Source organism: Bradyrhizobium sp. SZCCHNR2028, from assembly GCF_032380995.1.
Taxonomy (GTDB): Bacteria; Pseudomonadota; Alphaproteobacteria; order Rhizobiales; family Xanthobacteraceae; genus Bradyrhizobium.
Window position 1 is genome coordinate 224,305 of the sequence record NZ_JAUHJF010000005.1, and the last position, 57,671, is coordinate 281,975.

Annotated in this window: 50 protein-coding genes (2 of these 50 only partly in view); 32 read left to right on the forward strand and 18 right to left on the reverse strand. The window is 66.3% G+C overall.

Annotated elements, in window-relative coordinates; translation table 11 throughout:
- From QX121_RS11300 to QX121_RS11310, 3 genes are all read right to left on the reverse strand, one after another.
- Positions 1-9, reverse strand: the start of a protein-coding gene (locus QX121_RS11300) for a sorbosone dehydrogenase family protein (RefSeq protein ID WP_315770520.1). The gene continues 1,293 nt to the left of window position 1, outside the view; 9 of the gene's 1,302 nt are visible here — the first part of the coding sequence; its start codon is at positions 7-9; its stop codon lies off the left edge, out of view.
- 143 nt (positions 10-152) lie between these two features.
- Entirely contained in the window at positions 153-581 is a 429-nt protein-coding gene (locus QX121_RS11305; protein WP_315811942.1) for a type II toxin-antitoxin system VapC family toxin, read from the reverse strand.
- On the reverse strand, positions 581-829 hold the full coding sequence (locus QX121_RS11310; RefSeq protein ID WP_315811943.1) for a type II toxin-antitoxin system Phd/YefM family antitoxin: 249 nt from the start codon (positions 827-829) through the stop codon (positions 581-583). Before QX121_RS11310 ends, QX121_RS11305 begins: the two co-directional genes overlap by 1 nt.
- A gap of 311 nt (positions 830-1,140) precedes the next feature.
- Here QX121_RS11310 and QX121_RS11315 point away from each other — a divergent pair, with 311 nt between their 5' ends.
- The 10 genes from QX121_RS11315 (at position 1,141) to QX121_RS11360 (ending at position 13,485) form a co-directional block, all read left to right on the forward strand.
- On the forward strand, positions 1,141-2,223 hold the full coding sequence (locus tag QX121_RS11315) for an integrase core domain-containing protein (protein ID WP_315811377.1): 1,083 nt from the start codon (positions 1,141-1,143) through the stop codon (positions 2,221-2,223).
- A gap of 349 nt (positions 2,224-2,572) precedes the next feature.
- Positions 2,573-3,898, forward strand: a complete 1,326-nt coding sequence (locus QX121_RS11320; RefSeq protein ID WP_315811944.1) for a DUF3422 domain-containing protein — start codon at positions 2,573-2,575, stop codon at positions 3,896-3,898.
- A gap of 69 nt (positions 3,899-3,967) precedes the next feature.
- The gene (locus QX121_RS11325) at positions 3,968-4,660 is read left to right on the forward strand and encodes a DUF2848 domain-containing protein (protein WP_315811945.1); all 693 of its coding nucleotides are present in this window, start codon (positions 3,968-3,970) and stop codon (positions 4,658-4,660) included.
- Positions 4,661-4,986: 326 nt separating this feature from the next.
- Entirely contained in the window at positions 4,987-6,141 is a 1,155-nt protein-coding gene (locus tag QX121_RS11330) for a glycosyltransferase (RefSeq protein ID WP_315811946.1), read from the forward strand.
- Positions 6,142-6,168: 27 nt separating this feature from the next.
- Entirely contained in the window at positions 6,169-8,439 is a 2,271-nt protein-coding gene (locus QX121_RS11335; RefSeq protein ID WP_315811947.1) for an exopolysaccharide transport family protein, read from the forward strand.
- Positions 8,436-9,593 carry a glycosyltransferase family 4 protein gene (locus QX121_RS11340; RefSeq protein WP_315811948.1) on the forward strand — a complete coding sequence of 386 codons (1,158 nt, stop codon included), beginning with the start codon at positions 8,436-8,438 and terminating at the stop codon, positions 9,591-9,593. Before QX121_RS11335 ends, QX121_RS11340 begins: the two co-directional genes overlap by 4 nt.
- The gene (locus tag QX121_RS11345) at positions 9,590-9,778 is read left to right on the forward strand and encodes a hypothetical protein (RefSeq protein ID WP_315777245.1); all 189 of its coding nucleotides are present in this window, start codon (positions 9,590-9,592) and stop codon (positions 9,776-9,778) included. The genes QX121_RS11340 and QX121_RS11345 overlap by 4 nt, the downstream gene beginning before the upstream one ends.
- On the forward strand, positions 9,775-11,295 hold the full coding sequence (locus tag QX121_RS11350) for a lipid II flippase MurJ (protein WP_315811949.1): 1,521 nt from the start codon (positions 9,775-9,777) through the stop codon (positions 11,293-11,295). The genes QX121_RS11345 and QX121_RS11350 overlap by 4 nt, the downstream gene beginning before the upstream one ends.
- The gene (locus QX121_RS11355) at positions 11,292-12,314 is read left to right on the forward strand and encodes a polysaccharide deacetylase family protein (RefSeq protein ID WP_315811950.1); all 1,023 of its coding nucleotides are present in this window, start codon (positions 11,292-11,294) and stop codon (positions 12,312-12,314) included. Before QX121_RS11350 ends, QX121_RS11355 begins: the two co-directional genes overlap by 4 nt.
- Positions 12,307-13,485 carry a glycosyltransferase gene (locus tag QX121_RS11360; RefSeq protein WP_315811951.1) on the forward strand — a complete coding sequence of 393 codons (1,179 nt, stop codon included), beginning with the start codon at positions 12,307-12,309 and terminating at the stop codon, positions 13,483-13,485. Before QX121_RS11355 ends, QX121_RS11360 begins: the two co-directional genes overlap by 8 nt.
- Here QX121_RS11360 and QX121_RS11365 read toward each other — a convergent pair whose 3' ends face one another.
- On the reverse strand, positions 13,486-14,670 hold the full coding sequence (locus QX121_RS11365; protein WP_315811952.1) for a glycosyltransferase family 4 protein: 1,185 nt from the start codon (positions 14,668-14,670) through the stop codon (positions 13,486-13,488).
- Positions 14,671-14,817: 147 nt separating this feature from the next.
- Here QX121_RS11365 and QX121_RS11370 point away from each other — a divergent pair, with 147 nt between their 5' ends.
- From QX121_RS11370 to ipdC, 4 genes are all read left to right on the forward strand, one after another.
- Positions 14,818-16,038 (forward strand): hypothetical protein, encoded by a 1,221-nt coding sequence (locus tag QX121_RS11370; protein ID WP_315812024.1) that lies wholly within the window; start codon positions 14,818-14,820, stop codon positions 16,036-16,038.
- A gap of 194 nt (positions 16,039-16,232) precedes the next feature.
- Positions 16,233-17,144 (forward strand): acyl-CoA acyltransferase, encoded by a 912-nt coding sequence (locus tag QX121_RS11375; RefSeq protein ID WP_315811953.1) that lies wholly within the window; start codon positions 16,233-16,235, stop codon positions 17,142-17,144.
- Between the two features lie 141 nt (positions 17,145-17,285).
- On the forward strand, positions 17,286-17,477 hold the full coding sequence (locus tag QX121_RS11380; RefSeq protein ID WP_315811954.1) for a hypothetical protein: 192 nt from the start codon (positions 17,286-17,288) through the stop codon (positions 17,475-17,477).
- Between the two features lie 153 nt (positions 17,478-17,630).
- Positions 17,631-19,268 (forward strand): indolepyruvate/phenylpyruvate decarboxylase, encoded by a 1,638-nt coding sequence (ipdC, locus tag QX121_RS11385; protein WP_315811955.1) that lies wholly within the window; start codon positions 17,631-17,633, stop codon positions 19,266-19,268.
- A 33-nt stretch (positions 19,269-19,301) separates the two neighbouring features.
- Here the strand turns inward: ipdC and QX121_RS11390 are convergent, their stop codons facing one another.
- Positions 19,302-20,453 carry a hypothetical protein gene (locus QX121_RS11390; RefSeq protein WP_315770513.1) on the reverse strand — a complete coding sequence of 384 codons (1,152 nt, stop codon included), beginning with the start codon at positions 20,451-20,453 and terminating at the stop codon, positions 19,302-19,304.
- A 314-nt stretch (positions 20,454-20,767) separates the two neighbouring features.
- Between QX121_RS11390 and QX121_RS11395 the strand changes: the two genes are divergently transcribed.
- Positions 20,768-21,373 (forward strand): LuxR C-terminal-related transcriptional regulator, encoded by a 606-nt coding sequence (locus tag QX121_RS11395; RefSeq protein WP_315777238.1) that lies wholly within the window; start codon positions 20,768-20,770, stop codon positions 21,371-21,373.
- 127 nt (positions 21,374-21,500) lie between these two features.
- Here the strand turns inward: QX121_RS11395 and QX121_RS11400 are convergent, their stop codons facing one another.
- The 5 genes from QX121_RS11400 to QX121_RS11420 all read right to left on the reverse strand — a co-directional run bounded on the left by QX121_RS11400 (position 21,501) and on the right by QX121_RS11420 (position 26,438).
- Positions 21,501-21,746, reverse strand: a complete 246-nt coding sequence (locus QX121_RS11400; protein ID WP_315811956.1) for a hypothetical protein — start codon at positions 21,744-21,746, stop codon at positions 21,501-21,503.
- A gap of 241 nt (positions 21,747-21,987) precedes the next feature.
- Positions 21,988-24,537, reverse strand: coding sequence for a hybrid sensor histidine kinase/response regulator (locus QX121_RS11405; RefSeq protein ID WP_315811957.1), 2,550 nt, complete (start codon positions 24,535-24,537; stop codon positions 21,988-21,990).
- 6 nt (positions 24,538-24,543) lie between these two features.
- Positions 24,544-24,858: a response regulator gene (locus tag QX121_RS11410; protein WP_315812025.1), complete on the reverse strand. Its 315-nt coding sequence runs from the start codon at positions 24,856-24,858 to the stop codon at positions 24,544-24,546.
- Between the two features lie 223 nt (positions 24,859-25,081).
- On the reverse strand, positions 25,082-25,471 hold the full coding sequence (locus QX121_RS11415) for a response regulator (protein ID WP_008968243.1): 390 nt from the start codon (positions 25,469-25,471) through the stop codon (positions 25,082-25,084).
- Positions 25,472-25,715: 244 nt separating this feature from the next.
- Positions 25,716-26,438: a Crp/Fnr family transcriptional regulator gene (locus QX121_RS11420; RefSeq protein WP_315740838.1), complete on the reverse strand. Its 723-nt coding sequence runs from the start codon at positions 26,436-26,438 to the stop codon at positions 25,716-25,718.
- Between the two features lie 652 nt (positions 26,439-27,090).
- On the opposite strand from QX121_RS11420, the gene QX121_RS11425 reads away from it, so the two are divergent.
- From QX121_RS11425 to QX121_RS11470, 10 genes are all read left to right on the forward strand, one after another.
- Positions 27,091-27,840, forward strand: coding sequence for a histidine kinase dimerization/phospho-acceptor domain-containing protein (locus QX121_RS11425; RefSeq protein WP_315777236.1), 750 nt, complete (start codon positions 27,091-27,093; stop codon positions 27,838-27,840).
- A gap of 296 nt (positions 27,841-28,136) precedes the next feature.
- The gene (locus QX121_RS11430; RefSeq protein ID WP_315811958.1) at positions 28,137-29,687 is read left to right on the forward strand and encodes a flagellin; all 1,551 of its coding nucleotides are present in this window, start codon (positions 28,137-28,139) and stop codon (positions 29,685-29,687) included.
- 226 nt (positions 29,688-29,913) lie between these two features.
- Positions 29,914-30,309 carry a flagellar biosynthesis repressor FlbT gene (gene flbT / locus QX121_RS11435; protein WP_315740791.1) on the forward strand — a complete coding sequence of 132 codons (396 nt, stop codon included), beginning with the start codon at positions 29,914-29,916 and terminating at the stop codon, positions 30,307-30,309.
- 258 nt (positions 30,310-30,567) lie between these two features.
- On the forward strand, positions 30,568-33,363 hold the full coding sequence (locus QX121_RS11440) for a hybrid sensor histidine kinase/response regulator (RefSeq protein WP_315775350.1): 2,796 nt from the start codon (positions 30,568-30,570) through the stop codon (positions 33,361-33,363).
- Positions 33,364-33,389: 26 nt separating this feature from the next.
- On the forward strand, positions 33,390-33,863 hold the full coding sequence (locus QX121_RS11445; RefSeq protein ID WP_315740790.1) for a chemotaxis protein CheW: 474 nt from the start codon (positions 33,390-33,392) through the stop codon (positions 33,861-33,863).
- A gap of 30 nt (positions 33,864-33,893) precedes the next feature.
- Entirely contained in the window at positions 33,894-34,283 is a 390-nt protein-coding gene (locus tag QX121_RS11450; protein ID WP_315716971.1) for a response regulator, read from the forward strand.
- Between the two features lie 29 nt (positions 34,284-34,312).
- Positions 34,313-35,182, forward strand: a complete 870-nt coding sequence (locus tag QX121_RS11455; RefSeq protein WP_315811959.1) for a protein-glutamate O-methyltransferase CheR — start codon at positions 34,313-34,315, stop codon at positions 35,180-35,182.
- 34 nt (positions 35,183-35,216) lie between these two features.
- Entirely contained in the window at positions 35,217-35,540 is a 324-nt protein-coding gene (locus QX121_RS11460) for a PilZ domain-containing protein (protein ID WP_315740788.1), read from the forward strand.
- Between the two features lie 197 nt (positions 35,541-35,737).
- Positions 35,738-36,247, forward strand: a complete 510-nt coding sequence (locus tag QX121_RS11465) for a response regulator (RefSeq protein ID WP_315777233.1) — start codon at positions 35,738-35,740, stop codon at positions 36,245-36,247.
- 458 nt (positions 36,248-36,705) lie between these two features.
- Entirely contained in the window at positions 36,706-37,341 is a 636-nt protein-coding gene (locus tag QX121_RS11470; RefSeq protein ID WP_315717165.1) for a response regulator transcription factor, read from the forward strand.
- Between the two features lie 99 nt (positions 37,342-37,440).
- Here the strand turns inward: QX121_RS11470 and QX121_RS11475 are convergent, their stop codons facing one another.
- The 3 genes from QX121_RS11475 to QX121_RS11485 form a co-directional block, all read right to left on the reverse strand.
- On the reverse strand, positions 37,441-41,052 hold the full coding sequence (locus tag QX121_RS11475) for a PAS domain S-box protein (protein ID WP_315740786.1): 3,612 nt from the start codon (positions 41,050-41,052) through the stop codon (positions 37,441-37,443).
- The gene (locus QX121_RS11480; protein ID WP_315811960.1) at positions 41,033-41,467 is read right to left on the reverse strand and encodes a response regulator; all 435 of its coding nucleotides are present in this window, start codon (positions 41,465-41,467) and stop codon (positions 41,033-41,035) included. The genes QX121_RS11475 and QX121_RS11480 overlap by 20 nt, the downstream gene beginning before the upstream one ends.
- Before the next feature lie 402 nt (positions 41,468-41,869).
- On the reverse strand, positions 41,870-42,580 hold the full coding sequence (locus QX121_RS11485; RefSeq protein ID WP_315773920.1) for a GntR family transcriptional regulator: 711 nt from the start codon (positions 42,578-42,580) through the stop codon (positions 41,870-41,872).
- A gap of 123 nt (positions 42,581-42,703) precedes the next feature.
- Between QX121_RS11485 and QX121_RS11490 the strand changes: the two genes are divergently transcribed.
- The 5 genes from QX121_RS11490 (at position 42,704) to QX121_RS11510 (ending at position 47,991) form a co-directional block, all read left to right on the forward strand.
- Positions 42,704-43,735 carry an ABC transporter substrate-binding protein gene (locus QX121_RS11490; RefSeq protein WP_315740783.1) on the forward strand — a complete coding sequence of 344 codons (1,032 nt, stop codon included), beginning with the start codon at positions 42,704-42,706 and terminating at the stop codon, positions 43,733-43,735.
- Entirely contained in the window at positions 43,735-44,499 is a 765-nt protein-coding gene (locus QX121_RS11495) for an ABC transporter ATP-binding protein (RefSeq protein ID WP_015663656.1), read from the forward strand. Before QX121_RS11490 ends, QX121_RS11495 begins: the two co-directional genes overlap by 1 nt.
- Before the next feature lie 11 nt (positions 44,500-44,510).
- On the forward strand, positions 44,511-45,371 hold the full coding sequence (locus QX121_RS11500) for an ABC transporter permease (protein WP_315777229.1): 861 nt from the start codon (positions 44,511-44,513) through the stop codon (positions 45,369-45,371).
- Entirely contained in the window at positions 45,368-47,104 is a 1,737-nt protein-coding gene (gene araD, locus QX121_RS11505; protein ID WP_315811961.1) for an L-arabinonate dehydratase, read from the forward strand. Before QX121_RS11500 ends, araD begins: the two co-directional genes overlap by 4 nt.
- Before the next feature lie 167 nt (positions 47,105-47,271).
- Positions 47,272-47,991: a ribonuclease activity regulator RraA gene (locus tag QX121_RS11510; protein ID WP_315777227.1), complete on the forward strand. Its 720-nt coding sequence runs from the start codon at positions 47,272-47,274 to the stop codon at positions 47,989-47,991.
- A gap of 195 nt (positions 47,992-48,186) precedes the next feature.
- Here the strand turns inward: QX121_RS11510 and QX121_RS11515 are convergent, their stop codons facing one another.
- From QX121_RS11515 to QX121_RS11530, 4 genes are all read right to left on the reverse strand, one after another.
- Positions 48,187-50,286, reverse strand: a complete 2,100-nt coding sequence (locus QX121_RS11515; RefSeq protein ID WP_315811962.1) for a S9 family peptidase — start codon at positions 50,284-50,286, stop codon at positions 48,187-48,189.
- An 8-nt stretch (positions 50,287-50,294) separates the two neighbouring features.
- Positions 50,295-51,482 carry a pyridoxal-phosphate-dependent aminotransferase family protein gene (locus tag QX121_RS11520; protein ID WP_315811963.1) on the reverse strand — a complete coding sequence of 396 codons (1,188 nt, stop codon included), beginning with the start codon at positions 51,480-51,482 and terminating at the stop codon, positions 50,295-50,297.
- Positions 51,483-51,637: 155 nt separating this feature from the next.
- Positions 51,638-52,360: a thermonuclease family protein gene (locus tag QX121_RS11525; RefSeq protein ID WP_315811964.1), complete on the reverse strand. Its 723-nt coding sequence runs from the start codon at positions 52,358-52,360 to the stop codon at positions 51,638-51,640.
- 386 nt (positions 52,361-52,746) lie between these two features.
- Positions 52,747-54,471, reverse strand: a complete 1,725-nt coding sequence (locus QX121_RS11530) for a hypothetical protein (RefSeq protein ID WP_315811965.1) — start codon at positions 54,469-54,471, stop codon at positions 52,747-52,749.
- Between the two features lie 429 nt (positions 54,472-54,900).
- On the opposite strand from QX121_RS11530, the gene QX121_RS11535 reads away from it, so the two are divergent.
- Positions 54,901-55,761 carry a caspase family protein gene (locus tag QX121_RS11535; protein WP_315740775.1) on the forward strand — a complete coding sequence of 287 codons (861 nt, stop codon included), beginning with the start codon at positions 54,901-54,903 and terminating at the stop codon, positions 55,759-55,761.
- A gap of 247 nt (positions 55,762-56,008) precedes the next feature.
- Here QX121_RS11535 and QX121_RS11540 read toward each other — a convergent pair whose 3' ends face one another.
- Positions 56,009-56,890, reverse strand: a complete 882-nt coding sequence (locus tag QX121_RS11540) for an efflux RND transporter periplasmic adaptor subunit (protein WP_315740774.1) — start codon at positions 56,888-56,890, stop codon at positions 56,009-56,011.
- 201 nt (positions 56,891-57,091) lie between these two features.
- Between QX121_RS11540 and QX121_RS11545 the strand changes: the two genes are divergently transcribed.
- Positions 57,092-57,671, forward strand: partial view of a L,D-transpeptidase family protein gene (locus QX121_RS11545; RefSeq protein ID WP_315811966.1) — the 5' portion only. It continues 416 nt past the right edge of the window; the window shows 580 of its 996 coding nt (coding positions 1-580); its start codon is at positions 57,092-57,094; its stop codon lies off the right edge, out of view.

Here is a 57,671-nt window from a genome sequence, read left to right on the forward strand (position 1 = left end):
GAGGGTCATGAAACGTCCTGTGGGATGAGACAGAGGTAGGGTGTGATGGTCGAGATCCATAATACATCTCGCCGACGCGGCGGATGTGACGATTCTGCGGAGCGGGCGCGGTTGGCCTGCGTGCCCTGCATGCGCGGCGCTCCCCGCGTGGCTCAGGGCGCGCCGTCTGCATCGCTCCACGGGTTGAGGAGCGCGACGCCGGTGGCGACGAAATCGGCAGTGTTGCGGGTGACGACGGTCAGCCCGTGGACCAGCGCCGTCGCGGCGATCAGCGCGTCGCGCTCGGGCCGCGGGTCGGGCACATGCAGGCGCGCGCAGTGCTGCGCCACCGCGGTGTCGATGGCGAGAATACGGCCGTCGAAATGCGTCAGGATATGCTGGTCTATCCAGGCCCGCAGCGCAGCTCCCTGGGTCGGGTCTCTGCGCGCAACGCGCTGCGCGCCCAACTCGATCTCGAGGATCGAGATCGCGGAGAGGAAGACGCTCGCGGCCGGACGCGCCGCCGCCCAGGCGACGACGTTGCGGTCCGCCTTGTCGCGGCGTCGGAGCTCGGAGACGACGTTGGTGTCGAGCAGGAACATCAGTCGAGGTCGGCGGGCCGGCCGATCGGCCCGGCGATGCGCGACGGCTCAAACTCGAAATCGGCCCCCGGCTGCGCCAGCGCGTCGGCGAGGCTCATGCCGCCGCCGGCCAGGCGGAGATAGTCTTCGATGGTCAGCAGCACATGCGCCGGCCGCCCGCGGTCGGTGATGAACACCGGCCCGTTGGCCGCTTCTTTCTTAGCGCGGCCAGTGTCCTGGTTGAACTCGCGGCTGGTCAGCGTGGTCATGGCCGGCCTCCTGGCAGTGGTCGTTATCCCTCTGACGGCAGAGCATATGTAGAGACGTTACTACGTTCAAGCGCGATAGTGACGGCGACGGGCGACGGGCGTGTTGCTCACGCTGTCCACCGCCGGTCGCATCCGGACATCCGCCGTCGGATTCGACCTCTCACCGCGAAGCCGATGCGCTCCCCTCCCCCTTGCGGGGAGGGGTCGGGGGTGGGGGTAGCCCAGGGTATGAACCGGGCTGAGTCCTGACAATTCAGACCGGGTTGATTCCTGACAGGCAAGCTTCGTCCGATTCGAAGGAGGATCGGTCGATGCCTTTCAGGGAGAGCAGTCCTGTGGAGCAGCGTATCGGGTTGTTTCGGGAGTACGACACGGGAGCTTTTTCGGTGACGGAGCTGTGCGCGCGGCACGGCATCAGCCGGGAGACGTTCTACGTTTGGGAGCGCCGCCGCGCGAGCGGGGATCCGCAGTGGTTCGAGGAGAAGAGCCACGCCGTGCAGAACTGCCCGCACGCCACAGCGGACCGGCTGGCACGGCGCATCATCGCAACACGACGACGGTTTCCGCATTTTGGCCCCAAGAAGATCAAGGCCTGGCTCGCGCGCGAGCGGCCGGAGGTCGACTGGCCGGCGGCCTCGACGATCGGCGACCTCCTGAAGCGTGAAGGCCTGGTCGAAGCGCAGCCACGCCGACTCACCGATGCGGCGAGCCGCTATCTCATCGAGGTGCGCATTGTCGATCCGACCTGGGCTGGCGTGAAGGGCGCTCTGGAGCGCGTTTTCAAGGATATCGGCCTTCCCGACGCGATCCGCTCCGACAATGGAGTACCGTTCGGATCGACGGGAGCTGGCGGCCTTTCGGCGCTCTCGGTGTGGTGGCTCAAGCTCGGCATCGAGCCACGCTACATCCCACCAGCGAGCCCGCAGGACAACGGCCGGCACGAGCGCATGCACCGCACGCTGAAGGCCGAGACGTCGAAGCCACCGGCAGACACGGCCGCCGAGCAGCAGCGACGCTTCGACGCCTTTCGCCGCCACTTCAACGAGGAGCGGCCGCACGAGGCGCTCGACCAGGTGGCCCCCGTCAAGCTCTGGCGCAGGCCGGTGCGCTTCATGCCAGACCGTCTCGATGATCCCTGGTACGACGCCGATCACGAGGTCCGCCGCGTGCGTCCCACCGGGGACATCAAATGGCAAGGCGAGCACGTCTTCGTTGGCGAAGCGCTCGCCGGCGAACTCATCGGCCTCGCCAAGCACGATACCGGCGGCCACATCGTCCGCTTCTGGGGCCGAGACCTCGGGCTGATCGACCGCGACCGCCGTTTCCTGCGCTTTGCTCCGCCGCGTGCGCGGCTCCGCGTCGCGCAGGAAACGGCGGAGACAACACAGCAGTGATCGAATAGTGTCAGGGATCAGCCCGGTCCAAAATGTCAGGGATCAACCCGGTCGGTCACCAGCCGTGCGCTGGTCATGATCGATCGAATGAATGCCCGCTCCTCATCGTGCAACATCGCATCGGTGATTGCGGCGGAGGGGCGCGCTGAGAGAGCCGCCAACACGCATGACATCGCCGCAGCCGTGGCGCCGTCATTGAATTGCACTACAGTGGTGTCACATGCTGCCGGCGCGTCGGCGGCCGGACGACAATGGAAGTCAGGGGGATGCACGGCATGATGGGGGTGATCAATTCAGGCGCAGCGCAATCGTCTGCGTCAGGTGTCGCTCTCACGCGTGGGCTCTGCCGATGACGTCGCTCGACAAGTCCGCCTTCACGCCGCACGCGCTGCGCGAGAGCGTGCTGAACGAGGTGCATGCGCGGCCGTTCACGCCGCTGACGCAGCCGGTGCTGGTGATCCGCTTCGCCTTCATGGCCAAAGGCGACAGCGCGGCGACCGACCGCGCCAGCCTTGCCGCGTTCTGCGCGCAGCATGGCGCGCTGCCGCCGGAGCCGGGCGTGAAGCATCACCAGGTCGATCTCGGCCCGGTCAGGCTGCGCTTCGAGCAGCATTCGGAATTCGCCACGCTGACCTGGATCTGGAGCTCGCCCGCGGACTCAGGCCCGCGCCGCTTCGGCGCCATCGCGCCCGAGCTGCAGGTGCTGATCGCGGCGCTGCCGCAGGCCGGCGAGCTGCTGGTGGCGGTCAAGCTCGAGGTCGAGAACGCCGCCGATCCGGTGGCGCGCGCCGAGGAGATCTTCGACAAGAGCAGCCTCGCCATCGTTGCGATCAAGGGCAGCGCCGGCGCGGTCGCCTCCGACTTCCGCCTCGACGACGACGGCTTCACCCGCATCCTGGTCTGCGCCGATGGCCCGACGCCGGAGCGGCTTGGCGCGCTGGTGCAGCGCGTGCTGGAGCTCGAGACCTACCGCACCCTGGCGCTGCTCGGCCTGCCGGCCGCGCTGGCGCTGGCGCCGGACGTCGACCGCATCGAGCGGCGGCTGGTCGAGGTGCTCGCGGAGATGCAGGGCGCGCAATCGTTCAAGCTCAACAACCATTTGCTGCGCGAGCTGACCGAGCTCGAGGCGCTGCTGGAGCGCGGCGCCACCGGCAGCCTGTTCCGGTTCGGCGCCAGCCGCGCCTATTACGACCTGGTGCAGGCCCGCCTGTCGGTGATCGAGGGCGAGCCGGTCGCGCCCTATTCGAGCTGGTCGTCGTTCCTGGCGCGGCGCACCGCGCCGGCGATGCGCACCTGCAACGCGCTGGAGGGGCGGCAGTCGAACCTGTCGCTCAAGCTGGCGCGCGCCGCCGATCTGTTGCGCACCCGCGTCAATGTCGAGCTGGAGCAGCAGAACCGCGATCTCCTGCGCTCGATGAACGAGCGCACCAAGCTGCAGCTGCGCCTGCAGAGCACGGTCGAGGGACTGTCGGTGGCCGCGATCGGCTATTACGTCGTCAGCCTGTTCGGCTATCTCGCCAAGGGCGCGCATGACAGCGGCCTGCCGGTCGATCCGACGCTGGCCACCGCCGCCTTCGTGCCGGTCGCGATCGCGCTGATCTGGTTCACGACCCACCAGATCCGCAAGCGACATCTGAAGGAGGATCACGAGGCGGAGAAGGGCGAGCAGGGGTGACGCGCGGCGCTTGCCAGCGCGCGGCGAGGCGGCTAAGCGGCGGTCTGACGGGACAGAGGCGATGAGACGATGAGCGGCACGACAATCGAATTCCTGGTTCACGCAGGCGGCGGGGCGACGCGGCAGCAGATCACGCTGAGCCGCCTCGTCATCGCCGGCTGGACCGGGCGCGATCCGGTCGCCCGCGACAAGCACATCGCCGAATTGGAAGAGCTCGGCATTCCCCGTCCGGCGACGACGCCGATCTATTACGAGGCTGCGGCCACCCGGCTGACCACATCCGACAGCATCGAGGTCAGCGGCGGCGACTCCTCCGGCGAGGTCGAGTTCGTGCTGGTGAAATCGCGCGGCCGGCTGTTCGTCGGCGTCGGCTCCGATCATACCGACCGCAAGGTCGAGACCTACAACATCACCGTCTCCAAGCAGATGTGCGACAAGCCGGTGGCGCCCGAGCTGTGGCTGGTCGACGACGTCGCCGCGCATTGGGACCGGCTGACGCTGCGCGCGTTCGCGACCATCGGCGGCGAGCGCGTGCTGTATCAGGAGGGCGCGCTGAGCGGCATGCTGGCGCCTCTCGATCTGATCGCGCGCCGCTATGGCGAGGCCGGCCTGCCCGAGGGCACCGCGATGTTCGGCGGCACGTTTGCCGCCAAGGGCGGCATCCGCCCCGCCGACCGCTTCGAGTTCGAGCTCGCCGATCCCGTGCTGAACCGCGTCATCCGCCATGGCTACGCGATCGAGCAGCTCGCCATCGCCGGCTGATCGGGACGCGCGCGATCACGATCGTGTGCGGCGAGGCTGGACCGGGTGAGCGTCGCCGCGGCAAGGGCCTGTTAAGCAGGACGGCCTAGGGTGTCGAAGTGTGCCGAAGCGGGACCGCCGCGCATCAGGCGTTCGCGTCCGGCACGATCCTGTCGCGACATGAGACGCGGAGCGGCTGGCAAATCCTTAACCGATCCCTACCTGATCATGGCTTATTCGACGGGTCGGAGGACAAGGGCGATTAACTAGAAGTTTAGGAATTGGTTGTGCGCGTGGATACCTCCCTTAAGGGTTTTATTAAATACCCCGGGAATTGGGAGAGTGCGATGCGCGTCGCGATCGTCCACGATTGGCTTTACGTTCTGGGCGGCGCCGAGAAGGTCCTGCAGGAGATCTTGCGCTGCTATCCCGGCGCCGACGTCTTCACGCTGTTCGACCTGCTGCGTCCCGAGGACCGCGCCAAGCTGGGATTCGAAAAGTCGCATACGACGTTCGTGCAGAAGATGCCGTTGTTGCGGAAGTATCACCGCTCCTATCTGCCGCTGATGCCGCTCGCGATCGAGCAGCTCGACCTGTCGAGCTACGATCTCGTGATCTCCTCGAGCTGCGCGGTGGCGAAGGGCGTGCTGACCGGGCCGGAGCAGGTCCACGTCGCCTATGTGCATTCGCCGATGCGCTATGCCTGGGACCTGCAGCACCAGTATCTTCAGGAGAGCGGCTACGCCACCGGCGTCAAGGGCCTCATCGCCCGCACGTTGCTGCACAAGATGCGGATCTGGGACGCCCGCACCGCGCACGGCCCCGACGCCATCTTCACCAATTCGCAGTTCGTCGCCCGCCGCATCAAGAAGATCTACGGCCGCGACGCCAAGGTGATCTATCCGCCGGTGACCATCGCGCAGCGCGATGCGATCCTGCCGGTCGGCAACCACTTTCTCGCCGCCAGCCGGCTCGTGCCCTACAAGCGCATCGAGCCGATCGTGCGCGCCTTCAATACCATGCCGGACCTCGAGCTGGTCGTGGCCGGCGACGGCCCGGAGGCGGCGCGTCTGAAGTCGATCGCAGGACCCAACGTTAAATTCGCCGGCTTCGTGCCGGACAAGCAATTGCGCGATCTGATGACCACCGCCCGCGCCTTCGTGTTCGCCGCGGAAGAGGATTTCGGCATCATCCCGGTCGAGGCGCAGTCGGAAGGCGCGCCGGTGCTGGCCTTGGGCCGCGGCGGTGCGCGCGAGTCGATCCTCACCACCGGGCCGCGCCCGACGGGCATGTTCTTTGAGTCGCCCGAGCCAGAGGCGATCGCGTCTTGCGTGCGTGCGTTCGTGGCCAAGGAGAAGTCGATCTCGCGGCTCGATTGCCGCCAGCGCGCCGGCTTCTTCTCGGCGGAGCGCTTCCGCAGCCAGTTCGTCGCGGCGGTCAACGAGGAGATCGAGCATTTCCGTGCGGGACATCAGGGCCGCGCGACACGGCTGATTGCGTAACGTTCATATGTGGTGTGGGTGCAGATCATGAGGCAGGCGGGTCTTACGGAAGCCTTGTCCGGTCTCGACGCGTTGGGGCGGATCTGGCGCCGTCGCGGCGTGTTCGCCATTGTGGCCGGTGCCGTCCTCGCGCTTGCCGTGGCCGCGCTTGTGCTGCTGCCGGTACGCTATCTCGCCACGGCCTCCGTGATCATCGCCGAGCAGGAGCCTGGTGCCAACACCTCGGCGGCGTGGGCGCAGAAGGTCGGCGACCCCGCCGACATGGAAAGCCAGCTGCTGGTGATCCGCTCGCCGCGCCTTCTGCGGCAGATCATTTCGTCGCCGGGTGTTGCCGACGCTGTCGTCAGCGAATGCGAGCGCGGCCGCCTGCTCGGCTCGACGGATGCGTGCCAGCGTCTCAAGACGGATGTCGGCGCGTTCATCGACCACGTCGAGAGCCGTTTCAGCGTCGCCTCCGCCGGCCGCTCGCGCGTCATCAACATCTCCTATCAGTCTGGTCTCCCCGACGTCGCGCAGACGCTCGCCAACGCATTGACGCAGACGTTTCTCGAGGATCAGCGGACCGAAGGCGCCAACAGCCGCGAGGTCGCGAGCTCCTGGCTGTGGCAGGAGCTGAAGCAGCTCGATCAGCAGCTGCGCGAGGCCGATGACAAGATCCAGAAGTTCCGCCGCACCAAGGGGCTGATGCGCGGCGCGAACGCGCCGATCTCCTCGGAGCGGCTGACGAGCATCGGCCAGCAATTGTCGCAGGCGGAGGCCGCGCGGGCCGAGGCTGCGGCGCGGCTGCAGGAGATCAAGTCGGAGCAGGAGCGCGGCCCCACCGATGCGCCTTCGGTGCTGCAGAGCCGGACCATCGCCGACCTCAAGCAGCAGCTCACGACAGTGAGCGCGCAGCTCGCGAGCGCCGCCGGCGTGCTCGGTCCGAAACACCCGTCGATCCTGGCGCTGACCCGCGAGCAGGCGAGCATCCAGCAACGTCTCGTCGAGGAGATGCAGTCGATCGCGGCCAGCGCGCAGAAGGCGTTCGATGCCAACACCGCGCTGGTCAATTCGCTCAAGAAGCAGATGGAGACCGCCAAGGCCGAGGCCGGCTCGGCCACGCTGGATGAGGCCTCCATCGAGAGCATGGTGCGCGACACCGAGATCAAGCGCCAGCAATATGCCGAGCTCTACAAGAAGGCGAGCGAGCTCGAAACCGAGCGGCGCGTCCTGCGCGGCAGCACGCGGCTCGTCAGTCTCGCCGAGCTGCCGAGCAAGCCGTTTTTCCCGAAGAAGATCCCGTTCCTCGCCGCCGGCATGACGCTCGCGTTGATCTTCGGCGTCGGCGCTGCGCTGCTCGCCGATCAGCTCGGCGCGCGCCTGATCAGCCCGCCCGTGCCCGTCACTCCGGAAGCGCCGGCCCAGCAGGTCGAGGCGCCCGCTGTCGACGAAGCTCCGGCCATCGTCCCTGAATTGGCCGAGGGTGTGACCGCACCGGAGACGGCGACGCCACCGGCAGCGCCCGAACGAAGCTCTCATCTCCCGAGCGTCGCTGACGTTTCGATCCTGGCCTGCTTGCCGCGCCTGAAGAGCCTGCGCGAGATGTCGGCGCTCGGCGCGATCCTGCAAGGCCATCAACCGCTGGCGATCCCGCGCGTCTTGCGCCTCGCCTCCGAGGACACTGATTTTCAGCACACGCTGCATGATCTCGTCCACGAACTCGGCTTGAAGCGGTCAGCGCGATCGCAGCGCATCGTCGTGACCTCTCCCGATGCAGGAGATGGCAAGACGACCACGGCCTGTGCGCTGGCAGAGCACCTCGCGGCCGCAGGCTGGCGCGTGCTGGTCGTCGAGTGCGACGTCTCGCATCCCGCCTTTGCCGAGATCATGGCCCTGCCGGCAAGCCCCGGATGGCTCGGCGCGCTGGAGCGCGGGACGCCGCTCCGGGACATGATTCTGCCGACCGCGCATCCCTCGCTCGACGTGCTGCCGATTGGTGCGACGACCGGTCCGGTCGGCGACATTCTCGACGCGATCAGCCTCGACGGTCTCCTCGCTGGTCTCGATGGCTATGATGCCGTGATCGTCGACACGCCGTTGCCGTCGCAACGGAACGACTTCCTTGCCGGTACGGACTGGTCGATCGTCTGTGTCCGCAGTGACCGGTCGTTGATCGAGCCGGCGGTCGTGACGGTGAACAGGAGCAGGGCACTCGGAGCCCGCGATGTCGGCATCGTCGTCACCATGACCGACGTCGAGCACCGCAGCACGCCTGTGGTCCAGACCGCGCCCGTGGCAGCCTACGCCGGAGCCGGGTGATGTCGACCGAGCGTGTCCTGTTCGTCGATCACACCGGGCAGATCGGCGGCGCCGAGTTGATCCTGCTCGATGTCGTCCAGGGCCGCAAGAATTCATCGGTGTTCCTGTTCGAGCCGGGCCCGCTCGGCCAAGTGCTGGCTGAGCGCGGGATGTCGGTCATCACGTCGCGCTGGGGCCGCGGCCTGGGGCAGTTCAGACGCGACAGTTCGTGGCTCGAGGCGCTGCCGCTGTTCGGCAGACTCGCGGCGATCACCGCGGAGCTTGCGCATGTCGCACGCAAGCATGACGTCTTCTATGCCAATTCGCAGAAGGCCTTTGTCCTGTCGGCCATCGCCAACATCGCGGCACGGCGGCCGTTGATCTGGCATCTGCATGACATCATCAGCCCGGCTCATTTCGGCGCGCTGCAGCGTCGCATGCAGATCTTTCTCGCCAACCGCTTCGCGGCGAAGGTCGTCGTCCCCTCCGAAGCCGCCGCAGCCGCCTTCATCGAGGCCGGAGGTCGACGCTCTCTCGTCGAGATCGTGCCCAATGGCCTCGCCGTCGAACCCGTGCCCGCATCGCGGCAGGAGCTGCGGCAGCGACTCGGCCTGCCGTCCGCACCTCTGGTCGGCGTCTTCAGCCGGCTCGCCCAGTGGAAGGGCCAGCACGTCCTGATCGAAGCGCTGGCCAAACTGTCGGGTGTTCACGGCATCATCGTCGGAGATGCCCTGTTCGGCGAGCAGGACTACGCGGCTGACCTGAGACGGCTGGTCGCGGAGCTGGGCCTCGGCGATCGCGTTCACTTCCTTGGGCATCGCAGCGACGTGCCGCTGCTGATGCAGGCGGTGGACGCGATGGTGCATCCGTCGATCGATCCCGAGCCGTTCGGCCGCACCCTGGTCGAAGCGATGCTCGCCGGCGTGCCGGTGATTGCCACTGACGCTGGCGCTGCGCCCGACATCCTCGAACATGGCCGGGCCGGCCTGCTCGTGCCGCCTGGTGATGCGCGTGCGCTGTCCGAGGCTTTGGACGCGGTGCTGGCTCAACCCGAGATCCTCGCGCCACAGCTCGACTACGCGTCGCGCCGCGCGCGCACCCATTACAGTCTTGCACGCATGCTGGACTCGATCGGGCTTCTGATCCGCAATGTCGGTGCGGGAGCGGCGGTGTGAGCACGATCGTCACACCTGCCCCGTCCTCCGAGCGGCGCATGGTTGATCTCGTCGCGGATTGCGATCCGCTCGGCCCGCTGTTCGCCATTCTCGCGCCGATGCTGTCGTGGCCGAAACTGCTCGAGGACGGACAAGTCTCTGCGCGATGGAAAGGGCCGCCGGCCGTGTCGGAGGAAGCCGCATGAGCGCCTCCGGTCCTTCGCTCAAGCGCTTCAGTGCGCTGCTGATCAGCGGTGCGCTGGCGAGCAAGATGCTCGGCTTCGGCCGCGAGGTGCTGATGGCGCATGTGTTGGGTGCCTCGCTCATCGCCGACGGCTTTCGCGCCGCGATGGCGGCCGTGCTCATCCCGCTCGCATTCCTGCAGAACGAGAGCGTGCCGGCGATCATGATCCCGATGCATCGCGAGGCGCTGCAGCGGCCGGATGCCGCGCGCAGCCTCGGTGCGCTGACGATCGTCATTGCCATCGTGTCGAGCGCAGTGACCGCGATCATCCTGCTGCTGGGCGAGCTCTGGGTGAACGCCGTCGTCGGCGGCTTCTCGGCGGAGGGGCGTGAGCTCACTTTGCATTTCGTGCGCATGATGGCGTTCGGCATGCCGGCGTCCGCGGTCCTCAACGTTCTGGCGGCCGGCGAGATCGCGCTCGGGCGCACGCGGCTGACCAATGTCCGCGCCAGCCTGCTCAACGTCGTAGTGATCGGCGGAATCGGCCTGCTGGTGCTGACCGGCGACGCCTACATGCTCGCCTGCGCCTTCACCGTCGCTTTCAATGGCCTCGCCGCCTGGGGCCTGGTCTCGCTGTGGCGCGAGGGCGCGCTGAGCGTCTCCGGCCTGACCGCCGGCATGGTGGTCGACAAGGGTGTCGAATTCTTCCGCCGGCTGCGCGTCCTGCTTGCGCTGCCGCTGGCCGAGCAGGGCAATGTCTGGATCGAGCGCTTCACGGCGTCGCGGCTGACGACGGGCGCCGTCGCCTCGCTGGACTACGCGCGCTCGCTGACCGAGAGCGCGCTGCTGCTGATCAGCCAGCCGCTCGGCATGGCCGTGCTGTCGCAGCACGCCCCGCACGATCCGCGCGCGCAGACCGAGGCGCTGCTGCGGCCGCTGCTCGCACTGACTTTGCCGGCCTCGGCGTTCCTGCTGGTCTTCTCGACCGACATCGTCCGCCTGATCTATTTCCGCGGCGCGTTTGGCGACGAGGCCCTGCTGCTGACCTCGCATGCGCTCAAGGGCATCGCCTGCGGCGTCTGGGCCGCGACCCTCGGCTGGATCCTGATCCGCCTGCTCAATGGCGCCGGGCGCAACGGCGTCGCCGCGCTGATCATCGTCTCTGCCTATCTCGCCAACATGGGTTTCAACCTGCTGATGCCGCTGTTCGATCCGTCGCCGGCGGCCGGCATGCAGTTGCTCGGAGTTGGCGAAGCGATCCGCAGCCTCGTGCTGCTGTCGGGCGTGGTGTTCGTGCTCGGCGATGCGCGAAAGCTCCTGCTCGTGATCGGCTTGGCCCTGCTGCCGACCGCACTGATGGCCGTGCTCGGCCTGATGATTCAGACCTCCGTGCCGGGCCTGCTGCCGCGCCTGTTCGCCGGCGGATTGGCCTATATGCTCTGCCTGGCCTTCGCGATCGGCATCCTGCTGCCGGCCGTGGTGGGCACGGCGCTCCGCCATGTTCGTCGTACGTTCAAGATGAAGGGAGAGCTGAGTTGACCCTGTTGGCCCTCGCTGCCGCCAAGGCCATGATGGCATCCGGTGCCTTCGTCCTTCCGCTCGCCAAGGCCGCCGATCGTGTGCTCGGCCCGCGCGGCTGCTGCCTGACCTTCCACCGCACCGCGCCCGCGGAGCAATGGGAGCGTCTGCCCAATCGCGACTTCTACGTCGATGCCGACTTTCTCGATCGTTTCCTCGGCTATGTCCTCGACCAGGGTTGGGATGTCGTGACGATCAGCGAGGCGCTGCGCCGGACGGCAAGCGCCGAGCCGTCCGGTCGCTACATCAACTTCTCGATCGATGATTGCTACCGCGATACGTGCGAGCTGCTGGTGCCGGTGTTCCGCAGGCACAAGGTGCCGGTGACGCTGTTCGTGACGACCGGCATTCCCGACGGCACTTTGCCGCTGTGGGCCGCTGGCCTGGAGGATGCGCTGCTGCACAGGGACCACGTCACGGTCGACGATGAGCGGACCGCGCTGTCGAGCGCCGAGCAGCGCCGCGCGGTGTTCACGCAGGTCGCCTCGCGCTGGGATGGCCCGCAGGCGGCGGATCGTTACGCCGCGTTCTGTGCCGCCAATGCCATCGACATCGATGCAGTGCATTGGAAACATGCGATCTCCTGGGACATGCTGGAAGCGCTGGCGGGGGATCCGCTCATCGAGATCGGAGCCCACACCGTCTCGCATGCGCGGATCTCGTCGCTGCCTCCGGAAGCCGCCCTGCGCGAGCTGGCTGATGCGCGGCTGCGATTGAACGAGCGGCTCGGCATCGACGTCCGGCACTTCGCGTTTCCTTACGGGCGCGCCGCCGATTGCGGGCCGCGGGACTTTGCGCTGGCGCGGCAGGCCGGATTCGCCAGTGCTGCGACCACGCGCAAGGGCCTTGTCAAAGCCGGGCAGGATGCGTTTTCGATTCCGCGCAACACCATGAACGGCGCGCATCGTACGCTGGCGGCGATGGAGCTGCATCTCACCGGCTTCAGCGGGACTGCAGCGAAGGTGATGGGCCGTGTCTAGCAGGGGCCGCTTGCGGATCGTCTCGATTGCGCATCCTGCCACCAGCAGCGAGGCCGGCCGGCTGCGCTACCGCCATCTCGCCTCCCGGCCCGACGTCGATCTGCATCTTGTGATGCCCGAAGTGTGGAAGGAATTCGGCCGCACCATTACCGCGCCTCACTCCAACGAAGGGTTTCCCGTCCATCGGCTTCCGATCCGGCTGCCGAACGCCGGGCCGATGAAATGGTACCTGCACTTCTATCCAGCACTGCGTCGCCTGCTGCGCGAGCTCGATCCGGACGTGATTCATCTTTGGGAGGAGCCCTGGAGCATCGTCGCGCTGCAGGCGCAGATGCTGCATGGTCGTGCGGCGCTCGTGCTCGAGGTCGACCAGAACATCCTGAAACGGCTGCCGCCGCCGTTTGAGGCGATCCGCAAATTCGTCCTCGGCCACACCGCTCACATCCTGTCGCGCAGTCCCGACGCGACTGAGGTCGTGAGGGCGCGTGGCTACACGGGTCCGGTGACCCCGATCGGCTATGGTGTCGATCTCGCGACCTTCATGCCGGCGGATGATCCGTCGAATGCGACGACCGGCTCGCCGCTGCGGCTCGGCTATGTCGGCCGGCTGGTGGTCGAGAAGGGTCTCGACGATGCGCTCGATGCGCTCGCACGGAGCAAGTCGGCGGCCACGCTGAGCATCATGGGTGAAGGTCCGCACGAGCCGCATCTGCGCCGGCGCGTGGCCGAACTCGGCTTGAGCGGGCGCGTCACGATCCAGGGCTGGGCTTCACCAGCCGCGGTCGCGGCCTTCCTGCGCGGCCTGGACGCATTGCTGCTGCTGACGCGAACCACGGACGCGGTGCGCGAGCAGTTCGGCCGGGTGATCATCGAGGCCCAGGCCTGCGCCATTCCGGTGATCGGATCAACCTGCGGAGCGATTCCGGATGTCGTCGGCGACGGCGGCTGGATCGTGCCGGAGCAGGATCCCGGCAGCCTGTGTCGGCTCATCGATGAGCTCAGCGGCCAGTGGGCGGAGCTCGCCGTTCGCAGTGAGGCGGCCCGCGCAAACGTGCTCCGGCGCTTCACCTATGATGCGGTCGCGGCGGCGATTGAAACGGCATGCCGTGCGGCCCATCAGTCGAGAACCGCATCCCGCCTCGCCCGCCCACAGCGGCTGCAGACGAATTAGCTAGGCCTTCAGCGGCAGTGCAATCACTGCGCGGCCAGGCTGTCGCTTGGCGGCATCGATCTGCTTGAGCAGCTCGATGTATTGCAGCCCGATCTGGTCCCAGCCATAGGTCTGCGCGGTCGCATGGGCGCCGTCCTGCAGCCGGCGCATCAGTGCGGGATCGGCGAAGACCGCCGCGAGCTTGGCGGCGATGTCGTCGGCGTCGGCCGCGATGCGGAAGCCGTTGACGCCGTCGTGCAGATAATCCTCGATTCCGCCGACCGGCGTTGCGAACACCGGCACTGCGCAGGCCATGGCCTCCATGCAGACCAGCGAGAACGTCTCATAGCTCGTAGGTAGCACGAAGGCATCGGCCGCCGAGTACAGCGCCGGCATGTCCGAGCGTGAGCCGGCGAAGATCACGCGTTGCTGGGCGTTGCGCGTCAGTCTGCGGTAGGGCGCGGGATTGTCCGAGCCGACGACCAGCAGCCAGACGTCGTTGCCGAGCCGATCGAGCGCGCCGATCGCATGCGCCAGTCCCTTGCGGTTGAATTCGTGGCCGACGAACAGCAGCAGGCGCGCGTTCTCCGGGATGCCGAACTCGCGCCGGATGGCCTGGCCGCCGACGGCGTCGCGCTTGAAGCGCGCGAGATCGATGCCGTTGGAGATGACATGGATGCGGGCGGCCGGCACGCGGAAGAAGCGCTGCAGCTCCGCGGTGACGCGGGAGGACACCGCCACGAACGCCTGATACCGCAGGCCTCCGATCATGAATCGGTCGCGCAGCGCGACCCACAGATGCATCGGGTTGAGCATCCAGCGCCAGCTGCCGGCGGCGCGCTTCTCGGCCAGGCTCTGCGCATTGACCGCATGCACGATCAGCACGTCGCCCTTGAGACTATCGCCGTGGCTGACGACGACGGCATCGGGGTGCCGCGCCAGCGCCCGTGTCGCGGCGAGCGTGAACAGCGGCACGACCACGGCGCGGCCGATGTGCCGAAACAGTCCGCGAGTCGGAATCCGCGCCAGCCATGGCGCAACGCGCTCGACCCTTATCGTGTGTTCGAGATTGTCCGCGACGGCGCTCGCGAGCACGACGTTCGATAAACCATTCCGGCCGAAAACGCGCGCCAGCTCGATAGCAACGGTTTCCACGCCGCCGGCATTGCTTATCTCTTGAACGATCTGGACAATCTCAAACGTCATAGCGGAAATCTACGGGATCAGACATTGCGACTTCGTTCCAATCTGCTGGTCATTAGCACAGCCCTGTTAACGTTTGTCACGTCGCCATGGTCGAGCGCCGTTCGCGCCAACGATACGAACGCCTCGGCGTTGCGGATCGACGAGCGCATCGGCGGCGGCAATCTGGTCACGCATCTGGCCGGCAAGAGCACGCAGATCTATCAGGCGCTGCACGGCGTCGGTGCCAGGATGGGACGAATGGACTCCTACGGCTGGCGGACGCTGGCGCGGGTGCCCACGCCGCACGACTTCGATGCCGCCATGCTGGAGGCGCACAAGAACGGTATCATGCCGCTGATCCTGCTGGAGTACGAAGGCAGCTATCAGAGGTTGGATCCGCCGCAGCCGATCGGATCCTATCAGGACTGGTTCGCCGCCGGGCAGGCGATGGCGAGACGTTTCCGTCCCGGTGGCGATTGGGGCCGCGAGAACGGCATTCCCGATTGGGGCGCAACCGTCTTCACCGCGATCAACGAGCCCGACGTGCAGGCCACGATCCCGCGCCAGGACTATCACGACGCGCTGGCTGGGCTTGCGGACGGTGTTCACAGCGTCGACCCCAAGCTGCGGGTCGTTCCCGGCGGCTTTGCCACCTGCAACTCGCATGGCGATGCGACGTTGCGCGGCTACGGTCCGGCGATCGCCGATCTGCTCGAGGACGGCCGTCTCGACGGCATCGACCTGCATACCTACTACCATGATAAATGGTATCCGATGACCCGCGGCCGCGAGTTCTCGGTGCAGACCTGCTTCGACCGCATCAAGCAGGCGATGGGCCTGAGCCGCGACATCAACTTCTACGCAACCGAGTTCAACGTCGCGCGCGCCGGCGCGTGGGACAGCGATCCGGACGCGGCGAGACTGTTTCTCAATGCGATCTGGGACCAGCTTGCGGTGGTCGGCAAGGATGGCACCTCGCCGGTGTCCATGCTGGCGTTTCCTTGGAATCTCGGCGACACGCCCGATGTCGACGGTCTGGCCTATGCGATGGCGGCGGGCAAGGATCCCTGGACCCCGGAAGCACGCGGCTTCGTGGTGAAGACGGTGCTGCAGCTCGCCGGTCACATGAGGATCGTGTCCATCGACCGCCGGCTGGCGCTCTACACGCTGCGCGGACCGGATGCCGACTTGATCGTGTGGCAGAACATTGCCGGCTGGACCGACCGGCCGGGCCGCGCGGTCGAGCTCGAGCTGCCCGCATGGACGCGCAGCCTTGAGGTCTGGGGCTGGGATGGGCTGCGGCGCCGGATCGAGGCAAAGCCCGGACGTTTCTTCGTCGACGGCCTCAATGCCGATGAAACCTACATGTTTCGCGTGCCGCGGCCGTGAGTGATGACGCCAGTCGCGAGGGTCACCGGGGGGCGAGTGACAACACCTCGATGTGGTTCGCGAATCCCGTTAACTGAAAAGTAAGGCCAGCGCGACGTGGTTCACTGCCACCTGACCTTTTTACGATAATTGCAGCCACGACAATCCCGCCGCGCGACGGGTGACGCGCTGGACCTCTCTCGGGTGATGCTGGAATGCAGCCGATCAAAAAGGCCGAGATTGCGAACGACAAGCCGGTGCCGGCGCAGGCCGTGACCGGGGTTCGCATCCGAGAGATCCGCACGGCGGATCTGCCGGCGGTCGCTGCGCTGCTGACGCGCGGATTCGCCTTCCGCAGCGAGGCCTATTGGCTGCGCGGACTCGAACGTCACGCGGCGCGCCCGCGGCCGGCCGGCTTTCCGGCATTCGGCTATTGTCTCGACCATGGCGGCGTTCCCGTCGGCGTGATCCTGCTGCTGTTCTCCGAGCTCCACAGCGGCGGTAAGCCGATCGTCAGGGCCAATGTCTCGAGCTGGTATGTCGAGCCGGCGTTCCGTGCCTTCAGCTCGATGCTGGTGCGCGCGGCGACGCGCGACAAGACGGTGACTTATTTCAACATCACGCCGGCCCCGCACACTTGGCCACAGGTCGAGGCTCAGGGCTTTTCGGTCTACTGCAAGGGACAGGTCTACGCCGCGCTGGCCCTGTCGCGATCGCGCTCGGATGTCCGTATCGAAGAATTCTCCGAGGACCATGTGCATGGGCTCTCTCCCGACGCGGCCGATCTGTTGCGGCAGCATGCGCAATGGGGGTGTCTCAGTCTCGTCGCGCGCGAGGCCGATGCGGCGTATCCGTTCGTGTTTCAGAAGCACCGGGTGATGAACGCGCTGCCGGTGTATCGCCTGCTGTATTGCCGGGATGTCGCCGACCTCGTGCGCTTGGCCGGCAACATCGGCCGGTTCCTGCTGCGGCGGGGCGGCCTGCTGGTGCGGCTCGATGCGAACGAGCCCGTTGCCGGGCTGGCCGGCTGGTACTCGGACAAGCGCGGACGCAAATATGCCAAAGGTCCGCATCCGCCGTGTCTCGGCGATCTCGCCTTTACCGAGGCCGCGCTGTTCGACGGCTGAGAGGTGGCAATCGATTGGGTTGCGTGGTCCCACTGCGGCGGCCGGGATACTGGCTCGCGTGGTCTATGGGACCGATGTGACGGCACGCACAGTCTGGGCTTCCGGCCTGCGCCATCCTCCTGGCAACGGAGGTGGTCATGCATGTCTTACGTTTTCGAACTCGCGCTGGCGGCGATGCTGCTGTTCTTCCTGTTCCTGCCGATCACCGATCGCAGGACGGTCATGATGAAGCTCTGCATGATCATGGCAGTCGCCATCCTGTTCACGGTTACGCTTGCCGTCCCACGTGGCGGCGAACCATCAACCCACGCCCTGTTGCTGACGGCGAACTGACGCGGCGCGCGTGCGCTCGGGAGATCGCAGCTCCCGTATGAAGGAAGGTCCGATCCAGACGGCACGGCTCGCAGACCGAACGGCCGGCGGTTGGCAGTCCGCCCCTCATCGTGTAGCACCGGCTGAACGTCACGCCACGCTCAGGGGATCCGGATGCCTGCTCTTGCCCATGCGCTGCTTGCCGCCCTGAAGGACCACGGCGCCCGCGAGATCTTTGGCATTCCCGGCGACTTCGTGCTGCCGCTGTTCAAGGTCATCGAGGAGAGCAACATCCTGCCGAGCGTCACGCTGAGCCATGAGCCGGCGGTCGGCTTCGCCGCGGATGCGGCCGCACGCTATCATGGCGGCCTCGGCGTCGCCGTCGTCACCTATGGCGCCGGCGCCTTCAACGTCGTGAACGCGGTCGCCGGCGCCTATGCCGAACGCTCGCCGGTCGTGGTGATCGCGGGCGCGCCCGGCGCGCGTGAGCGCGTCTCCGGTTTTCTGCTGCACCACCAGGCCCGCACCGTCGACACGCAGCTCGCGGTGTTCAAGGAGATCACCTGCGATCAGGCGGTGCTGAGCGATCCGGCCACGGCGCCGGCCCAGATTGCGCGCGTGCTGCGCAGCGCGAAGGAGATGTCGCTGCCGGTCTATCTCGAATTTCCGCGCGACATGGTCGATGCCGAGGTCGAGCCGGTGGTGCCGCTGCCGCCGCGGCGGGCCAGCCGCGAGGCGCTCGACGAATGCGTCGAGGAGATCCTCGCCCGCATCGCGCAGGCGGAGCGTCCCGTGATCGTCGTCGACGTCGAAATCCGGCGCTACGGCGTCGAGGACAGGATCGCGGCGCTCGCGCGCAAGCTGGGCCTGCCGCTGGTGACGACCTTCATGGGCCGCGGCCTGCTCGACAGGGCCGACGATGTCGTCGCCGGCACCTATCTTGGCGCCGCGGGCAACCCGGCGATCACGGAGCTGGTCGAGAATGCTGATCTCGTGCTGATGCTGGGCGTCATCCTGTCGGACACCAATTTCGCGCTGTCCAACCGGGCGCCGGACCCGCGCCGCATGATCCTGGCCGCCAGCCGTGAGGTCCAGATCGGCCATCACGCCTATCGCGACATGCCGCTTGGCGATCTGATCGATGCGCTGGACGAGCGCGCGACGCCGCGGGCCGCGGCGTCCGGCCTGCCGCGGCAGCGCTCGGTCTATCCGCGCGGCCTCGCGGCCGATGGTGCGCCGATCGCGCCTTCGGACATCGCGACCGCGGTCAACGACGTGTTCGATCGCCATGGCCGGATGCCGATGACCTCCGATATTGGCGATTGCCTGTTCACCGCGATGGAGATCGACAATACGGCGCTGGCCGCGCCGGGCTACTACGCGGGGATGGGCTTCGGCGTGCCGGCCGGCATCGGCGTGGCCGCGACCGGCCTTCGTCCGCTGATCCTGGTCGGCGACGGCGCATTCCAGATGACCGGATGGGAGCTCGGCAACTGTCGCCGCTACGGCCTCGATCCGATCGTCGTGCTGTTCAACAATTGCAGCTGGGAGATGCTGCGCGTGTTCCAGCCGGAGTCGCGGTTCAACGATCTCGATGACTGGCACTATGCCGACATCGCCAATTCCATCGGCGGCACCGGCGAGCGCGTCGCCACCCGGAGCGAGCTCGTCGCTGCGCTGGAGCGCGCGGTGAATCGGCGCGGACGCTTCTCGCTGATCGAAGTGATGCTGCCGCGCGGCAAGACCTCGGACACGCTGGCGCGCTTCGTGGCAGGATTCAAGTCGGCGCGCGAGCGCATGGCCCAGGGATAGGATGGCCGGAAGGGCGCTCTGAACGCGCGGCCGTCAACCGGTTGCCGACCGCAGCACCGTTTTGATCGCGTCACGGCCCTTCCAGGCGAAATAGGTGAGGCGGCCGCCGAGCGAGCGATGGCTGCGCAGCCTGTTGGAGCCGAGCACGTGCCCAACTTCTGCGGGGAAGCGCTTGACCTCGGCCTGCACCATTCTGTCGGTATTGGCCATGATGGCGTTCAGGCGCGTGCCCCACTCGGACTCGTCGATGCGATCGATGCGGACCTGGATCGCATACTCGATGTCATAGATGCTGGTGAGGATTTCCTTGGCGGTCACGACGCGGTTGTTCTTCAACGCGACACGAAGCGCGAGCCGCTTGTCCTCGAGCTGATCGAGCACCATCGGCACGGTCATGGCGTAGGGCGCAGCGATGACGTCCGCGACGTTCTTCGAGCGCGCCGCCTTGGTCGCCAGCCGCAACACCTGCCAGGGCTCCTTCAGACGCTTGGCGACCAGCGTCAACGCAAAGGGCACGGCTTCCGGCTGCCTCTTGCGCAGCGCATCGAGCAGCAGCACCATCTTCTTCACCTGCGGATCGTCGAACTCAACGATCCGGTCCGGCAGCGAATCGGCGAACTTAGCGAGTTCCTCGCGGGCGCGCAGCGCCTTCAACAGCTTGACGACGTCGTCGAACACCGACGGCGAAGCCGTATAGGCCTTCAGCTTGCTGCGGACCTGCTCGATGCCCTCGGCGCGCGCCAACGTGCCTTCCAGCGACTTCGTCACCTTGGTCTGGAACGCGCTCGCGACCTGGCGGATCTCGCGCTGCTTGTCCCCGGCGATCAGGTCCTTCATCTGCGCGTTGTAGTCTCGCGCCATGGTCGGCAGCAAATCGCGCGAGATCCATTCCCAGATCGGCGTGAGGGAGCCGCGGGCAATGCGGCCCTCATTGGCGTGCTCCGGCGAACCGTCGATGAGAAGCTGCTCGACGGGCATGAAGAAGTAGCGCGAAGGATTGATGGTGCGGTGGCCGCCGGCGCCATTGTTGTTGCGGATCTCGGCGCGCAGCCGGGCCTGGAGGTCGGCGGATCCCGGCATGTCGACGCCGCTCAGCTCCAGCCGTTCGAGCTCGCTGAGCAGACAGCTTCGTGTCAGCGGTGACAACCGCTGCAGGAATTCCCAGATCCGGTCGACCGGTCCCATTGGCGTCAGGCTGTCAGCTATATGTCAAGGTCGCTCGTCTCCACGGACGAGCACGGAGCTCATCGAAGCACGAAACAGTTGGTGCGAAATTAATGTCAGTAAACAATCGTAGCATTGCACGACATCGTGGACAGGCGTCGCGGCACGCGCCGGGGACGGGTCTCCCGAAGCACGGCATCACGCCCGGCTTAACCATTTCAGATTGTAACTTTTGGGAAAATTAGCGGCGGTTGCACGAGTTGTCGGGAAAATCCCGTATTGCTACGGACGACATAATTAACCATGTTAAAGTTGCCGCCGCGTCAGAATGAGGCATGGCACAGCTGAACAACAGCCTTTCCGACGCTCACGCCGCACCTGCTCCGGGCGGCCAAGGAGTTAACGACCCGGACCTCCTGGCGACCCGTTCCGGCACATCTGCGCCGCTCGCGATGGGACGTCACGACGACCAGGGCACGCTCGCTTTGGCGCGTCAGCTGAACGGTTCGCTCACCGCCCTGATGCTCTACATGGAGGAAATCAAGCAGCGCAGCGACGAGATCGCCAGGACGCCCGGCGAGCGCCGGCATGTCCAGGTGGTCGTCGACAACGCGTTGCTGCAGACCGAGCGGATCTGCGCCCTGGTCAACCAGATGTCCGGCGCGCACGGGCAGTTAAGACCGCTGTCGCGGACGGTGCCGGCTCACGAGCAGGGCACGGCGCCCGCGCGACCACCCGGCCGGGCCAGCAAGTCGCTGACCCCGCGCGAACACGAGGTCCTCAAGCTGATCAGTGAGGGGCATTCGAACAAGGAGGGCGCCTTGCGCATGGGCATCAGCCCCCGCACCTTCGAGAGCCATCGCGCCGAGGCCATGCGCAAGGTTGGCGCGCGCAACACAGCCGAACTCGTTCGCGCAGCACTTCTCAACCAGATCGGATGACGGCGGACGAGCGCGAATGCCGCGCTCGCGCTTTCGACCCCCGCAGTGCCCCGCGCTGCAGGCAATGAAGATCGGCGTCCGACCGGCTCGGTCGAACGCGCTGAGCGGGACGCGGACGTCCGTGCTGTCAGAAATAATCCTCGGCGAAGGGGCGAACCCGGGAGGTCGGGCGCAGCGGCGCCTGCGCCTTGGGCGGTGCCGGCACGATCGTAATGGTCCAGCGCTGCGGTACGCTCGCTTCGTTCTCCATGACTGAACGGACGTGGCCGGTGATCGTCGATCCGCCGGATTTCACGGTCGCGGTCCGGCCGTTGAACTGCGCAATTCGGAAACGCCTGACTTCCTTCTGGTCGGCGGTTTCAAAAGTAAACATGGGACACATCTCCTATGTGACCCCGAGTCTCGCAGCTCATGATTAGTTGATTGTGAAAATCGTGAGCCGTAGAAGTACGGCGTCAACTTATTGTAAGGGAATATGAAGATCAGGATTCAGCGAATCCGCGTCGTGAAGGTCTCGTTTGCCATCTCGGTCGTCCGAGCCCGTCGCGGCGGTGCGGCGTGCGAGACGCCGCACAGATCGGATTGCGCCATGGAGGCCTGCGGCCTCCCTCGCTTCAATATTGCAGCTCCTGGGCGCGGGCGGCGGCGTAGGCGGCCTCGATGTTGTCGAGCAGCTCGGCATACTCCTTGGCGGACAGGCGTGGCGCGCTCTTCTCCAGCGCGAGCGCGTAGGTCGCAAGCCGACGGTAGCCGAAGGTTCCGGCTGCGCTCTTCAGCGAATGCGCCTCGCGGCCGATCTTGATGCGCTCGCCGTCGAGCGTCAGCTGGCGGAGCTGCTTCAGCCGCGCATCCGTCTCGCTGAAGAACACGTCGCGGATCTCCTGCGCGGCCTCGTCTCCGATCTCGCCGACCAGCTCGGCATAGGCTTCGCGGTCGAGCGCGGCTTCGGGAGCAATTTCGGTGTCGGTGGCAATGTCGGCGGCCCTGGCATCCGGCTGGGCCGGCACCAGCGGGGCGTCTGACGCCACGGTGTCCAGCACCGGCACGGGCAGGGGCAGCACGCGCAGGATGGCTTCCACGAGCGCTTTCTTGCGGGCCGGCTTGACGACGAAGTCGTTCATCCCGGCTTCCCGGCAGGCCCGGATATCCTCCATGAAGGCGTTCGCCGTGAAGGCGATGATCGGCACGTTGGAACGGCGCTCGCCTCGCGCGCGAATGGTCCGGGTTGCCTGGAAGCCGTCCATCTCCGGCATGCGGACGTCCATCAGGATCAGGTCGTAGTTGAAGCGGCTGGCGGCGGTGACGGCCTCGGCGCCGTCGCAGGCCGTGTCGGTCTGGATGTCGAAATCCTTGAGCATCTTGGTCGCGACCAGGCGATTGGTCGGATTGTCGTCGACCACGAGGACGCGCAGCGGCCGGCCGAACGCCGCGATCCGGTTCTGCAGCGAGGTGTAGATGCCGTCGTCGTTCTGCTCTGGCACCGCGATGGTCTCGGCAATCGGCAGCGTCAGGCGGAACGAGAAGGTGGATCCGCTGCCCAGCGTCGAGGTGACCTTGATGTCACCCCCCATCTGCTCGATCAGGCGCTTGCAGATCGCAAGCCCGAGTCCGGAGCCGCCGAACCGGCGGCTGATCGAATTGTCGGCCTGGACGAAGTTCGCGAACAGCGAGCCGATCTTGTCGGCGGCAATGCCGATGCCGGTGTCGGTCACCGTCCATTCCACCGTCGCCTTCTCGTCATCCTTCTCGATGCAGCGCGTCGTGACGACCACTTCGCCGGACGAGGTGAACTTGACCGCGTTGGACACCAGGTTGAGCAGGATCTGGCGAATGCGGCCGGCGTCGCCGACCAGCGCGGGCGGCACCGCCGGGTCGCTGACGCTCCTCAGCTTCAGGTCCTTGGCGGAAGCCCGCGGACCGATGATGCTCAGCGTGTTGTGGACCAGGGCCTCGGCGGAGAACGCGATGTCCTCGAGCGAGAGCTGGCCGGATTCGAGCTTGGAGAAGTCGAGAATGTCGTTGAGGATCTCGAGCAGATTGTCGCCGGCATTGTGGATCGCCACCACCGAGCGGCGCTGCTCGGGATCGAGATTGGTCTCCAGCAGCGTCGTGGCGAGGCCGAGCACCGCGTTCATCGGCGTGCGGATCTCGTGGCTCATCATCGCGACGAAAGTGGACTTCGCCGCGTTCGCGGCCTCGGCGGCCTCGATCAGGTGCTCGTGGCGTTCCCACCAGCGTGAGATCAGGACGGCGGCCGCGAACACGGCCATCGCGCTCACCAGGGACACGATGACCAGAAGCGTCGCCATGTCGCGCCAGGCCTTCAGGACGTCGTGCTCGAACACCGACACCACGATCATCGCGGGATAGTTCGGCAGCATCTTTGCCGCCCGCAGGCGCATCTCGCCGGTTCGTGCGGAGGGTTCGCGCAGCACGCCGCCGGCCGACAGTGCGCGCTGACCGAAGCCGGAGGTCGGCTTGCCGATCTCGCTCGTGGGCGGAAAATGCGCGAGCAGCGTACCGTCCTCGCGGATCAGCGACACCGCGGCATCGAGACCCTGCGCGGTGGAGCCGAAGAAGTTCTCCAGATAGGGCACGGACATGGCGCCGAGCATCATGCCCATGAACTCGCCATTGGAATCGTCGAGCCGGCGGGCAAAATAGATGTTCCAGGTGCCGTCGCCGCGATTCTGAACCGGCGTGCTGAGGAAGGTCCGCAGTGCAGGGTCGGCCTTCAGCGCCTTGAAATAGTCGCGGTCGGCGATGTTGACGTCCGGGATCGGCCAGTAGCGCGAGAAGTTCAGGAGCCCGCCTTGTGCGTCGATCAGCGTCACCGCATCGATCTGCGGCAGTCCCGCGATTTTCTCCTTGAGCAGGAGGTGGGTCTGATGGTCTGACGCGACCTTGCGAAACGCTGCAGCGTCGATGGCGCCGCCGCGCACTAGGTAGTCGCGCACGCTGGTGAGCACGAGGTCGACCGATTTCACCGAGCGGTCGGCGTTCTCTGCAAGCGTGAGGCTATGGCGGCTGAGATCTTCCTCGGCGTGCTGAAGCGCGTTCTCGCGCAGGTTGGTGAGGAAGAACAGGTTGCTGCCGGCAATGACGCAGATGAGGATCAGCGCGATCGCTGCAGGCGCTCCCAGAAAGCGCTTCTTGTTGCTCATCGCCTGCTACCAGCCCGCCGCTCTGACCAGCCGCCGGCAATCGGTCTCCTGCGCGATCTGCTTCAGAGTCTGCCGGAGCCGCATCAGATCGATCGGCTTCGAGAAGGGAGGATCTATGTTCAGCTCGAGAACCTCGGTGCCGGGGCGGCTGTCCAGCGAGAGGTCCGGCATGACGCAGTCCAAGTTCCTCTTCTGCAGGACGATCGAGACGGCGTCGACCGGGCTCACGCCCGTCGTGTTGAAGCCGGCCTGTGCTGCGATCTTTCGCAAGATGGACAGATGCACGGCGGCATCTTCGATCACGAGGAGGTCGTTGCGCATGAATTCCCTGTCCCGTTGCCACCCTGACGCGGTCATCGGCAAGCAGGATTATGTCTATCGGCCGGCTCTGACCCCCTCGTAAATTTTGGTTTCCGTACGACTACGGGGAGGGCACGGCGATGTATGCGTCCTGCCGTCGTCAACCACGCGGAGTTCGCCCGCCAAAGAGAAAGCGGCCGAACACCGGTCCGGCCGCCGCGCAGGACATTCCCAGGGAGCTCGGCTATTCGGCCGGGCCGAACACGGCTTCCATCTTGGTCTTGAGCGTCGCCGCATTGAACGGCTTGACGATGTAGTTGCTCACGCCGGCCTTCTTGGCGGCGATGACGTTTTCGGTCTTCGACTCGGCTGTGATCATGATGAACGGGGTCTTCGACAGCTCCGGGCTGGCCCGCACCTCCCGCAGCAGGTCGTAGCCGGTCATCGGTTCCATGTTCCAGTCGGAGATCACCAGACCGTACTTCTTCGCCTGCATCTTCGAGAGCGCGGCCGATCCGTCGCTGGCGTCGTCGACGTTCTCAAATCCGAGCTGCTTCAGCAGGTTGCGGATGATCCGGATCATAGTGGCGTAGTCATCGACCACCAGGATCGGCATCGACAGATCAAAGGCCATGTCATTACTCCGCGCGTTTGGTCAAAAGCCGAACACGGGCGAGGTATATCAGCACGAAGATTATTCGACGCCTCTTGGAACTCGCGCTCGTCAGCACGTCGACAATTATCAGCGCCCGTTGAACAGCGCGTTAATTCCAGCGGTGCCGACGATGGGGATCATGCCACGGGCCGTAGTTGTACGGAGGCAAGGGCGCTCGGCGAGGCAACGGCGCGCGACGAGCGAGGGCCGGAACGACGCCTGCTCACGGCACGCTGCGTGGCCGGACCAGATTCTCGTAGTGGGCCTTCACCGTACCGTAGCACTCGCACGCCGTCTTCTTCAGCCCGTCCAGATCGATGATCTCGATATGGCCGCGGCTATAGTGGATGAAGTCCGCCTGCTGCAGCGTGCTCGCCACCAGCGAGACGCTGTTGCGCCGGGCGCCGATCATCTGCGCCAGGGCCTCCTGGGTGATGTAGAGCTTGTTGCCGCCTGAAAGGTCATGCGTCTGCAGCAGGCAACGGGCGAGACGCGACTCGACGGTGTGGGCGGCGTTGCAACCGGCGGTCTGCTGGCTCTGCACGTAGATGGCGAGTGCGTGGCGCAACATCAGCGCGCGAAACGAGGGGCTCTGTTCGGCGGCCGCCCGTACCTTGTCGATGTCGACGACCGATGCTGCACCGGGAACGAGGACCGCCGCGCTGTTCAGCACCACCGGATCGCCGCCCGCGAGCAGGGACATGCTTCCGAAGAGACTATCGCGACCGATCATCGCCACCTGAACGCGCTCTCCGCGCGCGAGGTTCACGACCAGCGAGATGACGCCGCGATGAGGAAAGTAGATGCGCGAAAGCTTTTCGCCGACCTCGGCGAGAATGGAGTCTTGCACCAGATCCACGGTCCGCAGATAGGGTCGGATCAGCTCGAAGTCATCGTCGGTCAGTGACGACAGGAAGCCGTTCGGAGAACGCAAGCTGGGGTCCAAAGCCATCTCCTGCATTGCAGTAACGGAGCCTCGCAGATCTCAATGCACTCATGGTTCCATAGAACTGCGTCCCATCCGCTGACAAGAAGAATCACGGGTAATATTCCCAGTAAAGGCCATTCGTTCCTGCTGTGCTCGTTGTCGTGCAGACGGGCGCGGATGCGCGGTTGCGCATTTGGCCATCAACATGTGTGCGATGTGCTGATCTGATAGCGCGCTGTTGTATACAGTCGGCACGCATCGGCCTCGGCTGGTGAAAGCAGCGCAACGCGCTTGCGGCGGGCCTCCTTCTTGCTCCGGCCGCCGCAGCTCCGGCGGGCACGGACACCACGTAGCATGCGGCCGCATTGACAGCGGACATCTTGAAGCCAAAATCGCTAATAGGCGCGCTGATTCGTTGACGGATCTTTTTCTGTCGGATGCAACCCTCGTCGCGAGTGGAGGCATCGGCCGGTGCTTTGCGACTGGCGGTGACGAGGTTGTCGTCATTGCAGGAGCAGGAGTCCGCCTGATGCTGCATCCAGCTGGAGCGCGATCGATGGTCAGCGATGAGACTGAGCGCCAAGACGAAGCTGAACGTTGCAGCGGCGTCCGTTCGTTTGCGTCCCGATAGCCCCGCCGTCCTCCCCCCCCAACAGGTAATGCAGGATTCATGGCCTCTTCCACCTACCAGCGGTCCAACCAGTCGTTGCCAAGCGCGGGCGTAGACATTCCGGCCGCAGCGACGCCGGACATCCACCCAGGAATGGCGATCGTCGGTCAGGTTGCCGGTGGCCTGCTGCACGACTTCAACAACATTCTCACCGTGATCACGGGGACCATCGACATTCTCGCCGAAGCGGTCGAGGACAAGCCCGAACTGGCGGCCGTCGCGCGTCTGATCGACGAGGCTGCGACTCGTGGCGCTCGATTGACCTCGCAGCTTCTGTCGTTCGCAAGAGGCCGGCCGCCGCTGCCATGTGCGGTGGAGTTGAACGAGCTCCTGATCGACGTCGCTCGTCTGCTTCGTCCGACATTGGGCACCGAGGTCGAGGTGACGACATCGGTGGGCGCGGACGTGCCGGCCGTCTTCGCCGATCCGGGGCAACTGATGGCGGCACTGCTGTGTCTTGCGATCGGGGCCCGACATCGATTGGAGCATGGCGGCCGCATCGACATCGAGGCAAGGCGCATGCGTGCGGACGCCTCGGGTGCCGGCGGCATTTCCTCCGACGTGCTGATCGTGTTGACGGCGTCAGTGAGCGCGGCGGATGCCTCTCCGGCCGATCCCGCCTTCTCGGAGATCCGCATGGTCGAGGATTTCGTCAGGCGTTCGAACGGACGTCTGGAGCTCAAGGAGCCGCGCGGCCGGACCGCCGGCGTCGAGATCGTCCTCCCGCGCGCCGACCGCGTCCCCTCGTAGTCGGCCGCTCTTCCGCAAGCTCATAGTTAGCGCTGCCTTAACGGTCGCACCGCGCATCGGCGCACGCCGACCGCGAAGTTGTGTCAGCGCGCCACTTTACCGCGAGTCCCTGCGGTCTGCGCGCATTTGATCGAACTGATTAGCGGCCAATTAGGATTAACGGCGGCGGCGGACGCCGCGCGCGGCCGTTCCGGGATCAATTTAACGAACGGGTAGGATTCCGCGGATCAGTCTGCGCCATCGCCGACAGAACGGTGCGGCGATGTTTACTCATGTTCATCCAGAAGGGAATGACAATGTCAGGTATCGTCCTCTCCGCGTCGGTTCGCCAGAACCTGCTCTCGCTCCAGTCGACGGCTCAGCTCCTCGCCACCACGCAGAACAACCTCTCCACGGGCAAGAAGGTCAACTCGGCGCTCGACAATCCGACCAACTTCTTCACCGCCCAGGGTCTCGACAACCGCGCTTCCGACATCTCCAATCTGCTCGACGGCATCGGCAACGGCGTGCAGGTGCTGCAGGCCGCCAACACCGGCATCACCTCGCTGCAGAAGCTCGTCGACAGCGCCAAGTCGATCGCCAACCAGGTGCTGCAGAGCTCCGTGGGCTATTCCACCAAGTCCAGCGTCACCTCGGCGGCTCTGACCGGCGCGACCGCCACCGACCTGCTCGGCTCCAGCTCGACGGCTGTGACCGGCTCGGTCGTGAACAACGACAACACCTCGAGCGCGGTGGCGATCACCGGCTCGACCAAGCTGTCGGGTACGGCAGGCACCGCGTCGAACAACCTCGCCACCGGCATCACCTCCGGTGAGACGCTGGTCGTCAACGGCACCACCTTCACCTTCGTCACCGGCACGTCCTCGTCCGGCACCAACATCGGCATCGGCGACAGCGTCAGCAACCTGCTGTCGGCGATCCAGACCCAGACCGGCGTGACCGCGTCGATCACCGCGGGTGCGATCACCCTGACGCCTCCGGCGGCGGGATTGACGCTCTCGGGCAGCACCGGCACCTTGGGCAAGCTCGGGCTGACTGCCGTCGGCGATGGCTTGTCAGGTCAGACCTTGACGGTCGGCGCCACAGGAGGTGGCACCGCGACCAGCATCACGTTCGGTCTAGGGACAGGACAGGTCAAGTCGCTGAACGATCTCAACGCCAAGCTCGCAGCCAACAACCTGCAGGCCACGGTCGACTCGTCCACCGGCAAGATCTCGATCACCACGACCAACGACGCGGCTTCGGCCACGATCGGCGCGATCGGTGGTACGTCGGCTGCGGCCAGCCAGGCCTTCAATGGTCTGACGGCGGCGGCTCCGGTGGCGGATGCGACCGCGCAGACGCAGCGCGCAAGCCTGGTCTCGCAGTACAACAACGTGCTGGCGCAGATCAACACGACCGCTGCTGACGCTTCGTTCAACGGCATCAACCTGCTGAACGGCGACACGCTGAAGCTGACCTTCAACGAAACCGGCAAGTCGACGCTGTCGATCACTGGTGTCACGTTCAACTCGGCGGGCCTCGGCCTCTCGACGTTGACCTCGGGCACCGACTTCCTCGACAACAGCTCGGCGAACAAGGTCATCGGCGTGCTCAACTCGGCGAGCTCCACGCTGCGCAACGAGGCCTCCACGCTGGGTTCGAACCTCTCGGTCGTGCAGGTTCGTCAGGACTTCAACAAGAACCTGATCAACGTGCTGCAGACCGGCTCGTCGAACCTGACGCTGGCCGACACCAACGAGGAAGCGGCCAACAGCCAGGCGCTGTCGACCCGCCAGTCGATCGCGGTGTCCGCGCTGTCGCTCGCCAACCAGTCGCAGGCGAGCGTGCTGCAGCTCCTGCGCTAAGGCGCGGGCGGCACCCACGAACATCGGAGGCGGCGGGGCTTGCCCCGCCGTTTTCGGCTCTAGAATATTCGAAGATTGACGTCGCTCGGCTTCGGCGTCTGCGGCGCCGGATCAGCCGGACAGCGAGCACGAGAGCAACGTCGTGTCGACGCGAATGCAGCCTGCCGACGACGCCGCTCCCGAGAGGAGACTCCCGAGAGGAGCCTTCTGAGAGGAGAGTTGGGCCATGCCCCTGCGGGTCGAGCTGAAGCCTTTCGAGCGCATCGTGATCGGCGACAGCGTCATCGTGAATTCGAACACGCGCGCCCGCTTCATCGTCGAAGGCGACGCGCCTATACTCCGCGAACGTGACACCGTCACCGCCGAGACCGCCGATACGCCGGCCAAGCGCCTCTATCTCTGCGTCCAGACAATGTACCTGAAGAACGACGCGATCCGCTATCGCGCGTCCTATCTCGCCTGCATGAACGAGTTGCGCAGGGCGATTCCGGAAGCCGCCGGCCAAGCCGAGACGGTGGATCGCCATGTCACGGAAGGAGCGCTGTACAAGGCGCTGAAGGAGATCAGGGCGCTGATCGAGCGAGAGGATCGCGCAGTCGCGCCGGCCGAAGCGATGCCTTGACATTCCGGCCGCCGAAGGGGCCGGGCTCGCCGCAGCCTGAGAGGTTGATGCTACGTCCGTATTAGCACGGACAATAAAATTAACGGGACGGATAAAAGCCCCACCTAACGATGGCACGGACAGAAAGTCTGTTCAGCCCAGTCAGCGAGGGCCGGGCATCGATCCGCGCGGCTGGTGAAGGCTGGGACCGACCGTTGCTCTGACAGGGATCAGCGGTCGCCCCGTGACCGCGGCGCCAATTCTTGGAAGGCCAGTTTCATGGATGACCTGTTGCGTGAGTTCCTGACGGAGACCAGCGAGAGCCTGGACACCGTCGATAATCAATTGGTGCGGTTCGAGCAGGAGCCGAACAACGCCAAGATCCTCGATAACATCTTCCGGCTGGTGCACACGATCAAGGGGACCTGCGGCTTCCTCGGCCTGCCGCGGCTCGAAGCGCTGGCGCATGCCGCCGAGACCCTGATGGGCAAGTTCCGCGACGGCATGCCGGTCACCGGCGAGGCCGTGACGCTGATCCTCACCACCATCGACCGCATCAAGGACATCCTCGGACAGCTCGAGGCCAACGAGGCCGAGCCCGAGGGCGAGGACCGCGATCTCATCAGCGAGCTCGAAGCCATGGTCGAGCGCGGCATGGCGGCAATGGCCGCGTCGGCGGAGCCGATCGCGATAGCCGGCGAGACCGCGCCACCGCTTGCGCCTGCAGCGCCGGCCGCGCCCGCGGTCACGCACGGCTCGCTGATCGACCAGACGCTGGAGCGTCCGCTGCGTCCGGGCGAAGTGTCGCTCGACGAGCTCGAGCGCGCCTTCCGCGAGACCGCGATCGAGTTGCCGCCCGCGCATGAGAAGGCGCCTGAGCCCAAAGCCGCTGCCCCGGCGCCGGTCGCCAAGGCCGGGCCTGCCAAGGCGGAAGCAGAGGCCAAGGCCGAGGCGCCGAAGAAGGCGGCGCGCGCCAAGGCCAATGCCGATGGCGAGGTGCACGAGAACGACAAGGTCGCCAACCAGTCGATCCGCGTCAACGTCGACACGCTCGAACATCTGATGACGATGGTCTCGGAGCTGGTGCTGACCCGCAACCAGCTGCTCGAGATCGCCCGCCGCAACGAGGACACTGAGTTCAAGGTGCCGCTGCAGCGGCTGTCCAACGTCACCGCCGAGCTGCAGGAGGGCGTCATGAAGACGCGCATGCAGCCGATCGGCAATGCCTGGCAGAAGCTGCCGCGCATCGTCCGCGACCTCGCCACCGAGCTCGGCAAGCAGATCGAGCTCGAGATGCACGGCGCCGACACCGAACTCGACCGCCAGGTGCTCGACCTGATCAAGGACCCGCTCACCCACATGGTGCGCAACTCCGCCGATCACGGCCTGGAGACGATGGCCGAGCGCGCCGCGGCCGGCAAGGCCGAGCAGGGCACCATCCGGCTGTCCGCCTATCATGAAGGCGGCCACATCATCATCTGCATCGCCGACAACGGCCGCGGCCTCAACACCGAGCGCATCAAGGCCAAGGCCTTGGCGAACGGCCTCGTCACCGAGGCCGAGCTCGAGAAGATGACGGAAGCGCAGATCCACAAGTTCATCTTCGAGCCGGGCTTCTCGACCGCGGCCGCCGTCACCTCGGTCTCGGGCCGCGGCGTCGGCATGGACGTGGTGCGCACCAACATCGACCAGATCGGCGGCACCATCGACATCAAGTCGGTGCTCGGCGAGGGCACCTCGGTCACCATCAAGATCCCGCTGACGCTCGCGATCGTCTCGGCGCTGATCGTCGAAGCCGGTGGCGACCGCTTCGCGATCCCGCAATTGTCGGTCGTCGAGCTGGTGCGCGCGCGCGCCAACTCCGAGCACCGCATCGAGCGCATCAAGGACACCGCGGTGCTGCGCTTGCGCAACAAGCTGCTGCCGCTGATGCATCTGAAGAAGCTCTTGAAGATCGACGACGGCTCGTCGACCGATCCGGAGAACGGCTTCATCGTGGTGACGCAGGTCGGCAACCAGACCTTCGGCATCGTGGTCGACTGCGTGTTCCACACCGAGGAAATCGTGGTCAAGCCGATGTCGACCAAGCTGCGTCACATCGACATGTTCTCGGGCAACACCATCCTGGGCGACGGCGCCGTGATCATGATCATCGATCCGAACGGCATTGCCAAGGCGCTCGGCGCCGCCGGCTCGGCCTCGCAGGCGGTATCCGACGAACACGCCGCGCATCACGCGATCGGTGGCGAGCAGCTCACCTCGCTGCTGGTGTTCCGCGCCGGCACGGCGCAGCCCAAGGCGGTGCCGCTGGCGCTGGTCACGCGCCTGGAGGAGATCGCGGCCGACAAGATCGAGATCTCCAACGGCCGCTACATGGTGCAGTACCGCGACCAGCTGATGCCCTTGGTGCAGATGGAAGGCGTGTCGGTGCAGACGTCGGGCTCGCAGCCGATCCTGGTGTTCGCCGACGAGACCCGGGCGATGGGCCTCGTGGTCGACGAGATCATCGACATCGTCGAGGAGCGGCTCAACATCCAGGTCTCCGGCGCCAAGGACGGCATCCTCGGCTCGGCGGTGATCAAGGGCCAGGCGACGGAAGTGATCGACGTCGGCCACTTCCTGCCGATGGCGTTCGCCGACTGGTTCATCCGCAAGGAGATGGCGACCGAGTCGCAGACGCAGTCGGTGCTCTTGGTCGACGACTCGCCGTTCTTCCGCAACATGCTGGCGCCGGTGTTGAAGTCGGCCGGCTACAAGGTGCGCACGGCGGCGTCGGCGATCGAGGGCCTCGCCACGCTGCGTTCCGGGCACAGCTTCGACATCGTCGTCACCGACATCGAGATGCCGGAGATGAACGGCTTCGAGTTCACCGAGGCGATCCGCGCCGACCAGAACCTGAACCAGATGCCGGTCATCGCGGTGTCGTCGCTGGTGTCGCCGGCGGCGATCGAGCGCGGCCGCCAGGCCGGGCTCTACGACTACATCGCCAAGTTCGACCGGCCCGGCCTGATCGCGGCGCTGAAGGAACAGATCGAGGAACGGGCGCGCGCCGAAGCCAACCGGCGGGCCGCGTGACAGCAAGCGGACAGGAGCAGCGTGCGATGAGCAGCAAGATCGAAACCACCGAAGGCGCCGCCGTCGAATACGTCACTGCGATGATCGGCGGCCAGCTGTTCGGCCTGCCCATCTCCCGGGTGCAGGACGTGTTCATGCCGGAGCGGGTGACGCGGGTGCCGCTGTCGTCGGCGGAGATCGCCGGCGTCCTCAACCTGCGCGGCCGCATCGTGACCGTCGTCGACATGCGGGCGCGGCTCGGCCTCGCCCGCGCCGAGGACGGCAAGCCGCCGATGGCGGTCGGCGTCGATCTGCGTGGCGAGTCCTATGGTCTCCTGATCGATCAGATCGGCGAGGTGCTGCGGCTGCCCGAGGAGAGCCGGGAGGAGAACCCGGTCAATCTCGACCCGCGCATGGCGAAGCTCGCCGGCGGCGTGCACCGCCTCGACGGTCAGCTGATGGTCATCCTCGATGTCGATCGCGTGCTCGAGCTCCTGCCGAAGGCAGCAATCGCCGCCTAGTCCGTCAACCGTCCCATAGGGGAGACAACAATGAAGAGCTGTCTGGTCGTGGATGACTCCAGCGTCGTGCGCAAGATCGCACGCCGTATCCTGGAGGAGCTGGGCTTCTCCGTCGTCGAGGCGGAGGATGGCGAGCGGGCGCTCGAGATCTGCACCAAGAGCCTGCCGGACGCCATTCTGCTCGACTGGAACATGCCCGTCATGGACGGCTATGATTTCCTCGGGCGCCTGCGCCGGCTGCCGGGCGGCGAAGGCCCGAAGGTGGTGTTCTGCACCACGGAGAACGACATCGATCATATTTCGCGCGCGCTGAACGCTGGCGCCAACGAATACATCATGAAGCCGTTCGACAAAGAGATTGTCGCCGCCAAATTCCAGGAAGTCGGTCTCATCCAGGCGCTGTCAGCCGAATCCGCCTGATCCCTTCGTCTGCCCAGAAGAGGCCGTCCGTGAACCAGCCTGATTATGAGTTCCTGCGCAAGCTGCTTCGAGACAAATCGGGTCTCGATCTGTCTGCCGACAAGCAATATCTGATCGAGAGCCGCCTGCTTCCGCTCGCGCGCAAGGCCGGTCTCGCCAGCATCAGCGATCTCGTCCAGAAGCTGAAGGACGGGTCGAGCGCCCTGATCAGTCAGGTCGTCGAAGCGATGACGACCAACGAGACGTTCTTCTTCCGCGACAAGGTCCCGTTCGATCACTTCCGTGACGTGATCATGCCGGAGCTCCTCAAGGCCCGCGCCAATCGCAAGTCGATCCGGATCTGGTGCGCCGCGTGCTCGACCGGCCAGGAGCCGTATTCGCTGGCGATGTCGCTCAAGGAGATGGGATCTGCGCTCAGTGGATGGCGCATCGAGATCATCGCCACCGATCTCTCCCAGGAAGTGCTCGAGAAGTCGAAAGCGGGTCTCTACAGCCAGTTCGAGGTGCAGCGCGGGCTGCCGATCCAGCTTCTGGTCAAATATTTCAAGCAGGCAGGCGAGCTCTGGCAGATCAATTCCGACGTGCGCGGCATGGTCCAGCATCGGCAGCTCAATCTGCTGCACGACTTCTCCCAGTTCGGCACGTTCGACGTCGTGTTCTGCCGCAACGTGCTGATCTATTTCGATCAGGACACCAAGATCAACATCTTCGGCCGGCTCGCCAAGCAGATGGAGCCGGACGGCTTCCTCGTACTCGGTGCTGCCGAGACCGTCGTCGGCCTCACCGACGTGTTCAAGCCGCTCACGGACCGGCGTGGCCTGTATCGCCCGAGCGGGATCGCTTCCGCGGCGAAGGCGCCCGCTCCGGGAATGCCCAGGATCGCGGCCGCGGGCAACTAGATGTTCCCGCAGCCCAACAGAGCAGGACGCGAAGATGTCTGACGAGAACAAAGGTACGGAGCGCGTCACCTTCAGCCGCGGCTACGATGTTTGCATCATGGGCATCGACGGGACCTGGCGCAGGGACTGCCAGCTCAACGCCATCTCGGACAACGACGCGGTGCTGACGGTCGAAGGATCGATCCAGGGATTGAACCTGAAGGAGTTCTTTCTGCTGCTGTCCTCGACGGGGCTCGCCTACCGCCGGTGCGAGTTGGTCCGGGTCAACGGCTCGGAGATGGACATCCAGTTCATCAAGGGAAAGAACAAGAAGAAGCGTGGCAACGCTTCCGCCGGCCAGGAAACGACCGTCAACTAATTCGTCTTCCGGCAGCGCGGCGCATTGCGCGCCCACCGCTCGGGAAGCTTCCGCGCGCGAAGCGACGAGGAGACGCGTCGCCCTGGATCCTGCGCAAGTCCTAAGGCCGGGGGCCTTTTTTCGGAGAACCGCTTTACGCCGCCGCAGGGTCGGACGTGTATGACAATGACCTCGGTCAAATTTTCCAGGAACGACCAATGCCGGTCATGAGTTCGGAACTTGCACCCAGCCGGCCGGAGCGCGCGGACGATGGCGAACGGCGCGCGTTGCAGCTCTTGGTCGTCGACGACGACGCCGCGCAGCGGACGCTGATCGCGCTGGCGGCCAAGCAGGCCGGCCATGCCGTAACGGTCGTGGCCACCTGCAGCGACGCGATCCGCGAGGTGCGCAACAAGCGCTTCGACTGCGTGACGCTCGATCTCATGCTTGAGGATGGCGACGGGACCGAGGTCCTCAAGGTCATCGCAGATACCCGCTTCGCCGGTTCCGTGATCGTGATCAGCGGCATGGATGCGGCGAAGCGAATTGAGGCCCGGCTGCTCGCGCGCTCGCTCGGGATCGACCTGCAGAGTCTGCCGAAGCCGGTCGATCTGGCGGCGCTGCGCATCTGCCTTGCCAATCTCGGCAAGACTGCGCTCGGCCTGCCCGTGGTTCACACCTGGGGCGGCGTCGCAGCCGAAAGTGTTGCCGCGAAGCATCGGTCCTGAGAGACCTGCATCGGCACAAGCCGCGGTCCAGAGTGCACATGCTGTGCAACGTCCAAATCCCGCCGATCTCTGATCAAGACGAGGGCAAGGCTGGCTGAGGACTGCACGTCTTGTGTCAAATGCCGTGCAGATTTTCGTGGCAAGAGCCGTGCAATGGTCTGGCACCGAGCATGCCCGTTCGGCGTGGTGCAAGCCGGCAACGCCGATGCGATCAGAGTTTGACGTCGATCATGACGCTGTCGACGTTGATGTGTTTTGCAAAGCAGCATGCCGCTCACGACGGCTGCCTTGAGATCGTGTCCAGATCGTGGTCTCGTGAAGGCGGTCACCGATCTGCAGCTACTACTTGTGGGTTAGGACCATAAACCGTACAAATACGGGTGCCCAAAGCACCCGACGAGTATGGTATCATAAGACGCGCTTTCATTGTTTCTTCTCCTTTGCAAGAGCAATCGCCCATGGCCGAACAAACAACTTCCCGCGGTGAGATCTTTGTCGTCGATGACGATCCAGCCGTGCGTGACACCCTCTCGATGGTCTTGTCGGCGGGTGGGTATGAAGTGATCTGTTTTGCGGACGGCGCCGCGCTCCTGGCGGTGGCGCGGAGCAGGACACCGGCCTGTATCCTGCTCGACGTGCACATCCCCGGAAAGTCGGGTCTCGACATTCTCAGGGAACTGCACGGCGAGGACTATCCGGCTCCGATCTTCATGATCTCGGGCCAGGGCGACATCCCGATGGCCGTGAACGCGATCAAGAACGGGGCGCTCGACTTCATCGAGAAGCCGTTCCGCGGCAGTGAGATCGTGGCCCGTCTGAACGAGGCGATCGGCGCGTTCGCGCGGCGGCAGAAGGAGAACGCCTCGCCGAAGATCGGCTCGCTGCATTTCCCCGGCCGCGAGCCGCTGACGCGGCGCGAGCGCGAGGTCCTGGAACAGTTCACGGCGGGGGCCTCGAACAAGGAGGCGGGGCGCACGCTGGGCATCAGCCCGCGCACGATCGAGGATCACCGCGCCAACATCATGAAGAAGCTCGGCGCGCGCAACGCGGCCGATCTGATCCGCATTGTGATGACGGCGTCGCGCGCCAATTGAGCCGATGGCCGGGCCGCCCGCACGTGGCCTCGCTCTGGAGCAGCGGCAATCGCAAGCGCCAGGCCGCGTTGGTCAGGCCGCATGCTCAAGCCGCATTGCTCAAGCCTCGGTGGCGGCGAGCGCCTTGCGGATCATCTTGGCGAGCTCGGATTTGCGGTATGGTTTCGGCAGCAGAAGAATTCCCTCGTCGAGCCGGCCGTGATGCACCACGGCATTTTCGGTGTAGCCGGAGGTGAATAGGACCCGCTGCGCCGGGCGAATCCGCTGGATCTCGGATGCGAGCTGGCGGCCGTTCATCGTCCCCGGCATGATGATGTCGGTGAAGAGCAGATCGAACGGCTCCCCGGCATTGGTGATCGCCAGCGCTTCGGCGGCATTGGCCGCCTCCAGCGTCGCATAGCCCAGCGCATGGAGCTGGGCGAGAACGTAGCCGCGTACCAGCCGATCGTCCTCCACCACCAGGATCGTCTCCTGGCCGCCCTGGATCGCCGGCGCGGCGCCCGATGGCTCCGTGACCGCCTCTTCGCTGCCCGGCGGCAGGTACATCCGGATCGTGGTGCCGTGGCCTTCTTCGCTGTAGATCCTGATGTGTCCGGCCGATTGCTTCACGAAGCCGTACACCATCGACAATCCGAGGCCCGTCCCCTTGCCCGGCCCCTTCGAGGTGAAGAACGGATTGAACACCTTGTCGATGATGGCGGCCGGAATGCCGCTGCCACTGTCGCTCACCGCGATCATCGCGTAGCGACCGGGCCGCACGTCGTCGTAGAGACTTGCGTAGTTCTCGTCGAGGTCGGCCCAGCCGGTCTCCAGGATGAGCTTGCCGCCATTCAGCATCGCGTCGCGGGCATTGAGCGCGAGGTTGATGACCGCCGTGGCGAGCTGGTTCGGATCGACATGCGCCACGCAGGTCTCGTCCTGGAAGACGGACTCGATCTCGATCTGCTCTCCGAGCGTCGGCCGCAGCAGCTTGGCCGTGTCGATCATCAGCGTGTTGACGTCGACCTCGCGCGGCTGCAGCGGCTGCCGGCGCGCAAAGGCGAGCAGATGCTGGGTGAGATCGGCACCGCGCGCGGCGGCCTCGTCGATCATCCTGGTGATCGCGGCGAGCTGCGGCTCCTTGGCCACGGCCGCGGCGAGAATCTCGATTGTGCCGGTGATCACGGTGAGGATGTTGTTGAAGTCGTGCGCGATGCCGCCGGTGAGCTGGCCGATCGCCTCCATCTTCTCGGACTGGCGGATCCGCTCCTCGGTCGCGATCTTGTCGGTGAGGTCGCGGAAGAAGCCGTTCAGCACGAAGCCGTTGCGGGTCTTCAGCGCGGTCACGCTGAGCTCGGCCTTGAACTCGCGGCCGTCGCGCCGCTTCACCATGACCTCGCGCCGACGGCCGACCCCGAGCGCGCTCGCTTGTCCGGTCATCAGGATGCGGCCGAGCGCCTCGCGCAGCTCCTCGCCGACGTCCCCGACCGTGATCACGTCGAACACGTCCTTGCCGATGATCTCGGCGCGCGACCAGCCGAAGATCTTCTCGGCCTGGGAGTTCCAGTTGAGAATGGCGCCGTTGTCGTCGACCTGGACGAAGGCATCGAGCGCGGTCTCGATGATGTTGCGGGCGAGCTGCTCGCTCTCCCGCAGCGTCTCCTGCGCCAGCCGGCTCTCGGTCATGTCGCGCCCGATGAAGAAGTGGCGCTGCACCGGCTCCGACCAGTTCGAGGTCCAAGACAGCGTCACCACGCGGCCGTCCTTGTGGACGTAGCGGCAGTCGGAGGTGCGTGCGCGCAGGCCGAGGCGCGAGGCGCGAAGCTCCTCGCGTGCTTTGAGCAGATCGCCGGAGTGGATGAAATCCGCGCCGCTGCGGCCGATCATCTCGGCCGGCGTATAGCCGAGAATCGTCTCCACGCTCGGTGAGACCTGGACCAGGATGCCATTGCGGTCGGTGATGAGGATCAGGTCCCGCGACGTCTCGAAGATGCGCCGCCGCTCCTCGGTCTGCTGGCGCAGCGCCAGCTCGGTCCGGCGGCTCTCGGTGACGTCGCGTGCGATCTTGGAGGCGCCGATGATCTGGCCCGTCGGTGATTTGATCGGCGAGACGCTGAGCGAGACCTGGACCAGCTCACCGTCCTTGCGGATCCGCACCGTCTCGAAGTGCTGGATCCGCTCGCCGCGGGCCATGCGCGCCAGAATGTCCTGGGCCTCGGCCATGCGCTCTGGCGGCACGAGGAAATCCGCACGGCGGCCCACGGCCTCCTCGGCGGAGTAGCCCAGCATGGCCTCGGCTGCCGGATTCCACGCAGTGATGGTGCCGTCCAGCGACAGCGTCACGATCGCGTCGTTCGACGATTCCACCGCTGCACTGTAGAGGCGTTCGCGGGCGGCGAAATGGTCGCGCGCCGCTTCGGTCAGGTAATGCTCCTGGACTTCGCGCTCGAGCTCGGCGGTCTTGGTGCGAACCTCGTCCAGCACGCGGGCAAAGGCGCGCGCCAGCACGCCGGTCTCGCCGACCGCCTCGAGCGGAATGTTCACCGCCTCGCCGCGGCCCACGCCCTCGACGGCCTGGGTCAGCTGGTTGATCGGCCGCGTCAGCGAGCGCGCGACCACGAAGGCGAGCGCGGCTGCGCACAGCATCGCGATCAGGCCGACCTCGATCGCCGTCTTGCGGATGGCGAGGGCGGGCGCCATGAAGGCGGTGTTCGGGATCGTCTCGATCACCGCCACCCATTCCTGTCCCGCGAGCAGCGCCGGAGCGAAGGCGACGCCGCCGGGACGATCGGCCTCGTCGTGCAGGATCTGCGCGAAACCTTCGGCGCTGCCCGTCGCGCCGGCGAGCGTCGGAAAATCGTCCTGCCATCGCGTCGATCGGCCGCGCTTGGAGGCGAATTCCCGGTCGGATTCGGGATGGAAGAGATAGTCGCCGCGGGCGTTCACCAGGTAGAGCTGGGCGCCCGGCCGGGCCGCGGCGCGCAGATGCGCGAAGATCGGGCGCATGTCGAGATCGATCATCAGGATCGCGTACGGCTTGCCGTCCGGCGCGAACACCGGCGTGCCGACGCACAGCATCGGCACGCCTGTCTTGGGATCCGTCGTGTTGCCGTCGAGAATGATCGGCGAGAGTCGGATGCCGCCGGGCGGCAGGCTCAGCGTCTCCTTGATGTAGTTGCGTTCGCCGCGCGTGATCAGCTCGTTCTCCGGAACGATCCGCACCGTGTTGCCCGGCCCGAGCCGGTCGACCCGGAGCAGCTCGCGATAATTGTTCTCGATCCCGACAAGGCGGATCATCGCGTAGGTCTGCTTGGCCTGCAGCTCAGCGAAGTAGCGCATTGCGACCCGCTCGCGCCACGACTGCGCCGGCAGCCCTTCGCGGGGATCGGGAGCCCCCGTCTTCAGCGTGCGTATCAACGTTGCCAGATTTGGCGAGGCGCGATAGCCGTTGATGTCGTTGCGGGCACCGCCGACATAGTTTTCGAGCTCGGTCGCCATCAGGCGCGAATGCGACTCGATTCGATCGAGCGCGCGCGGCAGCAGCGCCCGCTCGAGGCTGCGGTAGCCGAGCCAGCCGACGGCGAACACCGCGATCGCGACCAGCAGGATCATCGCGACAGCCAGTCGCGTCGTCAGCGTGATGCGGCCGCCGAGCCGCGGACCCTCGCTCGCGGGCTGCGCGCCGCTCAGCAGGGGCTCTTCGCTTCGGCTGTCAGGAGTTCGGAACAGCATCGTGGCCTGGCCTGGGTCGAATAGCCTGATCGCCTGCCGATGCCAGGCAATCGGAAACCATCGTCAGGAGGGCTGCCGGCTTGAACGGCTTGGGCAATGCGGAAACCGCTCCCAGCTTGGTGGCCATGGCAAGATAGTCGGGCTCTGACATCGAGGTCGGGGTGTGGGGACGTCCCGAGGTCATGATGATCGGAACACCCGGCGTTTGCTTGAGGATCATGCGCATCGCCTCCAGCCCGTCCATGCCCGGCATGAAGATGTCCAGGATCACCAGGTCGAAGCTCTCGCTTTTGAAGCGGACGAGCGCCTTCTGGCCGTCACCGGCGATGCCGACGACGTGACCGGCCCGTTCGAGCACGCGCTGAATTGTCAGCTGCATGAGCGGATCGTCGTCCACGACCAGAATCTTCGCCACGCTCCGCATCTCCCGATTGGCTGGCAGCAAGACCAACGGTCAGTTGTAAAGGTTTTGCCCAATTCGCGGCGCGCCGCAAGCGCTTCGCCGCGCAAGTCACATGCAGGATGGGACGCGGTGGTCGATGTCCCGTGCGGGCGAAGGGTGGACCATCCGGGCGCCGTGCCTGCATTCGAGGCGCTCGCGCCGTAGTTGCATGGCGCGGAGCGCTTCACAATCGCCTCGTCCCGGCGAGGGCAGTCGCGCTGAATGCACAATATTTGAGCACATGTCTAAGGTCGACGATCCCGGGCGGCGCGACGGGTGGGAGACGATGCGGACCTGCACGGGACGGAGTGACCACAGGAGCGACATGCCGGGGTGCGGCGTGACACCGCTTACGGCCTCCGATTGGGCGGGCCGCTAGCCGCTGAGATAGTCCGGCCAGCGGCCGCGAATGGTCGCGAGGTCGCTCAGCGTGCCGGTCAGGTGCTCGCGCAGATGCGTCTGCGCCTCGTCCGGCCGGCCCGCGGCGATCGCGTCGACGATCTGCTTGTGGTGGCGCAGGATGGTCTGCGCCTTGCCGGGCGAAGGCAGATGCAGCCGTCGCAGCCGGTCGATGTGACCGCTGCGGCTGCGGACCAGACTCCACAGCTCGTGCTTGTCCGCGGCGGTGTAGAGCCGCTCGTGGAATGCGTTGTCGACGATCGTGAACGAGGTGAAGTTGCCGTCCTTGGCGAACCGTCTCTGCTGGGCGATCAGGGCATGCAGCTCGTCGATCGGGGCCGCCGCCGGTGTCAGCGCGAGCAGCCGCACGATCTCGAGCTCCAGCGCCTGGCGCAGGAACTGCGCCTGCTGCGCGCGTGCCACGTCGATGCGGCTGACCAGGGTCGCATGCTGCGGGAAGACGTCGACCAGGCCCTCTTCGGCCAGCCGCATCAGCGCGTCCCGGATCGGTGTCGAGCTGAGGCCGAACTCGGCTTGCAGCGCCGGTCGCGACAATGGCGCTCCCGGCGGCAGCGCCAGCGCGATGATCTGGTCGCGCAACCGCTCGAAGACCTGCGGTGCCGCGCGCCGGCTCGGATCGAGCCGTTCGGGCGGGAGAACCGCAGCAGGCGTCGCGGGCAATGCCATTTGGTCGGACGTCCGGCTCGAATGTCGCAGGGCAGAACAGCCCTTGTCAGAGATGCACTAATGCATCAGTGCATCTCTCCGTCGGCCGTCAAGAAGGAGCCGGCACGCGAGGAGGGATGTCCCATGTTCGAGAAGTTCGGGCGCTCGGCCGCACGAGCCGCCGGCCTGCTGGCCGCGCTGCTGGTCGCGGCGGCCTGGAATGACGCCGCACAGGCCCAGCAGAAGACCGAGGTCTCGCTGTCGCGCCAGCCCGGCATCTTCTACATGCCGAGCCACATCATCGAGAAGAACAAGCTGATCGAGAAGCATGCTGCCGCGCTTGGCGTGCCCGGCGTCACCACCAAATGGCTGACCTTCTCCGGCGGCGGCGCGCAGACCGATGCGCTGCTGTCGGGCAGCGTCGACATTCTCAACACCGGCACCGGCAATCTGCTGTTGTTGTGGGACCGTACCCGCGGCGGCGTGAAGGGTATCGTCGCGACCTCCGCACAGCCGATGACCCTGATCAGCCGCGATCCCAACATCAAGTCGATCAAGGACTTCGGTCCCAGCGACAAGATCGCCGTGCCGACCGTCAAGGTCTCGACCCAGGCCATCGTGCTGCAGATCGCGGCCGCCGAGGCGTTCGGCGCCGATCAGTGGAACAAGCTCGACGCCAACACCGTGCAACTCGGCCATCCCGACGCCTATACCGCGCTTTCGAACCCGCAGCACGAGGTGCACAACCATTTCTCGATTCCGCCCTATACGTTCCTCGAATTGAAGAACGTCCCCGGCGCGCACGTCGTGATGAATTCGCCCGACGTGATGGGTGGACCGCTCAGCCAGGCGCAGTTCTTCACCACGACGAAGTTCGCGGACGCTAACCCGAAGATCATCCAGGCGGTGCGCGACGCCACCAAGGAGGCGCAAGACCTGATCCGCAGCGATACCCGGACGGCGGTGGAGATCTACAAGGAGATCACCGGCGACAAGACCTCGGTCGAGGATCTGCTCGCCTGGCTCAAGGAGCCCGGCATGATGGAGTGGAATCTGGAGCCGCAGGGCACGATGAAGTTCGCCGCGCATCTCGCCAAGATCGGCACCATCAAGACCCAGCCCAAGGCCTGGACCGACTATTATCTTCCGGTCGCCCATGATCTGAAGGGCAACTGATGTCTGCGCTGCTCGACGTCGATGGCGTCACTTTGCGCTACAAGACCTCCAGCGCCGTGATCACGGCGACCGAACGCGTCGGCTTCTCCGTCGACCGCTCCGATCGCTTCGTGCTGCTCGGACCGTCCGGCTGCGGCAAGTCGACCCTGCTGAAGGCGGTCGGTGGCTACATCAAGCCGAGCGAGGGTCGGATGCGCATCAACGGCCGCGAGATCACCGGTCCCGGCGCCGACCGCATGATGATCTTCCAGGAGTTCGACCAGCTGCTGCCGTGGAAGACCGTGCTCGCCAACGTGATGTTCCCGCTGCTGACGGCGCGGCGCATGCCGCGCAAGGAGGCCGAGAGCCGAGCCCGCGCCTATATCGAGAAGGTCGGGCTGACGCGCGTCGTCGATGCCTATCCGCATACGCTGTCGGGCGGTATGAAGCAGCGCGTCGCGATCGCCAGGGGCATGGCGATGGAGCCGGACATTCTCTTGATGGACGAGCCGTTCGCGGCGCTCGACGCGCTGACGCGGCGGACCTGCCAGGACGAGCTGTTGCAGCTCTGGAACGAGACCAAGTTCACGGTGCTGTTCGTCACGCATTCGATCGCGGAAGCCATCAAGATCGGCAACCGCATCCTGTTGCTGTCGCCGCATCCGGGGCGGGTCAAGGCCGAGGTCATCGACGTTGACAAGGTCTCGGCCGAGGATGGCAGTGCCGCACGCCTGGAGAAGCAGATCCATGATCTCCTGTTTTCTGAACCCGCAACGGCACATTGAGGGCCGCTCCCATGGCTGACGCAAAGATCATCCTGCGCGACACGGCTGCGGCGAGCGCGTCCCCGGCCGAGGTCGAGCGCAAGCTCGGCATGCTCGAGCTGCTCTGGAACGACGGCTTCGTGCGCAAGACCCTGATCATCGTCGTGCTCGCCGCGATCTGGCAGGCCTACGGCAGCTATCTCGACAATCCGCTGCTGTTCCCGACCTTCTCCGACACCATCGCTGCGCTCTGGGAGAAGGTCCGTGACGGCACCATTCCGATGCGCGCCTGGACCTCGCTGAAGGTGCTGTTCATGGGCTATGCCGCCGGCATTACGCTGGCGGCCATCCTGACCATACTCGCGATCTCGACCCGCATCGGCACTGATTTCCTCGAGACCGTCACGGCGATGTTCAACCCGCTGCCGGCGATCGCGCTGCTGCCGCTGGCGCTGATCTGGTTCGGGCTCGGCAGCGGCAGCCTCGTCTTCGTGCTGATCCATTCGGTGCTGTGGCCGGTCGCGCTCAACACCCATTCCGGCTTCAAGAGCGTGTCCAACACGCTGCGCATGGTCGGCCGGAACTACGAGCTGAGCGGCTTCTCCTATGTCATTCGCATCCTGATTCCGGCGGCGTTCGGCGCCATCCTCACCGGCCTCAAGATCGGCTGGGCGTTTGCGTGGCGGACCCTGATCGCGGCCGAGCTGGTGTTCGGCGTGTCCTCGGGGCAGGGCGGCCTCGGCTGGTTCATCTTCGAGAACCGCAATTTGCTGGAGATTCCCGCCGTTTTCGCCGGCCTCTTGACCGTGATCGTGATCGGCCTCGTGGTCGAGAACCTGGTCTTCCGCACCATCGAGCGCCGGACCGTGCTGACCTGGGGGACGCAATCATGAGCGAGCGCAAGCAACCCGATCAGCTGCGCAGCGCGCGCTGGTTCGCACCCGACGATCTCCGCTCCTTCGGCCATCGCTCGCGCGTGATGCAGATGGGCTACGCCCAGGAGGAATGGAAGGGCCGGCCGGTCATCGCCATCATCAACACCTGGTCCGACGCCCAGCCCTGTCACATGCACTTCAAGCAGCGGGTCGACGACGTCAAGCGCGGCGTGCTGATGGCCGGCGGCTTCCCGATCGAGCTGCCGGCGCTGTCGCTGTCGGAGTCGCTGTTGAAGCCGACCACGATGCTCTATCGCAACATGCTGGCGATGGACGTCGAGGAGCTGTTGCGCAGCCATCCCGTCGACGGCGTCGTGCTGATGGGCGGCTGCGACAAGACCACGCCGGCGCTGCTGCTCGGCGCCACCAGCATGAACCTGCCGGCGATCTATCTCCCCGCAGGACCGATGCTGCGCGGCAATTGGAAGGGCAAGACGCTCGGCTCCGGCTCCGATGCCTGGAAGTACTGGGACGAGCGCCGCGCCGGAAAACTGTCGGACGCCGACTGGAATGCGATGGAGGCGGGCATCGCGCGCAGCCACGGCACCTGCATGACCATGGGCACGGCCTCGACCATGACTGCGATTGCCGAGGCCATCGGCATGACCTTGCCCGGCGCCTCGTCGATTCCCGCCGCCGATGCCGAGCACATCCGCATGAGCTCGGAGTGCGGCCGCCGCGTCGTCGAGATGGTGTGGGAGGACCTGACGCCGTCGAAGATCCAGACGCGGCCAGCGTTCGAGAATGCGATCGCGGTCGCGATGGCGATGGGCTGCTCCACCAACGCGATCATCCACGTGATCGCGCAGGCACGCCGCGCCGGCGCCGATATCGGCCTCGACGATTTCGAGGCCGCGAGCCGCAAGGTGCCGGTGCTCGCCAATGTCCGGCCGAGCGGCGACACCTATCTGATGGAGGACTTCTATTACGCTGGCGGGCTGCCCGGCCTGATGAGCCGGATGAAAGAGCATCTCCATCTCGACTGCCTCACCGTCAACGGCCGCACGCTGGGCGACAACATCACAGGCGCCGGCGTCTACAATGACGACGTCATCCGCCCGCAATTCAACCCGATCTATCGCGAAGGCGCGCTGGCGGTGCTCAAGGGCAACCTTGCGCCGGATGGCTGCGTCATCAAGCCGTCGGCCTGCGATCCGCGATTCCTGAAGCACACCGGCCCGGCGCTGGTGTTCGACGACTATCCGTCGATGAAGAAGGCGATCGACGATCCCGATCTCGACGTGTCAGCCGATCACGTGCTGATCCTGCGCAATGCCGGGCCGCAGGGCGGGCCGGGCATGCCCGAATGGGGCATGCTGCCGATCCCGACCAAGCTCGTGCGCGAGGGCGTGCGCGACATGGTCCGGCTGTCCGACGCCCGCATGAGCGGCACCAGCTATGGCGCCTGCATCCTGCACGTCGCGCCGGAGGCCTATGTCGGCGGTCCCCTGGCGCTGGTGAAGAACGGCGACCGCATCACGCTCGACGTCGCCGCGCGCACAATCAATCTTGATGTGCCTGAGGACGAATTGGCGCGCCGTCGCGCCGCCTGGACACCGCCAACGCCGCGCTTCGAGCGTGGCTATGGCTGGATGTTCGCCCGCCACATCAAGCAGGCCAATGACGGCTGCGATTTCGACTTCCTCGAGACCGGCTTCGGCGCCGCGGTCGGGGAGCCCGCGATTTATTAGTTCATAGCGCCGCGTTAGCCCGCGCTGTTCCGCGCACCCGGTGCGCTCCCTCCCCCCTTGCGGGGGAGGGTCGGGGAGGGGGGTACCCCAAGCGACACCGTTGATGTGGATCCCCACCCCCAACCCCTCCCCGCAAGGGGGAGGGGAGAACTGCGAGCACCGACCGCATGACCAGACTCAGCACCGCCACCCGCAACAAGCTCAAGACCGTTTCGACCGCGACCGTCGCCACCGCGCTGTTCAAGCGCGGCCTGCGCATCCAGTGCATCCAGAACGTCCACCCGCTCAATCCGGGGCAGCCGACCATGGTCGGCGAGGCCTTCACCCTGCGCTATATCCCGGCGCGCGAGGACCTCAACACCATCGAGGTGTTTCGCGACCGTGCCCATCCGCAGCGCAAGGCCGTGGAGGAATGCCCGCCCGGCGCCGTGCTGGTGATGGACAGCCGCAAGGATCCGCGCGCCGCCTCGGCCGGCGCGATCCTGGTGAGCCGCCTGCAGCAGCGCGGCGTCGCCGGTGTCGTCACCGATGGCGGGTTTCGCGATGCGGCCGAGATCGCCAAGCTCGGCATCCCCGCGTTTCATCAGCGCCCGAGCGCGCCGACCAATCTCACCCTGCATCATGCGATCGAGATCAACGGCCCGATCGCCTGCGGCGACGCGCCGGTGTTTCCCGGTGACGTCATCCTCGGCGATTCCGACGGCGTCATCGTCATCCCCGCCCATCTCGCGGACGAGATCGCGGAGGAGACGTTCGAGATGACCGCGTTCGAAGATTTCGTCGCCGAGCAGGTCGCGAACGGCCGCTCCATCCTCGGCCTCTATCCGGCGACCGATCCGCAGACGCCGGCGGATTTCGCCGCGTGGCGCGCGAAGAACGGCAGGTAACCGTCACACACTCCGCTGTCGTCCCGGCCTTGAGCCGGGACCCAGAAACACAGGCGGATGTGACTACGAAGAAAGCAGCTCCAGCCTGCCGAACAACCGGGGACGGTGGCTATGGGTCCCTGCGTTCGCAGGGACGACACTGTTGGTCGGGCGAGATCCCGCTACACATCTCGCTGTTGCTGTCAGTCGCCGCGCTCACGCGCTTCTATCCGCCAAGCCCACCGCCCACAGCGCGAACGCATAGGCGATCGCGACTTCGTCGAGGCGGTTGAAGCGGCCGGAGGCGCCGCCGTGGCCGGCGCCCATGTTGGTGCGCAGCACGACAGGGCCGCCACCGGTCATCGTCGCGCGCAGCCGCGCGATCCATTTCGCCGGCTCCCAATAGGTGACGCGCGGGTCGGTCAGGCCGGCCATCGCCAGGATCGCCGGATACGGCTTGGCGGCGACGTTGTCGTAGGGCGAGTAGGACAGGATGGTGCGAAAATCTGCCTCGCTCTCGATCGGGTTGCCCCATTCGGGCCATTCCGGCGGCGTCAGCGGAAGGCTGTCGTCGAGCATGGTATTGAGCACGTCGACGAACGGCACCTCGGCGACGATGCCGGCGAACAGCTCGCCCGCGCGGTTGGCGACCGCGCCCATCAGCATGCCGCCGGCGCTGCCGCCATGGCCGACGATGCGCTTGGCGCTGGTGTAGTTCGCCGTGATGAGGGCCCGCGCGCACGCCGCGAAATCGTCAAAGCCGTTGGTCTTCTTCTCGCGCTTGCCGTCGAGATACCAGCCCCAGCCCTTGTCGGTGCCGCCGCGGATATGGGCGATGGCATAGACGAAGCCGCGGTCGACCAGCGACAGCCGGTTGGTGGAGAACGACGCCGGCATGGCATGGCCGTAGGACCCGTAGCCGTAGAGCAGCAGCGGCGCGGCGCCGTCGGCCTTGAAGTCGCGCCGATGCAAGAGCGAGACCGGCACCTCGGCGCCGTCGTCCGCCTTCGCCATGATGCGCGTGGTGACGTAGTCCGCCGGATTGTGCCCCGACGGGATTTCCTGGCGCTTGCGCAACGTTCTAGCGCGCGTCACCATGTCGTAGTCCCACACCTCCGACGGCGTCGTCATCGACGAATAGGCAAAGCGCAGGTTGGTGGTGTCGAACTCGTAGGAGCCCATCGCGTCGAGCGAATAGGCGCCCTCGTCGAAGGCGATCGCGTGTTCCTCGCCGGATTCCAGGTCTCTGATCACGATCGACGGCAGCGCGTTGGCGCGCTCCAGCCGCACCAGATGGCCGGCATAGAGATCGTGGTCGAGCACATAGATGCCGGCGCGATGCGGAATGAGGTCGCGCCAATTGATGCGCTCGGGCGCGGCCAGCGGCGCGGTCACGATCTTGAAGTCGATCGCGCCGTCGGCATTGGTGAGAATGAGCAGCTCGTCGCCGCGATCGGCGATCGAATATTGCACGCCGTTCTCGCGCGCGGCGACCAGACGCGGCGGCGCATCGGGATGATCGAGATCGATCAGCCGCTGCTCCGAGGTCTCATGGTCGCCCCCGGCAATCACGCAGAACCGGCCGGAGGTCGACTCGTGCACATGGGTGAACCAGCCGGTGTCCTTCTCCTCATAGACCAGCAAATCGTCTGATTGGTTGGTGCCGAGCTTGTGCCGCCACACCTGCATCGGGCGGTGATTGTCGTCGAGCTTGACGTAGAAGAAGCTCTTGCAGTCACGCGACCACACCACGCCGCCGTCGGTCTCCTCGACGAGATCGACGAGATCGTTTCCACCGTCCCAGTCGCGGACGCGGATGGTGAAATATTCCGAGCCCTTGGTGTCGGCGCTCCAGGCGGCCAGCTTGTGGTCGTGCGAATGCCGGCTGCCGCCGAACTTGAAATACTCATGCCCGCGCGCCAGAGCATCGCCGTCGAGCCCGATGGTCTCCGCCCCGCCGTTGCGCGGCGTGCGGCAGAACAGCTCGTGCTGGCCGCCCTCGCGGTACTTTCGGAAGTAGGCGTAGGGCCCGTCCGGCGATGGCACCGAGGAATCGTCCTCCTTGATGCGGCCGCGCATCTCCGCGACGAGCTTCTTCTGCAGCGGTGCGGTGTGGCCGAGCACGGATTCCGCATAGGCGTTCTCGGCCTCGAGATAGGCGCGGATGTCGGCGTCGAGCAGCGACGGATCGTGCAGCACCTCCTGCCATCGCGCATCCTTCAGCCAGGCATAATCGTCGCTCACGGTGATGCCGTGGCGGGTGAAGGAATAAGGGCGGCGCGGCGCCACCGGCGCCTGGGTGCTGCTGTCGGTCATGTCGTCCTTTACGGGGTCACGCTCTCGCCGAGCCATTGGATCGCGGCGTCGAGGCCGCCGCGGCCATGCGGAATCTTCAACGCCACCAGCGCCATTTCGATCACGCCGAGCGTGCCCAGCACCATCGGCGCGTTGACATGGCCCATATGGGCGATGCGGAACGCCTGGCCCTGGAGGTCGCCGATCCCGGTGCCGAGCACGACGCCGCACTGCTCCTTGCAGTAGGTCTGCAGTACGGCCGGATCATAGCCGCCGCCGACCAGCACCGTGGTCACGGTGTTGGAACGCTCCGCGGCGTCTGCGATATTGAAGCCGATCACCTGGCCCTCGCTCCACTTCGCCACGGCGCGACGCACGGCCTCGGCGAGCAGCGCATGGCGCCGGAAGGCGTGCGGTAGCCCCTCGGCGAACAGCATGTCCATCGCCTGGCGCAGTGCGAACAACAGATGCACCGGGGCGGTGCCGCCATATTTGCGATAGTGCTCGGCGCCCTCGCGCTCGCTCCAGTCCCAATAGGGCGTGCGCATGTTGGCGCGCTTGTGTGCCTCGAGTGCGCGCGCGTTCGCCGCGACGAAGCCGAGGCCGGGCGGCGTCATCAGGCCCTTCTGCGAGCCGGACATCGCGACGTCGATGCCCCAGGCATCCATCTCGAACGGCATGCAGCCGAGCGAGGCGACGGTGTCGACCATATAGAGCGCCGGATGGCCCGCGGCCTTGATGGCGCGGCCGATCGCCTCGACATCGTTGACGACGCCCGAGGCGGTGTCGATCTGCGCCACCACGATGGCCTTGATGGTGTGCTCCTTGTCGGCGCGCAGCCGCGCCTCGACCTCGGCCGGGCGCACCGCGCGGCGCCAGTCGCCCCTGAGAACCTCGACCTCGGCGCCCATCGCGCGCGCCGCATGGCCCCAGCCGATCGCGAAGCGGCCGCTCTCCAGCACCAGCACCTTGTCGCCGCGCGACAGCACGTTGGAGAGCACGGCCTCCCAGGCGCCATGGCCGTTGGCGATGTAGATGTAGGTCTTGCCCTTGGTCGCGAACAGGCGGCCGAGATCGGACATGATGCCGTCGGTCAGCTCGACCATCTGCTTGGAGTAGATGTCGAGCGCTGGGCGGTGCATCGCCTGCAGCACCTCGTCGGGCATCGTGGTGGGTCCCGGGATGGCCAGAAACTCCCGGCCCGCGCGAACGGTCATTGTCAGTGTCCTCGGCGATGTGGTTTGGCGGTTGAGGGTGGTGGCGGGCTCTCGCACACGGCTGGCCCATGGTCGTTTTACGTGGCGCGGCGCATTAAGAAAAGCCGGAGAAGCCGGGGGGCTGGCATGCCCCGGCAGGCCGGCGCGTCAGGCCGTCAGCGCCTCGTCTCGCGGCAGCCGGCGGCCTCGGCCTCCTCGACCGAGCAGAACCAGCGCGTGCCCTTGGCGACGTGCATCTTGATCTGAGCGTACCAACGGCTCTTCGGCGTGTGATAGATGCACTCGCCGGCGCCGTTGACGTTGCCCTTGATGGTGCAGTCCGGTGACGGCGCGACCGGTCCCGAGGCCGAGGCGAGCAGGATGGCTTTCGCGCTGTCCGGTGGCTTGGTGGCGCCGAGGATCGTGGTCTTCTTGTTGCGCACCCGCCAGTCCCACGGCGCGATGAATGCACCCTGCCACATGCCGGCCTTGGCGGCGCGCGCCTCGGCCTCGTCGGGCTCGTAATCGTGCGAGATGGTGCGATAGGCCAGCGCCCAACCGCTGCGCACCAGCCATTTCTGGATGTCCTCGCCGTCGACGTCGCAGCGCGCCACCTGGCGACCGCGGCGATCGATCGAACGCGGATGACAGGTCCAGCTCTTGCCGTCGGCGTGCTTGATCAGTTCGTCACGCGCCGCCACGCCGCAGGTCCAGCGCTCGCCATTCTTGTTCAGGCAGAGCTGATCGACGGCGGGCGCGTCGATGCCGCCGAGCCGGATGCGGGTGGTCCCGATCGTGATCCCATCGGCCTCACGGATCTTGGGAATCCCGGCGATGTCGGCCGCGGACGCGACGGACGGCAGCAGCAGGAGCGCGAGCAGGGCTGGTTTCATCGACATGAACGGGCGCGGATCGTCCTTGGGGAGGGCTGGGGCAATTGTGCGGCGGATCGCCCGGTTGTTCCAGCGCCGTGATTGCCTGACCTGCTCAACTTCACGCGATGGTGGGGACGTTTCGACTCGAGCTATCACAACAACGGTGGTGCGCTCCCCTCCCCCTTGCGGGGAGGGGTCGGGGGTGGGGGTCCGCGGGCGCTGAACTCAGCTGTTGTGCGAGATCGTGCCAAGGCTTTCGGCTACGGTCCTCGCGAAGGGGAGTGAAACACACAGATCCTCAGCGGCACACGCTGGCATCACTCAGAGCGCGACTCGCTGACCCCCACCCCCGACCCCTCCCCGCAAGGGGGAGGGGAGTGGACCGACACCGTCGACACAGAGCTTCGGCCTCACCGCACCACGACCCTTCGCGCCAGCGCCAGGCCCATCAGCACGAAGGCGGATGTCACCTCGGGGCCGCCGACCAGGATGCGGGTCGGGGTCTTCATCTTGTTCCATTCATAGGCGCGGTACGGATGCCGCCGGCCGCCCTCGCCGAACGACGTCACGATGCAATGCACCGCGGGCGCGAAGCTCGCCGCAGCGCCGCCGAGATGGCCGAGCGCAATCAGCGCCAGCGCGGCGTCGAACGGGTTCATCTCGCGGCCGATCAGCTCGTCCTCGACATAGCCGAGCACGCGCAGACGAATGAGCTCGAACGCGCCGTCGGGATCGATCGCCCGCCGCGCGGCGGGCGGCAGTGCCATGAAGGCGTGGAAGCAGCGGCCGAAATAGGCGCAATACAGCTCCGGCAGATAATAGATGTGCGCGCGCGGGTCGGCGAAGGCGCCGCTCAGCACCAGCCGCTGCTGGAAGCCGACGATTCGCCTGACGACGTCGAGCCGGGCTTGCGTCTCCAGGACCTGCCAGCGTGCGAGGTTGCGGAACGACACTTCGAGCACGTCGAGATTCAGCGTCGGATCGAGATCGTTGCCGTAGGGCCGCTCGCCGGCCAGGCTGTCGATCCAGGTCGCGACGCCGCCTTCATAGTCGATGTTGTCGTTGATCGGCACCGTCACGCGCGGCTCGTTGCCGCCGGCGCGCACCTGGTAGCCGGCATAGAAATCCAGCAGCGGCTGGCTCAGCATCGGATCGTCCGAGCCGGCCTGCGTCGCGGCCGAGAACGAGCACGCCGTGGTGTCGCAATCCGGCACGTAGACGCCGAAGCCGAGGTCCTGCTTGATCTGGGTGAAGAAGCGCGAGAAGCGCGGATGCGGCGGCGGCGCCAGCGCGGTGACGACGTCGTAGCTCTTGCCGTCCGCGCCGCGCACCTCCTCGCGGCTGACGGTCAGGCAGAACTCGACCATGGCCGAAATCGCCGTGCGCGCCGCGGTCGTCTGCTCCGACGAGGCGAGGCCCGTCTCCAGATAGCTCAGCAGCGCCTCGGTGAAGAACGCGTCGTAATAGGCCGAGCGGTGGCGGATCTGCACTGGCTCCCACATCGGCTCGGCGATGCCGCGCCACGGCGGATTGATGACGGCCGCCGCCGGCGATCGCGCGATGAAGACGCGGGCGAGGTTGAACAGCAATGTCGAGTTCTTGTAGCCGCGCGCGTCCAGCCCCTGCAGCGCCATCTTGACCTCGCGGCCCTTCATGTCGGGATCGCCGATCAGGTTGAAGGCGGCATAGGTCGGGATGAAGCCATTGCGGCTGAACGAGCCGAGCAGGTCGGCGCCACAGGCCCGGATCACGCGGTCGATCTCGCCTTCCGGCGGCATGGCCGCCGCCGCGGTCCGGCGCGGCGGGGCAGGGTGATGCAAGGCGACGCTGTCGACCAGATCGGCGATCGGGCGGCCGACCTGCTCCCAGTCCGGCGTCGGATTGTCGCGGGCGAGAACCAGCGCGTCGCGCAGCGCATTGAGAACAGCGGGATCGTTCAACTCGGGCAGGCCGGCACGGCGCAGCAATGCGCGCAGCGCGGGGTTCCCCAGCGCGGTCCGGTAGAATTTCGACAGATGCGGGTCGCCGCTGCCGGGCCGGCGCAGGATGGGATCGCAGACCTCGTACAGCGAGGGCCCATCCTTCCGGGCCGTCAGTGCGCGGCAGGCCGCGCCGGCGAAATACTGGAAACTCAAGCGAGGACTCGCGGGTTGTCGGAGGCGGGACGAACGGCATGCGCTGCTCGAAACGCCCGGCAAACGGCGCGTCACGCGCATGCATGGGGCAAACTGACACGCTGGACGGCCAAAGACAACGTGACGGCGGTCACGGCGCGAGGCGGATTGGGCGGCAATATGGCCTCCCGGCGGTCCGCCCAGGGCCCTTTGGAGATCGGCGCCATGGTTAAATTTGCGTTTCTCTTCAAGTGCTTGAAAAGTCAAGGCTGTTCCGATGTTGCTTGGGATGCGGGTTCGGGTTAAGCCTTTCCTCGTTGCGGTGCCGCAAATTGCGCGCAATTCGACGACACATCGTCTCGCAACCCCTCAAACCTCAGAGGCGCCAGCGCGACCAAAGGGTGCGCCCCTTTGGTCACGCTTGGGCAGGCTCGGACCAGGATTGACGTGATGACCGCAAGGCAGCCTTCTCTCTCCCGCCGATCGGCCGTGATCGCCGCCGCGCTTCTCTGCACGGTGTCGCTCGCGATCGGTGCGCATGCTGCCCTCAACAAGCGTTCGCTCGAGGCGCCCAAAGCGGCAGCCTCCGAGCAGAGCAGCGTGGCGACCGGCAACGGCGCGCGCCTCGCGCTGGTCATCGGCAATGGTCATTACCCCGATGCGAATGCGCCGCTCGTCCAGCCGATCAACGATGCCCGGGCGCTGACCGGCGCGCTGCGCCGCGACGGCTTCGACGTCGATGTCGTCGAGGATGCCAACAAGGACGACATGATCCGCGCGGTCGAGCGCCTCAAGGCCAGGATCAAGCCCGACTCGGTCGTGATGCTGTTCTTCGGCGGCTACGCCATCCAGGCGGGACGCGAGAGCTACATGATCCCGGTCGATGCCAAGATCTGGAAGGAGGCCGACGTGCGCCGCGACGGCACCAGCATCGAGGGCCTGCTCGATACGGTCCGCGAGCAGGGGGCGCGCGCCAAGCTGGTCGTGATCGACGCCGCGCGCCGCAATCCCTATGAGCGCCGCTTCCGCGCCTATTCGCACGGCCTGGCGCCGATCAATGCGCCTGCCAATGCGCTGATCCTGTCGTCGGCGACGCCCGGCAAGGTGCTGGACGATCCGAAGGGCCAGAACAGCGTGCTGGTCGGCGAGCTGCTCAATCAGCTCGGCAAGAGCCCGAGCGCCGAGGCCGTGTTCAACAAGACCCGCAACGCCATCGCGCGCAGCTCCGACGGCGAGCAGGTGCCGACCGTGTCGTCCTCGCTGGTCGAGGACATCCGCTTCAGCGCCGACGTCGCGAACGCCGGCAGCTGAGCTTAGCCTGTCCCGCTCCTGAGATGCTCCGCCCTCTCGGCGGTCTCCCATCCTCTCCTGGAGGGGGAGGGTCGCCTCACGGCGAGCGAAGCGAACCGTGTGGCGGGGTGGGTGATCTCTCCACTTGCACCGTCATCCGTGGCTCCACCCCACCCCGTCGCACGTCGCTGACGCGCCGCGCGACGACCCTCCCCCTCCAGGGGAGGGTGGGGCCGCGTGCCCCTCAGACCCTGCGACGTTGCGTCGCTCAATTGCTCGCCATCACCGGCCGCACCGGGTCGCCTTCGCGCAGCAGCGCGCCGGCGCGGGTGACCACGACGTCGCCCTCGGCCAGGCCGTCGCGGATCTCGACCTGGCCGCCGGCCATCAGGCCGATCTCGACCCGCTTGGTCTCGATGCGCTGGGCGCGGACCACCTGCACCACCGTGCCGTCCGGGTCGTACAGCACGGCGGTCAGCGGCACCGCGACGCCGCAGCTCTGGCCGATCTTGATCACGGCGCGCCCGAACGAATTCACCAGCAGCCGCGCCGTGCCGTTGATGCCGATGAAGGCCTGGCCGAGCTGGCTGTTCGGCTCGACGGTCGGCGCGACCCTTCGAATCTTGCCTTCGACCTCGCCGGCCCCGACGATGCGGATCCGCGCCGTCTGGTTGACCGCGAGCTTGGCGAGCTGCGCGCTCGGCACCAGGCCGACGAGATCATATTCGTTGCGGGCGAGAATGGAGAACAGCGCCTCGCCGCGACCGGAGGCAAACGCGCCGATGGTGGCGCTCGACGACAGGATGGTGCCCGCCACCGGCGCCTGGATCATGATCGTGCCGCCCTCCGGCGGCGTCAGCCGCGCCAGGTTCTGTCCGGCCGTGACGGTGTCGCCGGCATCGACCAGCACCTCCGCGACCTTCAGTCCGGGACGGTCGGGCCTGACCGCGGTCTCGTCGCGCGCCAGCACCATGCCGGACACCTCGACGGTGTTGTCGAAGCAGGCCTTGGTCGCCTTGAGCACGCTGACCGCGGCGCCCCTCGGCGCGGTGTCCTCGGCCGCCGCCGCAGCCTGGATCATCGCCAGCAGGCCGGCGGCGGCGAGCATCGGCATCCGGCGCATCGTGGCGGCAATTGCGGCATGTCCCATGCGAAACCGATCCTCGCGAAAACCCATTCATTGAACGGCCGTGGTCGAGATAGCAGACGCGCAGCCGCCGGGCCAGCCGACCCGCGTCCCTGGTAGTCGCGCCAGGACGCCGCGACGTTCAGCCGACGCCCCCCGAACTTCTCGGCAGCGTCCACGTTGACGCTGCCGAATGTCAGCCATCTCCACTTGGGACTCACGCTCATGCTTCGGCCCTGGATACCGCTTCTGCTCTGCGCCGTCGTCGTCACGCCTGCGGTCTCCGCCGAGCTCACCGCCGACGCCGTCAACGGCGCCGAGCTGCGCAAGCGGCCGCCGGCCGAGGAGAAGATGGACCCAGTGGCGATCCGCGCCCAGGTGCTGCTCGATCGCGCGCGCGTCTCGCCGGGCGAGATCGACGGCCGCTTCGGCGACAATGCGCGCAAGGCGCTCGCCGCATTCGCGCGCGCCAAGGGGCTTGTGGGCGATCAGGGCCTTGCCGGTGATGCGAAGCTGACGCCCGAGCTGTGGGAGGCGCTGCTGCGAGGCGACCAGGCGCCGGCGATCGTCTCCTACACGATCACTCGTGACGATGTGAAAGGGCCGTTCCTGAAGAAGCTGCCGCAGCACATGGAGGACATGAAGGACCTGCCGGCGCTCGGCTACACCTCGCCGCGCGAGGCGCTGGCCGAGAAATTCCACATGAGCGAAGCGCTGCTGTCGGCGCTCAATCCGAAGGCCGGCTTCGACAAGGAGGGCGAGCAGATCTCCGTCGCCAATGTGATGAAGCCGGACGACGCCGCGC

What these genes read in the sequence shown, in the direction of transcription:
- QX121_RS11305 (WP_315811942.1), bottom strand. Translation starts at nt 581, where the DNA reads ATGTTCCTGCTCGACACCAACGTCGTCTCCGAGCTCCGACGCCGCGAC.
- QX121_RS11310 (WP_315811943.1), bottom strand. Translation starts at nt 829, where the DNA reads ATGACCACGCTGACCAGCCGCGAGTTCAACCAGGACACTGGCCGCGCT.
- QX121_RS11315 (WP_315811377.1), top strand. Translation starts at nt 1,141, where the DNA reads ATGCCTTTCAGGGAGAGCAGTCCTGTGGAGCAGCGTATCGGGTTGTTT.
- QX121_RS11320 (WP_315811944.1), top strand. Translation starts at nt 2,573, where the DNA reads ATGACGTCGCTCGACAAGTCCGCCTTCACGCCGCACGCGCTGCGCGAG.
- QX121_RS11325 (WP_315811945.1), top strand. Translation starts at nt 3,968, where the DNA reads ATGAGCGGCACGACAATCGAATTCCTGGTTCACGCAGGCGGCGGGGCG.
- QX121_RS11330 (WP_315811946.1), top strand. Translation starts at nt 4,987, where the DNA reads ATGCGCGTCGCGATCGTCCACGATTGGCTTTACGTTCTGGGCGGCGCC.
- QX121_RS11335 (WP_315811947.1), top strand. Translation starts at nt 6,169, where the DNA reads ATGAGGCAGGCGGGTCTTACGGAAGCCTTGTCCGGTCTCGACGCGTTG.
- QX121_RS11350 (WP_315811949.1), top strand. Translation starts at nt 9,775, where the DNA reads ATGAGCGCCTCCGGTCCTTCGCTCAAGCGCTTCAGTGCGCTGCTGATC.
- QX121_RS11365 (WP_315811952.1), bottom strand. Translation starts at nt 14,670, where the DNA reads ATGACGTTTGAGATTGTCCAGATCGTTCAAGAGATAAGCAATGCCGGC.
- QX121_RS11375 (WP_315811953.1), top strand. Translation starts at nt 16,233, where the DNA reads ATGCAGCCGATCAAAAAGGCCGAGATTGCGAACGACAAGCCGGTGCCG.
- QX121_RS11380 (WP_315811954.1), top strand. Translation starts at nt 17,286, where the DNA reads ATGTCTTACGTTTTCGAACTCGCGCTGGCGGCGATGCTGCTGTTCTTC.
- ipdC (WP_315811955.1), top strand. Translation starts at nt 17,631, where the DNA reads ATGCCTGCTCTTGCCCATGCGCTGCTTGCCGCCCTGAAGGACCACGGC.
- QX121_RS11390 (WP_315770513.1), bottom strand. Translation starts at nt 20,453, where the DNA reads ATGGGACCGGTCGACCGGATCTGGGAATTCCTGCAGCGGTTGTCACCG.
- QX121_RS11395 (WP_315777238.1), top strand. Translation starts at nt 20,768, where the DNA reads ATGGCACAGCTGAACAACAGCCTTTCCGACGCTCACGCCGCACCTGCT.
- QX121_RS11400 (WP_315811956.1), bottom strand. Translation starts at nt 21,746, where the DNA reads ATGTTTACTTTTGAAACCGCCGACCAGAAGGAAGTCAGGCGTTTCCGA.
- QX121_RS11405 (WP_315811957.1), bottom strand. Translation starts at nt 24,537, where the DNA reads ATGAGCAACAAGAAGCGCTTTCTGGGAGCGCCTGCAGCGATCGCGCTG.
- QX121_RS11410 (WP_315812025.1), bottom strand. Translation starts at nt 24,858, where the DNA reads ATGCGCAACGACCTCCTCGTGATCGAAGATGCCGCCGTGCATCTGTCC.
- QX121_RS11415 (WP_008968243.1), bottom strand. Translation starts at nt 25,471, where the DNA reads ATGGCCTTTGATCTGTCGATGCCGATCCTGGTGGTCGATGACTACGCC.
- QX121_RS11425 (WP_315777236.1), top strand. Translation starts at nt 27,091, where the DNA reads ATGGCCTCTTCCACCTACCAGCGGTCCAACCAGTCGTTGCCAAGCGCG.
- QX121_RS11430 (WP_315811958.1), top strand. Translation starts at nt 28,137, where the DNA reads ATGTCAGGTATCGTCCTCTCCGCGTCGGTTCGCCAGAACCTGCTCTCG.
- flbT (WP_315740791.1), top strand. Translation starts at nt 29,914, where the DNA reads ATGCCCCTGCGGGTCGAGCTGAAGCCTTTCGAGCGCATCGTGATCGGC.
- QX121_RS11440 (WP_315775350.1), top strand. Translation starts at nt 30,568, where the DNA reads ATGGATGACCTGTTGCGTGAGTTCCTGACGGAGACCAGCGAGAGCCTG.
- QX121_RS11445 (WP_315740790.1), top strand. Translation starts at nt 33,390, where the DNA reads ATGAGCAGCAAGATCGAAACCACCGAAGGCGCCGCCGTCGAATACGTC.
- QX121_RS11450 (WP_315716971.1), top strand. Translation starts at nt 33,894, where the DNA reads ATGAAGAGCTGTCTGGTCGTGGATGACTCCAGCGTCGTGCGCAAGATC.
- QX121_RS11460 (WP_315740788.1), top strand. Translation starts at nt 35,217, where the DNA reads ATGTCTGACGAGAACAAAGGTACGGAGCGCGTCACCTTCAGCCGCGGC.
- QX121_RS11465 (WP_315777233.1), top strand. Translation starts at nt 35,738, where the DNA reads ATGCCGGTCATGAGTTCGGAACTTGCACCCAGCCGGCCGGAGCGCGCG.
- QX121_RS11470 (WP_315717165.1), top strand. Translation starts at nt 36,706, where the DNA reads ATGGCCGAACAAACAACTTCCCGCGGTGAGATCTTTGTCGTCGATGAC.
- QX121_RS11475 (WP_315740786.1), bottom strand. Translation starts at nt 41,052, where the DNA reads ATGCTGTTCCGAACTCCTGACAGCCGAAGCGAAGAGCCCCTGCTGAGC.
- QX121_RS11485 (WP_315773920.1), bottom strand. Translation starts at nt 42,580, where the DNA reads ATGGCATTGCCCGCGACGCCTGCTGCGGTTCTCCCGCCCGAACGGCTC.
- QX121_RS11490 (WP_315740783.1), top strand. Translation starts at nt 42,704, where the DNA reads ATGTTCGAGAAGTTCGGGCGCTCGGCCGCACGAGCCGCCGGCCTGCTG.
- QX121_RS11495 (WP_015663656.1), top strand. Translation starts at nt 43,735, where the DNA reads ATGTCTGCGCTGCTCGACGTCGATGGCGTCACTTTGCGCTACAAGACC.
- QX121_RS11500 (WP_315777229.1), top strand. Translation starts at nt 44,511, where the DNA reads ATGGCTGACGCAAAGATCATCCTGCGCGACACGGCTGCGGCGAGCGCG.
- araD (WP_315811961.1), top strand. Translation starts at nt 45,368, where the DNA reads ATGAGCGAGCGCAAGCAACCCGATCAGCTGCGCAGCGCGCGCTGGTTC.
- QX121_RS11510 (WP_315777227.1), top strand. Translation starts at nt 47,272, where the DNA reads ATGACCAGACTCAGCACCGCCACCCGCAACAAGCTCAAGACCGTTTCG.
- QX121_RS11515 (WP_315811962.1), bottom strand. Translation starts at nt 50,286, where the DNA reads ATGACCGACAGCAGCACCCAGGCGCCGGTGGCGCCGCGCCGCCCTTAT.
- QX121_RS11520 (WP_315811963.1), bottom strand. Translation starts at nt 51,482, where the DNA reads ATGACCGTTCGCGCGGGCCGGGAGTTTCTGGCCATCCCGGGACCCACC.
- QX121_RS11525 (WP_315811964.1), bottom strand. Translation starts at nt 52,360, where the DNA reads ATGTCGATGAAACCAGCCCTGCTCGCGCTCCTGCTGCTGCCGTCCGTC.
- QX121_RS11535 (WP_315740775.1), top strand. Translation starts at nt 54,901, where the DNA reads ATGACCGCAAGGCAGCCTTCTCTCTCCCGCCGATCGGCCGTGATCGCC.
- QX121_RS11540 (WP_315740774.1), bottom strand. Translation starts at nt 56,890, where the DNA reads ATGGGACATGCCGCAATTGCCGCCACGATGCGCCGGATGCCGATGCTC.